Below are 57,671 nucleotides of genomic sequence, written 5' to 3' on the forward strand. Positions count from 1 at the left end.
CTCTATTATCGGGATCTTTGTGGTGGGAAGTGCACAGGCATCTGTGCAGGGAAAACAGATTGCCGGTGTTGTGATGGGTACGATTGCCATGATCGTTATTTCGCTGATAGATTACGAATGGGTCCTGAATATGTACTGGCTTTTATACGGCGTGAATATCGTTCTGCTTCTGGCGGTGCTGTTTTTCGGTGAGAATATCAATGGAGCTACCAGATGGCTGAATCTCGGATTTGTCCAGTTTCAGCCGTCTGACCTGACTAAGATCATAACGATTCTGTTCTTTGCGAAGTTTCTGATGGAGCGGGAACAGGCGATTAATAATAAAAAGACGATTATCCAGGCGGCCGCGCTCATCCTGCCTTCCCTGATCCTCATATACAAGCAGCCAAACCTTTCAAACACGATCTGTCTGGCAACCGTATTTTGTATTATGTTATATATGGGAGGCTTAAGCTACAAGTTTATCGGTACTGTCCTGGCAATTACCATACCGACTGCTGCGCTGTTTCTGACCATTGTCGTACAGCCTAACCAGCCCTTTTTGAAAGATTACCAACAGGCGAGGATCCTGGCCTGGCTGGAGCCTGAAAAATACGCTACAGATGAAGCTTATCAGCAGATTAACTCTGTGATGGCCATCGGTTCAGGACAGTTGTCGGGTAAGGGCTATAACAGCAATACCACGACCTCTGTAAAGAACGGAAATTTCATTTCCGAACCCCAAACGGATTTTATTTTCGCAATTATTGGAGAAGAATTAGGATTTGTGGGTTGTTGTGTGGTCATAATTTTGTTATTATTAATTGTAATAACGTGTATTTTGATAGGAGTAAAAGCAAAAGACACAGGAGGGCGGCTTATCTGCGGAGGCGTCGCCACACTGATAGGAGTGCAGAGTTTTATCAATATCAGTGTGGCTACTCAGATATTCCCGAATACAGGAATTTCCCTGCCTTTTGTGAGTTACGGAATGACTTCTGTCGTATGTTTTTATATGGGGATCGGCTTTGTGCTGAATGTCGGTCTGCAGCCCAATAAATATCAGTAGAGGAGATTACAGGACATGAACATAGGATTAGTAGCACACGATGCAAAAAAGAAATTAATGCAGAACTTCTGCATAGCATACAGGGGGATTTTGAGCAAGCATCATCTGTTTGCTACAGAGACAACAGGGGCTCTTGTGGAAAGCGTCACAAACCTGAATATCCATAAATATCTTGCGGGCCATTTAGGCGGGAAGCAGCAGATTGGAGCCCAGATCGAACACAATGAAATGGATCTGCTTATCTTTTTCCGGGATCCGCTGACACCGCGCTCCCATGAGCCGGATGTGAACGATATTGTAAGACTATGTGATATGTACAATATACCTATTGCAACGAATATAGCAACCGCGGAGGCTTTGATTTTGGCATTAGACAGAGGAGACCTGGACTGGCGTGAGATGTATAAGTAAAAAAGCTGTTCTTGCTCTGTGCCTGTTTCTGTCCGTGCTCATCACAGGATGCAGCAAGGAAGTACTAAAAACAGAAGTATACGAACAGGAACAGTATAACCGTTCACTATACAGAGGAACCCTGTCAGCGGCCGGTCTGTGTGTAACAGACACCGATGTTGCCCTGGAGGGTTACAGTGCGGACCCGAGCCTGCATGCTGCGGGTCTTTTTGATATAAAAGATAAGAAGGTACTTTATGCCAGTAAGATTCATGAAAGACTTTTTCCGGCCAGTACAACAAAGATTATGACAGCCTATGTGACGCTGAAATACGGGAATCTGGAGGATACGGTAACCGTTGGCCCCAATGCAACTCAGTTTGCCGAGGACGAGCAGACATGCGGCCTTCAGACCGGAGATACGGTTTCACTTTACGATCTGCTCTGCGGGCTTTTACTCTATTCCGGCAATGACTGTGCGGTGGCGATCGCGGAACATGTGGCCGGCAGTGTGGAAGCATTTGCAGATATGATGAATGCGGAGGCCGTTTCCCTGAGAGCAACCAATACTCATTTCGTCAATCCCCATGGCCTGCAGGACGATAATCATTACACTACGGCATACGATTTATACCTGATCTTCAATGCCTGTATAAAGGATCAGCGTTTCATGGATATCATATCGAAGGAATCCTATACTGGAACACTTACCTCATCGGACGGAAGCGTACGCAGTGAGGTGTGGGAGGCTACCAATTTTTATTCCCAGGATCTGATTCCCGATCCGGAAGGCGTCCAGGTTATCGGAGGTAAAACAGGGACTACCGACGAAGCCGGCTCCTGTGTCATCTTATACAGCAAGGATTCGCAATCCGATCCCTATATATCCATTATAATGGGGGCGGGGACAAAAGATCTCTTGTACGGCCAGATGAGCGCGATGCTGTCTGCAGGCGAAAGACCGGCTGCAGCCGCAGAGGCAGTCGATTAGGCATAGATAACTATCTCAGACTAAAAGCAAAGAACCCGATGGACGGACGCACCTAAAACGGCATGCCCTTCCACCGGGTTCCCTGTTATTTCGCTCCTTTGAAGCGACCTTTTTCATCTACTCTGACATGTTTTTGATTCTGCCGAACAAGCTGATGAGGTAAAGACCACACAGGCCGACAATCGTATAAATTATTCTGGAAAGCCAGCTTAAATTTCCAAAGAGAAAGGCTACTAAATCAAATCGAAAAATGCCAACCAGAAGCCAGTTGACCGCCCCGATAATCACAAGTGTCAGAGCAGTGTTATCAAACCACTTCATATTATTTCCTCCTTTTCAATATCAATGCTCTTATTATTGCCACAAAAACTGGAAATATACATTTAAAAATGTTATACTGGTAAAGTTATCATAATAATAGTATCATTTTGAAATTTGATTTACGGTACAGGAGGAAGATTAGTTTGGCATCACGGAAGGACAATTCCATCAGTATTAATAAGTATAAAAGAAAACGCGAGATGAATATCGGCATCTTTATTTTTGCAATTGTATTTATCTATCTTATCGTAACGATTGTCATGTATGCTGCTGCAAAGAAGATCTCTGTTTATGAGGTAAGAGAAGGCAGTATTCTGACGGACAATTCCTACACAGGGCTCATCCTCCGTGAGGAAACAGTGGTTCATGCAGAGAATTCAGGGTATATCAATTATTTTCAGAACGAGAACAGCAAGATCAAGGCCGGAGCGAATGTCTATGCGGTTACCTCGCAAAAGTTATCCTATCCGGAGGAGACGAGCACGGAGACTTCTCTGAGCACAGAAGAACAGAATACACTGATCGTAAAAACGCAGAGCTTTAACGAGAATTTTAATCCGCAGAAGTTCTCCTCTGTTTATTCCCTGAAAAACGAAATCGACAACACCCTGCAGAATGCTTCTAATCAAACCAAGACAGCGCAGATGGATGCTGTGCTGTCCCATAACGGTGCGGGCGCAGATGTATATCAGACACCGCGGGACGGAATTATGGTGCTTGATTTTGACGGCTGTGAGTCCTTAACCGCAGATTCATTCAAAAAAGCGGACTTTGACAGGAGCAGCTATAAAAAGGTGAGCCTGGAAGATAATATGCAGGTCAAGAAGGGGGAGCCAGCTTACAAACTTGTCACAAGTGAAAAGTGGTCTGTGATCATAGAATTGGACAAGGATATGGCGGGCAAACTGGCTGATACGACCTACATAAAAACCAGAATAGATAAGGACAGCGAATCGATCTGGGCAGACTTTTCCATCCTGAAAAAAGACGGAGAGTACTATGGACGGCTGGATTACGATAACTCCATGATCCGTTATGCCGGAGACAGATTTTTAAATATAGAGCTCATCCTTGAGGATGAGAGCGGACTGAAGATTCCGAAAAGCAGTGTTGTGGAGAAAGAGTTCTTTGTGGTGCCCGCAGAGTATATCACTACGGGCGGCAACAGCTCCGCTTCGGGAGTCATGGTTCAAAAGCGAGGCGGCAATGCAGTGTTCCAGGCCGCTGACATTTACAAATCTACGGAGGATGGCAGTGTATATCTCAGCACTTCCATGTTGAAGAAGGGCACCGTCCTTGTAAAGCCCGAATCCGCGGAGACATTAGTCCTGTCAGAGACACAGCCCCAAAAGGGTGTATTTAATATTAACAAAGGCTATGCTGTTTTCCGGCAGGTTACGATCCTCGCAGAAAGCGATGAATATTATATTGTCAAGGAAGGGGATTCCTACGGACTTTACAATTACGACCATATCGTCCAGGATGGAGATTCCGTGGATGAGGACGAGGTCGTCTATTAACTATATTATATAAGCAAGGAGTGTTATTTATGTTGAAAGAGCAGTTGCAAGAAGTAGAAGAGAAGATACAGGCAGCCTGTGACCGCGCAGGGAGGCAGCGCAGTGAAGTGACTTTGATCGCGGTCAGCAAGACCAAACCCATTGCAGTACTTCAGGAGGCATATGATATAGGCGTCAGAGTATTCGGAGAAAATAAAGTCCAAGAGCTTACGGAAAAGTATGAAGCCCTTCCGGATGACATTCACTGGCATATGATCGGCCATCTTCAGACCAATAAGGTAAAATACATCGTAGATAAGGCAGAACTGATCCATTCTGTGGATTCTGTAAAGCTCGCTCAGGTTATTGAGAAAGAGGCAGAAAAGAAAAACTGCATCGCCAGTATCCTGATCGAAGTCAATGTAGCAGGCGAAGAAAGCAAGTTTGGGCTTAAAGTTGATGAAGTAATTCCATTTATAGAAAAAATTGCCTCATTTAAGCATATTCGTGTATGCGGACTCATGACAATCGCTCCATTTGTTGAAAATCCAGAGGATAATCGCCCGATTTTCGAGAATTTACATAAATTATCTGTTGACATTAAGAACAAAAACATTGATAATGTTAATGTGAGCATACTTTCAATGGGGATGACCAATGATTACGAGGTCGCAATAGAAGAGGGCGCGACCATGGTTCGTGTAGGAACCGGAATCTTTGGTGCCAGAGATTATGCCGTTAAGGCATGAGGATCTGGAACAGAAAGTATATTTTCAAAAAAAATTTATGCATTAAGAGGGCATAAGATAGGAGTGTAAACATGGGTGTGTTTGACAAATTTTTGGACATCATGAAATTGAATGATGATGAATACGATGACGACGATTTCTATGATGACGAATTTGAAGATGATGACTTTGACGAAAAACCACGCCGTTCTCTTTTTAATAAGAAAAGCAAAGAGGAATACGACGATTTTGATATCCAGGAGGATAAAAGATATGCTCCTGCAAACAGCAGCAACAGCAAAGTAACCCCGATGCGTCAGCCGGCTTCCAGACGCAATGCCAACATGGAGGTCTGCGTGGTAAAGCCTACATCAGTAGACGATTCCCGCGAGATTACCGAGACACTGCTGGCAGGGCGTACTGTAATCCTGAACCTGGAGGGCATGGATCTGGAGATTGCGCAGAGGATCATCGATTTCATCTCCGGAGCGACTTTCGCAATCAGCGGAAACCTGCAGAAGATTTCCAACTATATATTCCTTGTAACACCGACGAATGTTGATATTTCAGGTGATCTTCAGGATCTGCTCGGCGGCTCTATGGAGACAGCTAATGTAAGAGGAAGATATTAATTCTGGCATGGAAAAAGAAGAACAGCTTTTGGAAAAACGGCTGATTGAGCTGTCAAGGACGGCGTATCACCGTGACATCATTACATATTCGGATTTTTTGAATTTGAATGAACTGAATATTTTGCATTCTTTGCCGAAGGACAGGCTGTATACTCGCTATGTGACTTTCGGCGGATATGACACAGCAGAGCGTCAGATGGCAGCATTCCTACCTGATGCTCTTTATTTGCGTGGCAGCAATGACACAGTAGACATGGAAGCCCTGGGATTTCCTATTTCTGTTCTTTGTATTGAGCCGCTGCATGAGAAATATGCGGAAGAACTAACGCATAGAGATTATCTGGGCGCCGTGCTGAATCTGGGAATAGAGCGCTCCAGACTGGGCGATATTTTGATTGAAGGTAATAAGGCCATTCTGTTTGTGGAAACCGGCCTGAGCGTTTATCTGCAGGAGCAGCTGACCCGGGTCCGCCGCACAAGCGTTATGCTCCGGGAAGAAAGCGTGCAGGACTTCCAATTTACGCCCCGCTTTGAGGAAATCAAAGGTACTGTGGCCTCCGTCCGGCTGGACAGCCTATTGTCCCTGGCCTTCTCCTCCTCACGGACACGCCTGAGCGGCCTGATTGAGGGCGGTAAAGTATTTGTCAATGGAAAGCTTATGACGACAAACGGGTTCCATGTGAAGGAGGACGATATTATTTCCGTGAGGGGCATGGGAAAATTCCAGTATAAAGGCATCTTGTCCCGCACAAAAAAGAATAGAATTTTCGTAATCATCCATAAATATATATAGCGCCGGATTGCTGTGCGCCATACATGACTTTAATTAAGAAAAGGAAAAACCATGAAAGATAAGAATACAAAATCTATACAAAGCTATCTGCTGGCCGTCCTCGGCTGTATTGTCCTGACCGTGCTGGATCAGCTTACAAAATGGCTTGCCGTCATACATTTAAAAGATCAGGAGCCATTCGTGCTATGGAAAGGCGTGTTTAAGCTGGAATATCTGGAAAACCGGGGCGCAGCATTCGGAATTATGCAGGACAGGCAGATTCTTTTTGCTGTAGGAGCAGTCGTGATCGTATGCCTGATCGGCTTTATTTACGGAAGGATGCCGCATACGTCCCGCTATTACCTGCTGCGCATCTGCGCGGTAATGATCTGCGCCGGGGCTATCGGTAACATGATTGACAGGCTGCGGCTGAATTATGTGGTGGATTTTTTCTACTTCGAACTGATTAATTTTCCCATCTTTAATGTAGCGGACTGCTATGTAGTGGTTGCGTGTATCCTCTTTGCTTTTGCCATTCTTTTTTACTATAAAGAGGACGAGCTGAGCTGCTTTTCGCTGAAGAAAGGATAAAATGCCTATGGAGGAATTATATTTTACTGCCGGATCAGCCGGTGTCCGGATTGACAAATTTCTTGCCGAAGCCATTCCGGATCTCTCCAGATCCCATATTCAGAAGCTGATCACGGCAGAGCTGGTGACCGTCGGTGATAAGGCTGTCAAGGCCAATTATAAAACTGCAGTAAATGATGAGATAAAAGTACAGATCCCAGAACCGGAAATACCCGATATTCAGCCGGAAAATATTCCTCTGGACATTCTATATGAGGACAGCGAGATTCTGATTGTGAATAAGCCCAAGGGAATGGTTGTACATCCCGCCCCGGGTCATTACAGCGGCACGCTGGTCAATGCGGTCATGTATCACTGCAGAGATAATCTTTCAGGCATTAACGGTATTGCAAGGCCGGGAATTGTCCACCGGATTGATATGGACACGACAGGATCCCTGCTTATCTGTAAGAATGACGCTGCACACCAGTCACTGGCCGAACAGTTGAAGGAACACCACATTACCCGGAAATACCATGCCATTGTGTACGGCAATCTGAAGGAGGATGACGGAACTGTAAATGCACCGATCGGCAGGCACCCCACAGACAGGAAAAAGATGAGCACAAGGGCCCCTCACAGCCGCAGTGCGGTGACACACTATAAGGTGCTGGATCGTTTCGGAGATTACACCTACATCGAATGTGAACTAGAAACCGGACGTACACATCAGATCCGGGTGCATATGGCCAGTATCGGGCATCCAATCGTGGGAGATGCCGTCTACGGCCCTGCCAAATGCCCGTTTAAACTGCAGGGGCAGACACTGCATGCAAAGGTTCTCGGCATCATACATCCGGTGACGGAAGAGTATATGGAATTTGATGCGCCGCTTCCGGAATATTTTCTCCAATTATTGAATAAGTTAAGACACCGGTAATGGAACAGTTCAGACCGTCCGAATTATTACCCGGTAATTATGAAAATTGCACAATAAATTCAATTCATGTTGTAAAAAACAGCGTCATCTTGTATAATAATTGTATAAAAGTTATTCCACGAAAGGACAACATATGCTGGTTTGACGTAAAAGGAGAGTGACTGATATGAAAACTAACACAATCATTACAATTGGCAGACAGTACGGCAGCGGAGGGCGAGAGATTGGCTACAAGGTAGCGGAACATCTTGGAATTAAGCTTTACGACAAAGAGATGCTGGCAAGGGCCGCCAAAGAAAGCGGGATCTGCGAAGAGATCTTTGAATCCCATGACGAGAAACCAACGAACAGCTTTCTGTACTCATTGGTGATGGATACCTATTCCATGGGATATTCCGGCAGCACCTATTCCGATATGCCGATCAACCATAAAGTGTTCCTGGCTCAGTTTGACGCAATCAAAAAGATTGCGAACGAGGGGCCGTGTATCCTGGTCGGCCGATGCGCAGACTATGCATTAGAATCCTACGAGAATGTAGTCAGTGTATTTATCCATGCAGATCTGGATGCCCGTGTCCGCAGAATCGCACGGATTCACGATATGACAGATGCCAAGGCAAAAGACATTATAATTAAGACAGACAAAAAACGTGCCAGCTACTACAATTATTATACGAATAAAAAGTGGTCAGATGCCGAAAGCTACGAATTATGCCTGAACAGCGGGGAACTCGGCGTGGAAGGGACAGCACAGGCAATTGAACAGTACGTAGCCTTAAAAGAAGGCATGACATCTGCAAAGAGAAAGCTATAGAGAAGTATTCACATATTCCATAAGAGCCGGAAACGCCGGACAGCAGTTTTCATAACGCTGTCCGGCGTTTCCGGCTCTTATCTGATATGGGGAATTCTTTCCGGCCATCCTTTGATATTGCCGTTCAATATCGCGTGAAACATTCTTTCCCTTGCACCGGGATGCTCCGTATTGAGCTGCTTTACCAGTTCTTTCGCATACTGCCTCTTGGTATATCCGTCAACAGGACATTTGCTGTTCACTACGGGCAGATGATACTTATTCTTAAACCCGATCACATCCGCTTCATCGATAAACATAATGGGCCGGATAACGGTCAAATCCATGCGGTCCAGATAAGTCTTCGGTGAGAAGGAATGAAATCTTCCTTCAAAGATTAATGAGAGCAGCATAGTTTCAATAATATCGTCCTTGTGATGGGCGTACGCAACCTTATTGCAGCCCATTTTTTTAACTGCATCGTTAAGCGCCCCCTTGCGCATCTTTGCACAGAGTGAACATGGATTGGCTTCTTTTCGCACATCAAACAGAATGTGATAGATCTCAGAATCCACAATATGGTAGGGCACTTCCAGTTCCATGCAAAGCTCTTTGATAGGAGTTAAATCGAAGTTCTCGAATCCCAGGTCCACCGTGACAGCACTGAGTTCGAACTGTTTCGGATAAAACCGTTTCAGGCCATGCAGGGCATAGAGCAGCGTAAGGCTGTCCTTTCCGCCGGAAATTCCCACTGCAATATGATCGCCTTCCTGGATCATGGCATATTCATCGACTGCCTTACGTGTAAAACTTAATAATCTCTGTAACTGCATCTATTTCTAAATCCTTTCATCGTAATTTCCTGCCAAAACACAGACTATATTATTATAGAATGTCTTCCTCTGAAATACAAGAAAATTCACAGATGTGAAAGACGAAAAAGTCGCTAAAAAATCGAAAATTGCTGTTCTGAAAATAGTTCACTAAGCAAAAAAAGTGTGATATAATATGAACAAGTGTATCTGGAATATTTTACCAGCTAACGCTTCCCGATATACAAAAACTAAAGAATAAAAAGAAAGGAAGGAAAACGGAGTAAAATATGGAGATGAACTTTAGATTGATCGGAGATGAGGTCTGGTCAGAACATATCCACTGGAAACTGCATTCATTTGAGAGTGTGTCACTGATATATGATTTAATGACAGGTATGCTGGTGGATGAGTATAAAAAGCTGCTCAGAAATGGGGAGGCGAAAATCATTCAAAATGAGCTTGCAGAAGGTAAACAATGCGAAATTCTAATTGAAGAAAATGAAAAAATCGCAGAAAACTTATGCAGGCATATGAATATAAAAAAAGACGAAGGAGTAATGGCAGTATTTTTTGATTCCTTCTATCGGCTGCTTCAGCTTGCCACAATAACCAGTTACCACACGGCGCTGAATAATATAAGTAAAACCAACGTGGATAAATGTCTTGCCGTGTGCAGGGATTTCAGCTGTGAGATGCTGTCTGCCGGCAATATGATCCGGAAGGAAGATAACGGCTGCTATGCCAAAGATGTCGATATTATACTTAAAAATATGCACAAAGTATTGGCGGTTTTTATTGAGAAAGCCGCAGAATATGGGAAGTATTTTTTAAATTATAAAAAATATTCATGAATTAAAATAGACAGTATTGTTTTTTCATGTAATCAACGGGTGAGCACCTACCGTATGTGAGGCTATTTTCTTGCATACGGTATTTTTTGCCCTGAGGAGTTCTTAAAATGTACAGTAAAAACAACAAGACGGAAAATATAGCAGTAACACTAATAAAGTTCTGTACGCCGCTCATCTTAAGCGGAATCCTGCAGCAGCTTTATAATTGGGCGGATGCATTTATCGTTGGCAATATAGCCGGCGAGACCGCACTTGCGGCAATTGGCTCCACAACTACGGTCATCAATCTGTTTCTAACTGCGATCACTGGATTTACACTTGGGCTTTCTATTTTATTTGCACAGAAATATGGCGCCGGAAAAGAGAACCATCTCCCCAAAATACTTTCGGTGTTTTCGGTGATAATCGGCGGGACTTTTCTGCTCGTCTCACTCATAGGCATCATCGGAGCTTTTCTATTACTCCAGATGATGAACACGACACAGGACACCATTCATATGGCAAAGGTATATCTGCAGATCATACTGGTCGGGATACCGATACTGGCGGTCTATAATGTTTACGCTGCCGCGCTTCGCGGAATCGGAAACAGCCGTGCTCCATTCAGCGCTGTTTTGTTTTCTTCCGTCGTGAATGTGATACTGGATATTATGTTTGTGGGCGTATGGCATGGGGGTGTGGCCGGGGCGGCAGCGGCAACAGTGATTTCACAGGCCGTTATGACGGTATTTATTATCATTTACAGTGTAAAAAAGTATCCCAGCCTGCGTTACAAGATTCAAGAGTGGAAGCCGGAACGCTCTGTTCTTCGTGAGGGGCTTCATCTGGGAATCCCTCCTATGATTCAGGCCTGTATCAGTTCTTTAGGCGGCCTTATCCTGCAGAATTTCATGAACGGATTCGGCACACAGACGGTTGCGGCGATTACTACGGCATATCGTGTGGATACAATGATACTTTTGCCGATTATTAATCTTGGTTCGGGAATTTCTACGATCGTTGCCCAAAGCTATGGGGCAGGTAAGAAAAAGCAGACTACAAAGACCGTATATGTGGGAACAGCGATGATGCTTTGCGTGTCTTTATTGCTCACATGGCTGGTAGTAGAAGCCGGAGGAGATTTAATCTCCTTGTTTGGGGTAAGCCCTGAGGCAGTAGAGATCGGAAGAAATTTCTTCCGGAAAATCGCTGCTTTTTATGCTGTTTACGGCGTTGCGATGTCGATACGCGGTTACATAGAAGGAATCGGGGACGTGCTGTTCTCAAGCATCGCCGGGATTATTTCACTGATTTCACGCATTGTGTTTTCATATGCTTTTGCCGGCATATGCGGAAATATGATCATTGCATATGCCGAAGCCGGTTCGTGGGGCGTTTTATTGCTGCTGTATGTATTTCGTATACTGTGGAAGAAATATTGGGCATAATAATGAAGAATATCATAAATTGTATTTGACATTGTTAACTGTAATATGTATAATTACAGTTAACAATAAGAGGGATACTACGAATTCCAATATAAAATAATCAGAATCTGGGAGTGGCATTATGGAGAAAAAAAGAGAAAAAGAAACAACAGCCGGTTTTACCGATGGATATGTCGGGACATATTATTCAGAGGAGAGCAGAGGGATATACCGTTTTTCTTTTCATGAAGAGACTGGAGAACTGACAGCACCTGAACTTTTTTATGAGGCAAGGAATTCCAAATGGATTTCTTTAAACAATGATCGGATGGTGATTCCTGATGAAAAGGCAGGAAAGGCGGGAACCTGTTTTCTGGAATTAAATCACGGATCGGTGGAAAAATGTGACGGCGAGGTGCTGCAGGAACACCAGACGCCTTGTTACATCGAACAGGAGGAAGACTTTATCTATACAGCCAACTACCATGAAGGCACCGTTATGATCTATCAGACAACAGAGGAAAAACCTGAGGTCGTGAAGCGGATTGAAAATGGAGAGGGCGCCGGATGCCACCAGATTCTGCTTCATGACTCGTATATTATGGTACCCTGCCTTACGCAGGACAGAATCCGGCTCTTCGACAAAGAGAAAGGATTTGCCCCTGCCGGAGAGATCAGCTTTCCAAAAGGCAGCGGTCCAAGACACGGTGTTTTTAATCAGGCCCACACCAGGCTCTATGTTGTGAGTGAATGGAGTAATGAACTTTTTATTTTTAAAGTTTGCGGCAGAGAGTTTTTGCTGGAGCAGACATTTTCTGTTCTCCCCCAAAATGAAAAGACCGGGGAACAGCCCAGGGCCGCTGCAGCGGCGGCAATCCGGCTGACGAAAGATGAGAAATTTCTATATATATCAGTGAGAGAAAGAGAATTGCTGGCAGTTATCGATGTAAGTCATGACAAAGCCACCGTCATACAGCACGTATCCTGTGGCGGGAAACATCCGCGTGACTTTATTTTAAGCAAAAATGAAAAGTTTCTGCTTGTGGCAAACCGCCTGGAAGGTGGAATTGTATGTATTGAGAGGGACTGTGAAACAGGAAAATTAAAAGGAGTGAGAAGCCGTATAGAGATGCCGGAAGCGGTATCGCTTGTACTGGCATAACAACGATAGATTGATTATAAGGAGGTATTTCGATGAGGAGAACAGAAATAGGAGTCATTGGACTCGCGGTAATGGGAAGAAGCCTTGCCCTGAATATGGCTGACCATGGATTTAAAGTAGGAGGGTACAACCGGAGCCGGGAGGTGACCGATGAACTTCTCAGGGAGCATCCGCATGAGAACTTTGTTCCTTTTTACGATATGAAAGAGCTTGTAGAATCACAGGAACGTCCGAGAAAGTTTCTGATTATGGTAAAGGCCGGAAAGCCTGTTGATATGGTAATTGAGCAGCTTCTTCCGCTTATTGATGAGGGAGATATGATTCTGGATGGCGGGAACTCTTTCTTTGAAGACACAAGAAGGCGGGAGAAAAGCCTGCGTGAAAAAGGAATCCTTTATTTTGGAACTGGTGTTTCCGGAGGAGAGAAGGGAGCGCGTTTTGGCCCCTCTATCATGCCGGGAGGAGACAAAGAGGCATACGGCCATATTGCCCCGATCCTGGAAGCAATCGCAGCAAAAGCACAGGGCGAGCCATGCTGTGCCAATATGGGTCCGGACGGCGCCGGCCACTACGTTAAGATGGTGCACAATGGGATTGAATATGCAGATATGCAGCTGATTGCAGAAGCTTATCTGCTCCTTAAATACGCAGGCGGTTTTACAAATGGAGAGCTGGCCGATACATTTGCAGAGTGGAACGAAGGCGAACTGAAGAGTTATCTGATTGAAATTACAGCAGGTATCTTCCGGGAGAAAGATGATTTTACAGACAAAGAGCTGGTGGATTATATTCTGGACAGTGCAGGACAGAAGGGAACCGGCCGCTGGACCAGCCTGGAATCCCTGAAACAGGGCGTCAACGTATCCATGATAACAGCGGCATGCAATGCCAGGATTATGTCGAACCGTATTGAGGAGAGAAAGACAGCCAGAGATTTGTTCGATAGCCCGCAACCAAAGCCGGCTCCTGAGAAGACAGCATTTAAAAAGCAGGTAAGAGAAGGGCTGTACACAGCCAAAATCGCAGCCTATGCGCAGGGATTCGAACTGCTTTCCCATGCATCCGGGGAATATGGATGGGATCTGAATTATGGCAGAATCGCATCGATTTTCCGTGCCGGCTGTATCATACAGGCCCAATTTCTGGATGATATTACAAGGGCGTTTGAGAAAAATAGCGCGCTCAAGAATCTGATGATGGATTCCTTCTTCATGGACGGTGTGAACCGTGGGCAAAGAAGTCTCCGGGATATCATGTGCATGGGAATTCAGAATGGGATTCCGCTGCCGGCAATGAGCCAGGCTGTGGCGTATATCGATGCTTTCAGAGGGATGCCTGTAGGGGCGAACCTCATTCAGGCACAAAGAGACTGCTTTGGGGCACATACCTACGAGCGGACTGACAGGGGAGGAATCTTCCATCACGATTGGAGGTTTTAAAATGTGTAAAGAACAGATTTTTACAATCTTTGGAGGTACCGGAGATCTGACATTCCGCAAACTGATACCGGCATTTTATAATATGGAGGCTTTTAAAAACGAGGACCTTTGCACACAAATTGTCATCATCGGAAGAAGAGACTACACGAGTGGGGAATACCGGGAGATGGCCCGCAGGTGGGTAGAAAAATTCGCAAGACTCGGGTATAAAGAGGAGATCTATGAGAGGCTTGCAGGGAAAATGACTTACTACCGTATGGATTTCACCGATGAGTCAGCTTATGTTGATCTGGATGCATTTTACCGGAGAATGGGTGATGTAGAGCATATCTTTTATTTTGCAGTAGCTCCCAGGTTCTTTGAAATTATCGTAAAAGGGCTCCAGCTGGTATCCGGCGCCGGGAACGGCAAGGTCGTGATTGAGAAGCCTTTTGGCGAAAATCTTCTGGCAGCGGCGAGTTTAAATGCAACGATGGAGACTTTCTTTAAACAGGACCATATTTATAGAATTGACCATTATCTTGGAAAAGAGATGGTCAGAAATATACAGACTATCCGTTTTGCAAATCCAATTTTCAGTAATGTCTGGAACGCACGATATATCGACTGCATTCAGATTTCTGCGCTGGAAGAGGTAGGCGTGGAGACAAGAGGCGGCTATTATGACCACAGCGGCGCTTTGAAAGATATGATGCAGAATCATCTGTTCCAGATCCTCACCATTGTAGCCATGGAACAGCCGGAGAGTGCAGCTGCAGAAGATATGCACCGGGAGCAGATGAAGGTACTGAACGCGCTCCATATGCCTGAAGATATAAAAGAGAATATTGTTCTGGGACAATATGAGGGCTACCGCGGGGAACCTGCTGTTGATTCGGAATCTGACACGGAGACGTACGCAGCAGTCCGTCTGATGATAGAGAATGAGCGTTGGCATGGAATGCCATTCTATGTCCGCACCGGAAAAAAGCTTGGGAAGCGGGAGATGCAGGTTGCAGTCGTATTTAAAAGCCCTGTGCCGGGAGTGGAACCGGATATATTGAATATTAAAATACAGCCCACAGAAGGCGTATATCTTCAGTTTAATATAAAGAAACCCGGAGAGTCAGAAGAAGTGGTTCAGGCTAAAATGGACTTCTGCCAGAATTGTTCCTTTATCAATCAGATGAATACACCTGAGGCATATGAAAGGCTGATTGGCGCATGTATCCGTGGGGAGCGTTCCTGGTTCTCACAATGGGACCAGATAGAAACGAGCTGGAAATACGTGGACGCGATCCGGGAGCAGTATCATAAAAATTGTCTTCCAGTACATTTATACCCTCAGGGAAGCGCAGGCCCGAAAGCCGCAGACAAACTGCTCGGCGATCACGGGCACGTATGGTTTGAATAATATTTAGTGAAACAGCGCTTTGTCAAAAGATTCGTGGTAAGCGCTGTTTCAACTTAAATATTAAGGTTCCCGCAGTTTCACAGCCCCCGCAGCCTGCCTGCGCCGGTTCTCATCGATAGCCGCATAATGCTTTTTCGTAGTATTAACATCCTTGTGTCCTAAAACATCAGCCACAAGATAAATATCGCCTGTTTCCTTGTACAGGGCGGTACCATAGGTGCTGCGCAATTTGTGCGGCGTGATTTTTTTATTCGGCGTAATCTGGCGTGCGTACTTCTTCACCATATTCTCAACGGCCTGAACCCCCATCCGTTTTCGCTGGGTTGATAGAAACAGTGCATTTTCATGGCCGGAGAGGGCAGTAACAGACTTTCTTGTTGTATACAGATACATCTTCAGTGCATTTTCAACCTCTTCACCAAAATAAACAACCATTTCATTCCCGCCTTTTCGGGTAACCTTAACTCCATTGTTCTTAAAATCCACATCCTGGATATCAAGCCCAACACATTCAGACACACGAATCCCGGTACCCAAAAGCAGCGTTAAAATTGCCAGATCCCGGTTCTTTGTTTTTTCAAAATACACTTTACGCTGACCGGTCAGGTCATCGCCGCCGTGTTCAACATATTCCAACAGAGAGGCTACTTCATCCGTATCCAGACGTATAATAGCCTTATCATGTAACTTCGGCATGTCCACAAGCAAAGTGGGATTCTTCTCAATAACCTGATGTTTAAAGTAATAGGCATAGAAGCTGCGGAGTGCTGACATCTTGCGCGCCAGTCCCTTTTCTGTATTCGTAATTTGCTGATCCTCAGAGCCTGTGTAAACCTTCAGATATTCCTGATATTCCTCAATATCAACCGGCTCGATGCGTTCCAGATCCTTCGCGGTAAACTGATCCATGGTATAGTCTTTATAAACAGGATTATTCTCCATTAAAAAATGGAAGAAAACGCGGATATCATAGGCATAAGATATCCGTGTTTTAGCAGAACTTTTAGGTTCTATAGCACGGAAATAGTCCCTGGCAAATGGCGGCATTGTCTTAAGAATTTGCCTGAGACGCAGGGTATTGTCTATGTAAGTCTGTTCATGATATGTTTTCGGATCCTGTGCGGACATGTTAAAATTCCCCCTTAATGTTATAAACCCCTTATAGTTGAGGTAATTATAGCATGGATACGGATCTCTGTCCATATCTATTGGAAAAATCGGTATTTGTCGTATAGATCAATTTATTTCATACAATATCTCTTCATTTATTAAAGCGGCGTTTTCTGAAGCAAACCCTTCCCCTATATATCAGTATATCAAATGAGGCAGCCTGCACATATTCGTACAGGCTGCCTCTGGGTGAGTTTATATATCAATACATAGGGATGTATATTGATACCTTTATCTAATTATCTATAAAGAAATCAAGTAATGAACAGGTTGATTATTTATTTATAAATTCTGTATCGTTGTAAGCGATCATCAGATTCTGGCCTGCCTGAATGTCATCTGTACTCAGTGAATTCATCTCTTTTAACACCATAACATATTCTGAGACGGAACGATAATCTTCTGTAATATATTCTTCTGCAATATCCCATAGAGTATCTCCGGGCTGAATCTCAATACTCTTGTAATACTTAAAGTTAACAGGCTCTTCTGAACGTTTCTCATGTGCTGAAATCAAAAGATTTCCAAACAAAGCGCATGCCGCAAATACAATGAATACTGTTGCAATAAATAGAACCAGCATACTCCTGATATGTCTCTCGTTCTTTTTGATAGTCTGTGCTTTTGCATAATTTCTTTCTCTCTGCATTAGTAATTCCCCCGTTAAAACTCCCTAATAATTAGTTGCTTATTCGTTTTACGAACATCTGTTCTCTATAGCTAGAATTATATAACACGAACACATGTTTGTCAATACTCGCGTTTCATTTTTCGAACATATTTTCGTAACAAGTGTTTGCTTTTTAAAAACAACTATGATACTATATTTATAGAATGAGTTGAGCGTTGGCTTTAACGGATTAAGGAGGGCTATATGTCACAGGGTAAGATCAGCAAAAAGCAGCTGGAGATATTAGAATACATAAAAGCACAGATATTAGAACGGGGATTTCCCCCTGCTGTACGTGAGATTTGTGAGGCTGTCAATTTAAAGTCCACTTCCTCTGTACACTCTCATCTTGAGACACTGGAGAAGAACGGATACATAAGGCGTGACCCCACGAAGCCCAGAGCCATAGAGATATTAGATGATACATTTAATCTGACCAGACGCGAAGTTGTGAATGTCCCGCTTGTCGGCCGTGTCGCCGCAGGAGAGCCGCTGCTGGCACAGGAGAACATAGAAAACTACTTCCCCATTCCCATGGAATTCATGCCCAACAAGCAGACCTTCATGCTGACTGTAAAAGGAGAAAGCATGATTAATGCCGGGATCCTGGATGGGGATATGGTGCTCGTTGAACAGGATCATACCGCTTCCAACGGTGACATGGTGGTTGCACTTGTAGAAGACGGAGCCACAGTCAAAACCTTCTATAAAGAAGAAGGAGTATACCGCCTGCAGCCGGAGAACGACTACATGGAGCCTATCATCGTAAAGGAAGTATCCATCTTAGGAAAAGTGATCGGGGTTTTCCGATTTTTTTAAAATCCGGATGCAAAATGGTATTTCCGAATGGTATTCAAAAAGACATGCGCAAAACTGAAATGCTGCATGTCTTTTTATCCTCTTATCTCCTGGGGGAATCCCGCCGACCGTTACCGGCGGTTCGCTCCAATCAGTCTTTCTTAATCTGTTCCACGATATATTCGCTTATCTGCGGCGGTTCCAGAAATGGCCGTGCAAGATAATATCCCTGCATATAATCTACACCCAGTTCGATCACCTTATGCATCTCCTGTTCCGTCTCGATTCCTTCCGCAATGACTTTAATATTTCTTTCCTTAGCATAGGATATGGTATTTTCCACGATCTTCTGCTTATCAATATTATCATGGATACCGGATATAATCTCTCTGTCGATCTTAATATACTTAGGGGCAAGCTCCAGAAGGATTCTCTCACCATTATATCCGCTCCCGTAATCGTCCAGAGCAAAATCCGAATCCCAGCGGTTGACAAGAACACGTTTTACATCCATAGCCTCCTTATCTGCCTCTGCGTATTCAGTAATCTCGAATACGAAATGATCCAGATACCCTTTACATTCAGATTCAATAAACTCAATCATCCTGTTACTCACTCTGTAGTCGGCCAATGAATTAATGAAGACTTTACAGTCAGGCTGAATCCGTTGGTTTTTCACATGCTGTACAAATGTGGTGGATGCCATCTTCCATGTCAGTTCTTCTACTTGATCCAGTTTGTGTTCTTCTCTGGCCAAAGCCAGGATTTCAGAAGGGTTGCGCAATGTGGGCATAGTTCCTCTCATCAGAGCCTCATAGGCAAAGATTCTGCCGGTGTGCGCATCGACGATGGGCTGAAAATAGTACTCTACCTTTTCCCGTTCCAGCAGTTCCGAAAGCTCCCTGCGGTTCTGTGAGATATACTCCTCGCTGTGATATGCCCCCAGGTCAAAGTCACTGATTTCACCTTTGGTAGAATGCTTCACCTGGTACATTGCAAAATCAGAAAATTGCAGAAGCTGTTCGTAATGGCGGGAATCCCTGGGATACCATGAAATACCGCCGGACATCTTTAATTTTAATCTCTGCATTGGCGGAAGCAGAATGTATTCTTCGTCGATGCCCTTTTTTAGGACGGAAAGAATCCGTGTGATATCCTCCTCCGTATCATATCCATAGAAAAACAGATAAAATTCATCCCCTGAATTACGCGAAATAATTGTGTTCGACGGCGTATACTTCCGAAAACTGTCTGCCGCAGCCTGAATGTATTTATCTCCGTAATCATGTCCGAACTTATCGTTGATCTGTTTGAGGTTATCCAGATCCATCATAACCAGTGCCGCCTTCTTCAGGCAGGATTCTCCCTTTTCAAAAAGCTGCTGCATGATACGCTGGAATGCACGTCTGTTCTTCAGCCCCGTAAGCAGATCGTGGTCACGTTCATGCTCAATCAGCTGCTTTTCCTGGATTGTCTTCGTGATATCTTCGACTATGCCGATTGCCCTTCGATCCTCCACGCCCGAATAACTTAGACGGACATAGGTCTCTTTTTCCCCGGTCGGTATCTTATACAATATATAGTCTTCTGCTTCCTCTGCTTTATAGATTTCCAACTCCTTCATTTCCATGATGAAAGTCTGCACATCCATATTGGAAGCAATGGAACCCTTAAGGCCAAATATATCAAAGAAACCGTCCGTCAAAAATAGAGTGTTATTATCCATATCAATTTCAAACCCTGCTATACGTATGCTGGCTTTGTTCAGAATCTGCGCAAACTTTGTGGCGGAGTCGATTACATCACGGCTCAGCTTTTCAATGGACTCTTCCAGCTGATCGAATTCATATATATTCGTTCTGGGGAGGCCTATTTTGTTTTTTGTATTCATCTGCTGCATATGTTTTGACACCAGATGAATCGGTCTTGATATCATAAAACTAACAAGCACGCTGCCTGCGATCCCCATAATGATTGTCAGAATAATTGCAACAATAATATAGGACATGATATGGTTGGAAAACTCGGTAAGATCACTCTCCTTCACTGCACCTGCCAGTCCCCACCGATCCGATTCAAAGGGACCGTTCGAATCATAGAGCTGGAAGTACTCCATATCCATAAAATACCGCTCATGATCTGCACCGTTAAAATAAAAGTTCCCATCAGATGACTGTGATACATCCAGCTTTTCCATGTCCGGTGCGATGCTGCTGTCCGATGAATATACGGTTCTATATTCATCGGTTTCCGCATCCTGTACGATCAGTAAATAGGAGGCCGGCTTATCTTCCATCAATTCCTCAGACGGAAGCATAGTGGCAAGGTAATCCAGTGTAATCTCCATGCCAAGTGTACCATAGACTTTACCTGTTGACGTTATCAGAGGAACCGTATAGGAAATCATCATCTTATCGTCGTCCGTAAGCGTATGCGGTTTTCCCCAATACCCCAATTCTGTCAGCGAAGCTGCCCCGGGGTTTTCATATCCTTGTTCCTGCGGATTTAGAAAAAGATTGTATATCTCCTCATGTTCCTTGGTAAATACGAACTGAGGCTTCCAGGCACTGTCAGTGGCTATATCCAGGCTATGTACAAGATCAACCGAGCCTCTCTCAATCAGGAGGTCACTGTTGCGGACAGAGGCGCTTGTATCCGGATCCAGATCCCGGAAATAAACGCCGGGACGGGAAAAACTCTCCTGTTCCCTCAGTTCTTTGGGATCATCATTGTTAAAAACAACAAAAGCTCCGGTCACCTTATTGGAACGAAGCATTTCGATCAGATTTCCGGAAATCTCAGAAACCAGCGGAAAGCAGGCATTTGAGTTTTTTCCTATATTATCCAGGTCGATCATCCCGTCCTGATCCAGCTTTTCAGCGGTCTCGTTAATGAGTTGTACCGTATAAGACACGTTAGACCAGCTGTTTATCATCTCATTCTGCAGGTAGCTGGAACGATTGGCCACCTTTCCCTGAACAATGCCTTTGGCATTCTCATCAAGTTCCTGAATGGCTCCCCCGAATATAAAAGTTCCTGAGAGCAGCATTACTTCTATTAAAGTTAGGAGGACCATGGGAATCAGCATTCTTTTCAGTATAGGCTGTGCTTTCTGTCTGTTCATGCGCATTCCTGTGCCCTCCTTTCTTTCATCCGCTTCCTATATGCAGCGGTTCCGAATTTATTTATTATCTACTAACTTCTCAAGAGATGCCAATGTCTCCTCATACCAGCTCTCAAAATTATCATCCGTATCAAATTTACTGACAGCCTCTTCCCTGGTAGAACCTGCTGATATTGCCGATTCCACCTCTGCCCGGTCCGCTGCCGCTTTGTCTGTAAGCGAATACTCCAGCACATTACGGGCATCCGTACCGTTTTCAAAGGCGCGGGTTGTATAGAGTGAAGTTTCCTCAATTTGCGTTAGGGAAGCCTCAAGCACCTGGATGACGCTGCTGTCTGTACTGTCTATGCTCTTTTTGATCAACTCTTTATCGTTGGCCTCTTTTTTGACAGGCAGATACCCTGACGTCACAGCAAACTGTATATTACGGTCAGTGTCTGTAAACCATTTCAAAAATTCCACGGAAGCCTCGATTTCTGCCTTATCTTCCTTTTCCATCACTACCATGCCTGCGCCCTGCTGTACAGAGTATTTCTCACCGTCCTTAAAGCGAGGGCACTCAAAAGCCTGCATCTCGATCGGATATGTATTTTCATCGTCCAGCGTCACCTGATTAGGGAAAAATGTCGCTCCCGCAGAGGAACCTACAAATGCCAGTATATTCCCTGTCTTGATATCATCACTCCGAAACTTGCCGGAGGAAGCAAAGTAGCCATTGATAAAAGGCACATAGTAATTGTCCCAAAGCTTACGGACTACGTCTTTATCAAAATTCAAAGCCGGCTGACCATCCTTGACGGAGAAAATCTCAGTCCCCAGTTCCCGTGCTCCTATTATAAAATAATTGGCCATAGCGTCCCTTCCAAAGAAGGCTTTACCGTCATCCGGAGTATCTGTCAGGCTGTCCGTCCATTCGTAATATTCTTTGGACGTGGCAGTAATCCCCTCGATTGTGGAAATATCCTCCAGGTCAGCGCCCGTTGCATCGGCAAACTTATCCCAGTCTGTCTTGTTCAGCATAAATACTTCCGTTGCCTTGGCAATCGGGAATATCTTCAGACTGTCTTCGGAGGAAAACTTTCCCTCATCAATGTAGCTGTCCATATATTCACTGATCTCATCCTCAGTCATATATTCCATCAAATCCACAGCCATGCCCTTCTGATCCACCGCATAGGCTGTATCCGCATAAGCCGCAAAAATATCAGGGATTTCTTTTGCCCCGACTTTTCCGTCAATGGAGGCCAGTACATTATCCTCCAGATCGGCCACATTGCCAAGGCTGGATGCTTTTACTTTGATTCCCAGCTCTTTTCCCCGGCTGCCATTGAACTCTGTTACCAGTTCATTGAAGGCATCCTGCTGTGCGCCGTTATAATAGTGCCATACTTCGATAGAAACCGGCTTCTTAGGATCCAGCAGGCTTTCCTTCTTGTTATCATTCGTTTTTTCTTCTGCAGAAGAGCACCCGGCCGTCAGGCTGAGAATGGCAGCTGTAAACAGGCAGACTGCAGTTTTATACACTCGTTTCCTCATAATATCCTCCACCGGCGCTTACAGTGATTCAACATCTACTTCTACGCCATCCCTCCAAATACGTTCCAGGTTATAGAACAGCCTGTTCTCCTTATCAAAAATATGCACGATGATATCTCCAAAATCAAGCAGCACCCAGCTGGCGGTACCGTAACCTTCCCGCTGCTTTAACACAAATCCTGCCTTATGGAGGCATTCCTCCACATTGTCTACCAGAGCCTTTACCTGGCTCTCGTTGCTGCCGTTTGCGATGATAAAATAATCCGCAAGTACGGAGACACCGGCAATATCAATTACCTTAATGTCCTCTCCCTTTTTTTCATCCAGCGCTTTGCAGGCAAGCCGCGCCATTTCCCTTGCTTGTTCCATAGATCAGTCTCCTTTACTTCTTTAATTTGTATACATTATTCTGCAGCTGTGCTGCAGACCCGCCCGCAGGGCATGTATTACGGGGTGCCCTTTGGGTATACATTATTCTGCAGCTATGCTGCAGACCTGCCCGCAGGGCATGAGTTACGGGGTGCCCTTTGGGTATACATTATTCTGCAGCTATGCTGCAGACCTGCCCGCAGGGCATGAGTTACGGGGTGCCTTTTGGGTATAATTATGTCAACAGTTCTCACTGGTCTGAACTGCTACTGATAATATTCATAAGTTCTGACGGTCAAGGGGTCAATCTCCCTTCCCACATTCTTAAGATAAGAAATTGTGGAACCAGCACTGAGTGCCACTGCCTTGTTCAGATTTGAAAACGCCTCTCTTCTCACTTCCTTTAAAACCGGAATTCCCTGCCTGCCCGGTTCGATATAGTCAGCTAGAAAAATGATTTTTTCAAGCAGTGTCATCTGAGGCTTTCCCGTGGTGTGATAAGTGATGGCCCCCAGAATATCAGAATCTTTAATATTATATTCATGCTCGGCAAGATATGCTCCCAGCTTGGCATGGATCAGGGCCGGCATTTTCAGCTCAGAGTCGGTCAGTGTGATATTGCATTCCCTGCACAATTTGATCTGCTCCTTACCGGAGCAGAACTTGCCGCAGTCATGCAAAAGCCCTGCCAGCATCGCCTGGTGTATATCCGTTTCATAACACATGGCAAGCGATGCAGCCGTATACATAACTCCCAGCGTATGTTCGTAGCGTTCTGGTTTTAATCTCTTCTCCAGTTTTCTTCGAATCCCCAAAATCTCCGTCATGGCTCCACTTCCTTATACAAATGATGTTCTTTAATATAATCAGCCACTGCATCCGGCACGAAATAATGCACTGTCAGCCCCTTCGCGGCCCGCTCCCGGATCGTCGTTGAAGAAATCTCCAGTAGCGGCGCCCGAAGCAGTTCAATCTCGGCTTCATATTTCTTTTTAAGATAAGCAATCTGTTTCTGCATATCTCCCACATCCTTGTCATCCCGCATCGCCGCAAGTATGGTGCAGGTTGGGAAAATCTCTTTGAAATACTTCCATTGTTCAATGGAAAACAGAGAATCCGCCCCCAAAATAAAATAAAACTCGTTGCCCGGATACAGTTCATGGAAATCACGCATTGTCCGATACGTGTATGATATCCCCTTCTTCGCCTCATGCATGGAAAGCTTAAAATGCGGGGAACCGCTGATTGCGGCCTTTACCATCTCAATTCTGTGGGTAAGCGAGGTATCCATGTCTTCCGTATCTTTATGCGGTGGATTACCATTCGGTAAAAACCATATTTCATCCAGTTTAAACTCTTCGAAGGCAAATTCACCCAAAAGCAGATGACCAATATGGATCGGGTCGAATGTGCCTCCCATGATGCCGATTTTCATAGAATCCTCCTACGGAAGTACGATCTTTTTCTTGTCGTCCTTTCCTTCCCTGTATAATACAATCTTCTTGCCGATTACCTGGACCACCTGAGAACGTGTCCTGCCGGCAACAAGCTCTGCCAGCTCCCTTGGATCATCTGCACAATTTTGAAGCACGCTGATCTTAATGAGTTCTCTGGCCTCTAAAGCCTCAGAAATCGCTTCTGTAAGCCCGGGAGTAATACTGGACTTCCCGATCTGAAAGATCGGATCCATTGTCATGGCAAGGCTTTTTAAATAAGCTCGCTGTTTTGTTGTCATACTGTTTTATCTCCTGTCTATTTATAATAATCAAACTGCAGTCCATACATCTTAACCGTGTCTCCCTCCTGAATGCCTGCCTGTTCCAGGTCATTCAGGATACCGGAATCTTTTAAGAACTTCTGGAAGAAGGCAAATCCCTTTTCAGAATCCAGGTTGGTGTATCCCAGCATCTTTTCAATCTTCGGGCCTTCCACTACATACAGTTCTCCTTCTCTCTCCACTGTATAGGGCAGGTCTTCATAGATCAGTTCATCCTCAGGAAAGTATTCCTGTTCAAATACAATCGGCTTATCATCCATATCCTGAAGCTGTCCGCTCACATAGTATAACAGCTCCTGAATCCCCTTTCCGGAAACTCCGGAGATTGGGAATACCCGGATCCCTTTTGGCTCAAATTCCGCCCTGAGCCTGTCCACCGGGTCTTCGTCCCCGCTGTATATCAGATCGGTCTTATTGGCTGCAATCACCTGCGGGCGCTCTGCAATCTCAGGGTTATAAGCCGTCAGTTCCGCATGAATCTTATAGATATCGTCCATCGGATCCCGGCCCTCAGTGCCCGCTGCATCCACCACGTGGATCATCATTTTTGTCCGTTCAATGTGGCGCAGAAACTCATGTCCCAGTCCGACGCCTTCCGATGCCCCCTCGATCAGCCCGGGTATATCCGCCATCACGAATCCTTTCGCCCCATCCAAGTCAACGACTCCCAGATTCGGGTTCAGCGTTGTAAAATGGTAGTTGGCAATCTTGGGATCCGCATTCGTAACCCTGGAGAGCAGTGTTGACTTGCCTACATTTGGAAAACCGATCAGCCCCACATCTGCGATGACTTTCAGCTCCAGATTCACCTCCAGCTCCATGGCCGGCTGTCCGGGCTGCGCATACTTCGGCACCTGCATGGTGGATGTGGCAAAATGCTGATTCCCCAGTCCTCCCCTGCCGCCTTTTAAGACAACCTGGCTGCGGTTGTCCCCGGACATATCCGCGATTACTTTGCCGGTCTTTGCTTCTTTGATCACGGTTCCCTCCGGAACTTTTAAGATCAGATCCTTCCCGTCTTTTCCATGACAGCGGCGCTTGCCGCCCTCTTCGCCGTCGCCGGCGGCATATTTCCTCTTGTGGCGGAAATCTACCAGTGTATTCAGGCCTTCATCTATTTGAAAAATAAGGTCCCCGCCTTTTCCGCCGTCCCCGCCGTCCGGCCCTCCGTTCGGTACATATAGTTCCCTCCGAAAGCTGCAGTGTCCGTCACCGCCTTTGCCGGATCTTATGAAAATTTTCGCTCTGTCTGCAAACATATTATATATCCTTTTCTATTTACTATTTTTACCAATTCCATATCCGTACTATTATATCACAAGATAGTTCCTTTTACTATTCATAATTCCCTGAAATCACATATCCTATAGCTGCATATTTCTAACAGTTCATACAAGCCTGAAATATTGCGCATCCAGCCCATTGAAATTCGCCTGCAGCGAAGGGAGCTGTGCATTTCGGATGTTAAATAATAAACAAGCCCCAGACTGTTAGGTCTGAGGCCGTGTGTACCGTAACTAATTATTCAGCTACAGGATAGATAGAAACCTGTTTCTTATCTCTTCCTTTTCTCTCGTATCTGACAACTCCGTCTACTAATGCAAACAGTGTGTCATCCCCGCCGCGTCCTACGTTCACGCCCGGATGAATTCTTGTTCCACGCTGTCTGTAAAGGATGTTGCCGGCTTTCACAAACTGTCCGTCAGCTCTTTTAGCACCTAATCTTTTAGACTCAGAGTCACGGCCGTTCTTAGAAGAACCAACTCCCTTTTTATGAGCAAAATACTGAAGGTTCAATTTCATCATGGTTATTACACCTCCTTGAAGATAATATCAATGTATGGTTCATAGTCGCTGTCATCTTCTATTTCTTCCAACCCCAGAATCATAGTCTTTAACAGCAGTTCAGCATCGTGTGTAGGTCTCCCACCGGTAAATCTGAACTGAATCAGCCCCTGTGCATCTTCTGAGTCGTCTGTCACTACAGATGTCTCATCGGATGTATATCTTTCAATCGCATTTATCGTGTTGATAATCAGCGCTGAAGCCGCCGCACATACAATGTCCATACCCTCATCCGCGAATCCGGCATGTCCCTGTGCGTCAAAACCTACATATTCATGCTTGTCAGTCTTATAAATGGATACTTTAATCATTCTCTCACCGGGTTATGCGTTGATCTTGTCGATCTTAACTGCAGTATACTGCTGTCTGTGACCATTTTTCTTATGGTATCCAGATTTTCTCTTATACTTGTAAACGACAACTTTTTTGCCTTTACCGTCACCAATTACAGAAGCTGTAACTGTCGCACCATCGACTGTCGGGTTCCCAACAACAAGTTTGTCGTTGTTCACTGCAAGTACCTGGTCAAATGTATAAGTCTCTCCAGCTTCTACCCCAAGTTTTTCTACTTTAATGATATCGCCTTCGGCTACTTTGTACTGTTTACCACCTGTTGCTATAATTGCGTACATATGGCACCTCCTATTATCATTACTCGCCAATTACGGTGTCTGCTAAAAGGGCAGAACTTCAAAACCTCATTGCGCGGCATACCGTTGTAGTATAGCATATGAAAATTTATAAAGTCAATAGTTTCCGGGCATTTTCGTCAAAAATCCTGCTTTTTTCCTCTTGTGTCAGTGGAAGTCCATTCATATATTCTATGGACTCTGTCTGCCCGGACCATGGAGAATCTGTGGCAAAGAGAATACGATCTGTACCGTGGTTCCTGCAAATGCGCACAAACTGTCCGTCATCGATTGCACCAAATACAACGGCGGTATCCAGATAAACCTTTTTTCCGACGATGCAGCGCTCCACATCGTCCCAGCATTTAAGACCGCCCATATGGGCGATTACCAGCTTCTCGGGCTGCACTTCGTCAATCACCTCTGCCGCCATCTGCGGCGTGCAGTAAACACAGTCCGGATATCCGGGATCGTAGCCGCCGTGCACGGTAATAATCAGCCCCAGTTCTGATGCATAGGAAACAATCCGCTTATAACGGATATCGTGAAACATCGTCTCCTGATATGCCGGGTGCAGTTTAATCCCCTGAAATCCCATGTTCTTCAAAGTCTTAAGTTCTTCCCTGTAGTTTGCGCTGTCCGGGTGGAGTCCCCCGAAGGAGATCACATCTCCCGTCAAAAAATGGGCGGCAAAACGGTTTATGCTGTCAAACTGAGACGGTTTTGTAACGACCGGGAGGGCAACCGAGATGTCTATGCCCGCTTTCTGCCCGGAAACCTTCAGTCCCTCAGCAGTTCCATCGGTAAAGGGAACCGTTTTACATCTTCCGCTTAAAAATTCCAGTGTCTTTCCGGCAATCTTATCCGGGAAAATATGTGTATGAAAATCTATCATCTTATTTTACCTTATACCTTATTTTTCAACTATAGCTGAAAATTCTCCCGCAGAGCATGTGTTACGGTGTACCCTTGGGTATACCGTATGTGAGTCTTTGGGCAGGCTTCTATTTATCGCAATCATTGAGTTTATCGTAACAGTATTCTATGATGCTTCTGCGCGTAATGATCCCGATGAATTTATTCTGGTCATCCACTACAGGTACAAAATTCTGATTCATCGCTTTCTTCACCAGATCTTCCATATCGGCATCCGCAGGCACTACGTCAAAATTGGCCTTACGTGGGAAATCCTTTATCAAGATGTGTTCGGCGCTTTTGATATCCAGATTATTGTAAGACTTTATTCCCCAAAGCAGGTCTCCTTCTGTGACAGTGCCCACAAATTTCCCTTCCCTGTTCAGCATGGGGATGGACGCATACTTATGGTATTCCATTGTCTCCAGAACCTGGCGCAGCGTACTGTCATTGTAGATATAAGCAACTTCATTTTTCGGTTTTAAAAAAAACAGAATGTTCATAATGAATACCTTTCTTTAAATTTGTGTCAAAACAAAGATTTCATACAGCGCCCTGATCGCGTTTTTAAAATCATCATGTCTGACACCAACAATAATATTCAGCTCACTGGATCCCTGATCAATCATTTTTACATTAATGTGCGCATGGGCAAGGGCAGAGAATATTCGGCCGGCAGTCCCGCGTGTCGCCCTCATTCCCCGGCCTACAATAGCAATCAGTGCAAGATCTGATTCCAGTTCGATGTGGTCAGGATCTACAGCCTTGTGGATTCCGGCAAGCACCCGCTGTTCCTTTTCCTCAAATTCATCCTTATGAACGAAGATTGTCATTGTGTCAATACCCGACGGCATATGTTCGATGGAAATCTCATTCTCTTCGAATACCTGGAGCACCTTGCGGCAGAAGCCAATCTCAGAGTTCATCATGGCCTTCTCTACGGTAATGGATGCGAAGCCGTCCGTACCGGCAATCCCTGTAATGGTATACTTCGGCTGCCTGCATGTGCCCTCTACGATTAAAGTTCCTTTATCCTGAGGTGCATTGGTGTTGCGGATATTGATCGGTATTCCTGCTTTTCTTACCGGGAAAATGGCATCCTCATGGAGCACGCTCGCCCCCATGTAGGAAAGCTCACGCAGTTCTTTATATGTAATAGTCTCTATGGATTTGGGATTCTTCACAATCCTTGGGTCAGCAATGAGAAATCCGGATACATCTGTCCAATTTTCGTATAAGTCAGCCGTTACAGCCAGCGCAACCAGTGAACCGGTAACATCCGAACCGCCTCTGGAAAATGTTACAACCGTTCCATCTTCTTTCGCCCCGTAAAATCCGGGAATGACCGCGTAGCGTATATCCTTTAGCCGTGCAGACAGCAGGTCGTTTGTTGCAGCGTCATCAAAATTGCCCTCCTCATCAAAGCGGACTACCTCGGCTGCGTCCACGAATTCAAATCCCAGATATGCTGCCATCACCTTGCCGTTCAGATATTCACCTCTGGAGGCAGCGTAATCTCTTCCTGCTTTTTTTCCAAAATTTTCCCGGATCACATCAAAGTCCTGATCCAGGGAAAGAGTCAAATTCAACCCTTCGATAATCTCGTTATATCTGTCTTGGATTGCAGAGAGTAAGTCTGTAAAGTTCTTTTCCTTAATGGCGGCCCCATAGCAGCTGTACAGCATATCCGTCACCTTGGTGTCTCCTGAGAACCTTTTACCTGGTGCGGATGGTACAACATACTGCCTGGATTCATCTGCTCGTATGATGTCCCCTACTTTTTTAAACTGCTCGGCACTGGCCAAAGAACTTCCGCCGAATTTTACTACTTTTTTCATTCCTCGTTTCCTCCAATATACTTAGAGAGGCGCCCATATCCGGCATGCAGCCGGCCCTTAACAGCAAATACTGTGCGATATAGTTCCCTCTTCAAAATTTCTGCGTTCTCGGTACATTATTATAACGCAGTCATTCCTTCTTGTAAATCTCTTCTTTCGCATTTTTTTGCATTTAATGACAAAAAATCCTGCATTTTTATTCACAAATCAAATTCAAAATCTGTTATACTGCAAATTTAAAATATCACATCTGCATACTCGGCGCCGGCGGCCCTTTTCAAATCACCGGGATCCAGTTTTAGCTGCATGCCCAGCCTGCCCCCACTGACATACATGTAGTCCAGGTACCGGGCCGTTTCATTTATTATAGTAGGGAAAGCTTTTTTCATGCCGATGGCAGTACAGCCTCCTCTGACATATCCGGTAACCGAGGTAAGCTCTTTAACCGGAAGCATTTCCAAAGACTTTTCCCCCGCAGAACGGGCCGCCTTCTTCAAGTCCAGTTCAGACGCAATCGGAATCACGAACACATAATGTATCCCGCTCTTTCCTGTTGTTACGAGTGTTTTATAGACTCTGTCATGAGGCAGGCCCGCTTGATCTGCAATCGTAATGCCGTCCACGAATTCATCGCACTCATAAGTCTGATATTCATAAGGAATTTTATATCGGTCCAATATCCGCATTGCGTTCGTCTTCAGTTCTTTCTTCCCCATAATCTTCTCCTTATCTGTCATATTCTGTCCCATGCAAAATCAGCGGTACAAGGCATTATACTAGGACTGAACCCTATTACATTAAGCACATGATTTACTCAATAATCGAACAGGCTGAGCTGCTCCATACGATAGGGGCGCTTATAGCTTGATATGATATCGGACATCTTATACAGGATTCCCGCCTCCTGGCACTCTTTCTCAAAAACCTTCCAAAGCTGGCGTACCCGCGGGCTTCTGCATTCATAGGCGTTGCCGAATCTCTTTTGGTATTTCTCTGCAAGCCCCTCTCCCGGGAAGAGCTGGTTCAGCCTTTCATAGTACCAATCCCGCTGATTTTCGCGCAGCGTCATCCCAAAAGCAGGATAGATAAACTTTGCACCCGCCTCATGTGCCTTACGAACGATTTCCCGGATATTCTCATCAGAGTCTTCCAGGAAAGGAAGCACGGGCATTAACAGAATCCCGGTATATATCCCATGACCGGACAATTCACGGACCAGGGCAAACCTCTCCGAGGACGGCGGCGCTCCCGGCTCTATCTTTTTTGCAAGCACATCGTCTGAAGTGGTAATCGTGACTTTGCACAGCACCGGTGAATGTTCCCTGATATCTGTAAGCACATCGATGTCCCTTGCCAGCAGACTGCTCTTTGTAGCGATGGCGGCTCCAAATCCAAATGCATCGCAGAGCTCCAGCGCATGCCGGGTCAGTTTCAGCTCCTTCTCAAAGGGATTATAAGGATCGCTCATGGCCCCCGTAGAAACCACGCCCTTCTTTGTCTTTCTGCGCAGCTCATCGCGTATGATCATCAAAGCATTTTCCTTTGCCCTGACAGTGTCAAAGGAAGAGATTCCGTAACAGTCTGAACGGCTGTCACAGTATATGCAGCCATGACAGCATCCTTTATATATATTCATATTATATTCTGTTCCAAACCAGTATTCCGGTCTTTTCGAACGGGTAATTATCGTTTTAGCTGGAATATACTCCATAATAATGTTCCTTTTCTTGGAAGTCCCCGGCTGTTGATCGGCCGGGGAAGTTCACTTATTATACCAAAGCCATGATTTTCCGGCTATTGTAACATTAGGCATTTTGCTGTGTTAACATTTTTAGTGAAATTAATTGTATAATCGTATACAATCCACAATGTAACTTTAATGTTTTGAAGCCCTCGCGAAATACCCAATATTTTATATTGTATACATGAATACAGTATTTTCTTTGTCATAATCATTCGGGCTGCATACTGCATTTTGAGTAAGTTTATATTGCATACAACTATACAATATAAAAAGTAAAAAAATTATTCTGCTAAACTCTCATGAAGAGGTCTGCGTACTTTTTTGCGGGTCAGCTCTACAAGCTGCAGCGCGGTCACATCCACAAGTGTTGATTGAATCGGGTCTTTTGAGAGGTATTGGCGGAATGTTTTCAGCAGTTCCCTGGTTGCATCGGCATCGTCCAGGTTAATAAAATCCACAATAACGATTCCCGAAAGGTTTCTAAGCCGCATCTGTTTGGCTGCCTCCCTGGCTGCTTCGAGATTGATCTTCAAATAAGTTTCAGAAGGATTCTTTTTTACAGAACATTTTCCCGAGTTTACATCAATCACAGTCAGCGCTTCCGTATATTGTATCACCAGATAGGCCCCATTCTTAAGCCATACGCGTTCGCTCAATGCCCTTTCCAGTACAGTCTGTGTATGATACAGCTTTCCGAGAGGGAGCTGGCTGCTCTGATAAAGCCTCAGTTTCTCTAATTCTGCCGGCTGTTCTCTTGTATAATATTCCCTGACCTGGCGGTAAAGCTCTTCGTCCTCAATCACAATCTCCGTTAAACCTTCGGTATACACATTTTTCAGGTCAGAGATATAAGCGGGAGGCGCCTCCTGCAGACAGGAAAAGCATGTTCTCGTCTGAGACGCAGACTTCAGAGCGGTATAGCTTTGTTCCAGGCTTTTAATCTCCCCCAGGATCTGGTCAAAATCAGCATCGCCTGCATTCGTACGGATGATAAGGCCATACTCCTCGTTTTTATAGGGCAGAAGGCGTTCTTTTAATTCCTCACGCAGCGATTTGGGAAGCTTGCCGGAGGTTCCGATTCTGGTGTTTCCTGTTGTCAGAATTGCATACCTGCCCGTAAAACTTAAGTTGCTGCTGACCGTCGGGGCCTTTGTTTTAACGGCCTCTTTGCTGATCTGAACAACCAGCTCATCCCCGATGCAGAGCGGCTTCCTGCCTGCCTTATGCGTGAACAGAGCATTAGCGGCCTGGCTCATGTCATAATAACATTCCACGCCGCTCTCAATCTCGATAAATGCTGCTCCGATATTGGGCACTATATTCTTCACTCTGCCCACATAGATATTGCCAAGTACATGCTGCCTTACGCCGCTGTCCGGCTTGTCGCAGTGTATTTCTACGATTTCATCGTCCTCCAGAAGAAATATCCAGACCTTTTGGGCCTCTTTCATCATAAGAACTTTTCTTGAGGTCATGCCGTCTCCATCTCCATTTCGCTACCCAAATCTTCCAATGTTACCAATTCTCGTCTGCCTTCCTGGCCCCTATCCGCATACATCTCAAGCCTGTGATGTGAATAATCGCTCTCGGCAAAATCGATCCCCATAAAATGACAGAATGCCTCCATGACAAGGCCGGGCTTCAGATTCTGGACGCTCCCCGCGGCCACCTGCATACAGACAGCGTCCGCTTTCGCTTCCAGACGGTATATCATTGGTTTGATATCCACTTCATTCGCACTGCGTTTTGTCTCTTTCAGAATCCGGATCTCGGGCTGCGCCATGAATGCCGCAAGCTTCTCCGGCCAATCTGCCGGAAACACATCCTTTTTCACCGTCGTCCTGTAATCCGCCGCCGCAACGATCGCCATTCCAGTCATCTTCTTTTCTTCCGCAATCTGACGGAAGCTTACGACTTCCATCCCTTCCACCATGGCCTCATTCAGCCGTCTCACGGCCTCTTTGCTGGAAATCGGGCCGCTCAGCTCAATATCAAAGTATTCACCGTCACTGGAAAGTCCGATCCCCAGCGGATTTGCAAAAGACATAATCATATGAGGACTGTAGCCGGCGGTAAAGGCGATCGGGATCTCCGCCCTTCTCATGGCCTTCTGGAAAAACCGCATCACATCCAGGTGCCCGATAAATCTCAGCGCACCATATTTTCTGAACTTAATTCTTACCTTCATAGCAGACACCTCCTCCAAATTGTGCCGCTCCGCATCCGGAGCACTGCATCTTACAGTTTGGTGTGACAACGCCCTCCTGCGCCCGCTCCCACTCTTTTTTCATAAAGCTTTTGCTGACCCCGATATCAATGAAGTCCCACGGAAGCAATTCATCCAGTTCTCTTTCCCGGGTCGTATAAAATGCAATATCAATGCCCGTATTCTCAAACGCCTGCATCCATTTTTCATTGCAGAATGTTTCTGTCCAGGCGTCAAAAAGGCATCCCAGTCTGTAGGCCTCCTCAATGGCCTTTCCCACTCTCCTGTCGCCGCGGGCAAATACGCCCTCCAGAACGGTTACTTCCGCATCATGCCAGTTATATTTCATGCTTTTTCTGTTTAACTGCTCCTGAAATTCATGCTTCACAACCGAAGCCCTGTGCATATACTCCTCACTGGTACACATTGGCGCCCATTGGAATGGGGTAAATGGTTTTGGTACAAAAAAGGAAGTGCTCGCCGTTATCTGGCATTTGCCATGGCGCTCCTCTTTCGGGATCTCGTAATATCTTCTCGCAATCCGGTCTGAAAGCCTTGCGATCTCCTTCATATCTTCTTCCGTCTCAGTGGGAAGGCCCAGCATAAAGTACAGTTTTACCTTGGACCAGCCTCCCTCGAAAGCCTGTCCGGCCCCCTCCAGGATCATTTCCTCCGTCAGGCCCTTATTAATTACATTTCTCATCCGCTGTGAACCCGCTTCGGGGGCAAATGTCAGGCTGCTCTTGCGGATATCCTGCACCCGCTGCATCACATCCAGCGAAAATGCATCGATCCGAAGGGATGGCAGGGTAATATTCATCCCTTTATCCTTAAATTCATCTATTAAAAAGTCTACCAGTTCTTTCAGTTCGGAATAGTCACTGGAACTCAAAGAACTCAGAGAGATCTCTTCGTGTCCCGTATTCTTCAGCATAACACGGGCGTACTCCTTCAGTGTCTCCACGTTTCGCTCGCGGGTAGGCCGGTACAGCATCCCTGCCTGGCAGAATCTGCAGCCGCGGATACATCCCCTCTGGATTTCCAGCACAACCCGGTCCTGCGTTGCTTTGATAAAGGGCACCACCGGCTTCATCGGATAAGGCGCTTCCGTGACATCCATTACGATCTGCTTTTTCACCGTGGCAGGAATCCCGGGCTCCGTCGGTGTAAAGGACTTCAGAGTACCATCATCATGATAATCCGCTTCGTAGAACATCGGAACATAGAGCCCCTCAATCTCCGCCGCCCTTCTCAGAAACTCTGTACGGCTGCTGCTCCCGGCCCGGCAGGTCTTGTAGAGATCCAGCAGTTCATCATAGACCGTCTCGCCCTCTCCTATATAAAACAGATCAAAGAACTCTGCCAGCGGTTCCGGATTGTAGGTGCAGGGGCCCCCGCCGATTACGACCGGATGCTCCCAGGTACGGTCCGCACTGTGGAGCGGAATCTGGCTTAGATCCAGGATCTGCAGTATGTTCGTGTAGCACATTTCATACTGGATTGTGATGCCCAGAAAGTCAAAATTCTTGACTGGATCCTGTGATTCCAGGGCAAACAGGGGGATCTTCTGTTCCCTCATTACCTTGTCCAGGTCGGTCCAGGGAGAATATACCCTTTCACACCATACATCCTCACGCCGGTTAAAAATATCATACAAAATCTGAATCCCCAGGTGGGACATGCCAATTTCCATGATATCGGGAAACGAAAGAGCAAACCGAATGTCCACCTGATCCGGGTCTTTATTCACCGCATTTACCTCATTGCCGATGTAACGGGCGGGTTTCTCGATGTTCAGCAGTATCTCATCGCTCAACGCTAATTTTCTCATCATTATATACATCCTTCTTATCCATGCTATTAGATCCCAAATGATCTGATGGTGTCCGGAAACACCGGGCACCACCGTTTAATTATAAGTGCTTTTTGTCATAACATCAAGCAAAATGCGGAATGTTTTAAGTTTATGCAGATGAGTGCGCGAAAGAAGGGATAGCTTCTGTAACGGCTACCCCTTTCTTTCGCACACTCATCTGCCGGCGAGATGGAAACTCGTCAACTCAGCGTATTAAACATCTTCGATCTTCCCTAAAAGCTGCAGCGGCTCCTTTTTTAGGTTTTCTTTCATATAGCAGGACGAGATGATAAACGCCGCCAGAATTAAACCACCCCCGGTCCCAACCGACAATGCTATGCTGGGGCTTGCCCACTCTATGTCAGCCTCTGTGTCATTTGTTGTCACATTGCTGTAGGACGTATCGAATACAGTGGCCGCATCGGCCTTCTTGGCGGCTGCTCCTGTAGCTTTCCATCCCGCTATGCTGCCCAGGATGCTGCCAACCGCCGCAAGTACAAGTATTCCGGTCAGAATAGATCTGGAACACTGCCCCTTCGTTCTTCCAAGCAGGCGCTCCACGGCAATCCTCTCCTGTTGTCCCGTTATGAACATACTTGAAAAGAACAGTAAAATCATGAGTGCCATGACGCCTCCGCTGACCAGGAATATCCATGACATCATCTTTCGCTTTTCAATCCCTTCCCGGAGCTGGGTATAACCTTTGTCATAAAAGGTGATCTTCAGATCTTTTACCCCCTGTTTTTCCCATAGCTCCTGATATTGCTGTATTGTTCCGTTTGGAATTTGGAAAGACGTGTTGCCAACCTGCATGCGTCCATAGGCTACGATGTTATCTTTCCAGGAATTCTCGGGAACTGCGTTCCAGGGAATGACCACTTCATACATGCCGATTCCAAGGGAACCGGTACCGTAATCTTTGATTGTATAAATGCCCGCAATCTCATATTCCTGCTCGTTGAATATGGAATAGGGCTGGCCCTGTGCATTAATAAAGGAAAACCCATACCCGCCGCCCTTTGTTGAAAAGTTGTCCACCGGTGCATCCCGATAATTGGCATAAAACAGAGGCAGGGTTAGTTTGTCCCCCACGGACTTCTGAAGCAGCATCGCCAGCGTACTGGGAATCAGACAGACCTTTGCGCCGTCCTGATATTCCTCTTCTGTGATATCCCTTCCCTCGGAGATAACGACCTCATCCTGATAAAACGGCATCAGCAGCTTTGTGCTGTCTGTGGGCTGAACCGGTACGACATGATCCAAATAGTCCTGCATATTTCCCGCCAGCAGCCACCGCTTTCCGCGTTCTGTTTCATAGAACCCTTCCGTCACCTCATCAAATTCGTCTGATTCATTTATAGGATCATAGATCCTTTCTCCATCGAGAGTGTATTGTGTTGATAGGGTACCATTTGTAGGAACATATTCCATTTCCATCTCCCCGCTATCGCTGTTTTCTGTTTCCACACCGTGGGTAAAACCGTACTGATTAAGCTGCATAACATAAGTCTTTCCCGCCTCGAACGTTCTGGGTTCCGGATTCTGGTGTTCGCAGACATAGATATAATCCCCCTCATTGACAGCGCCTTCCAGCACCTTAACAATGCGCATCTTGACGGAATGATCCGCTGTTTCTGTTTTCAGGGGGGTTACCTCCACGGTGAGCAGCCAGGTGCGCCCCACTCCCTGATAAAGCTCCTCTACATATGCTCCAAAATAGGGGCGCTGCCTTGGCTTATGTACATACCCCGCGCCTTCAAAGTCCAGCACCTCCTCTTTGATTCGCTCCCCCGCGGTTCTTGCGTTAAAATACTGATACTCTTTCATTTCCGCATCCCATATCCCATAAACCCCGTTATCCTTTGTCTCCTGCTCCACAGTTCCTATGGTGGTAAATATTTTTTCGAATTCCTGAATTGCCGTTCTGCTCATGTTCCAGAGGTTTCCGCCCAGTGCCAGGAAAAATGCCGAAACACCAATCAGAAGAAAAAACAGAAAACTCTTCAGGGGACTGCGGAGCATTTGTTTCATGCTGTAATAAAATGTCATGCCATACACCACCTCACTGTTTTTCTACCGATATCATTTTCCCGTCCTTCATGGTCATACGGATATCCGCCTGGTCTGCAATCCGAGAATTGTGTGTAACTATAATAACTACATATTCTTTCTCATGTGCCAGTCTAAGCAGTAATTCGACTATATTCTCTTCATTTTCCGTGTCCAGATTCCCTGTCGGCTCATCTGCCAGCAGAATTCTCCCTCCGGCAGCCATAGCTCTTGCAATTGCCACTCTCTGCTGCTCCCCTCCGCTCATCATACGCGGATATTGGTTCAGGATCTTTTCTTCCAGACCTACTTCTTCCAGGCACAGGGCCGCCTTCTCTTTTGCCGTTTTGCGTGGAATTCCCTGGAGCTCCAGCGGATACATAACATTCTCCCAGGCGGTCAGCAGAGGAAATAAATGAAAGGCCTGATATACCACGGACACTTCCTTCCGTCTGTATGCATCCCGGTCCATTTCCGCCAGATTTTCGCCGTCCACCAGGATTCTCCCTTCCCTGGGATGGTCAAGTCCGGCAAGCAGGGATAGAAAAGTACTTTTTCCGCTTCCTGATTCTCCTGTAACCGCATACATGTTACCGGATTCAAACGTGCAGGATATCCGTTTTACCGCCTCAATTGTCTGAAATTTATTCTGATAAGAATAACTTACATCTTCTACTTTAATCCGTTCCATATCTCCCTCTCAATCTCTGTGTGATAACACAGCTGCAACGCTGAATCTTCCAAACATCCACATGGCAGCCGACGCGCCCAGTATATAGCAGACCAAAAACACAAGCCAGACAAGCGCAATTGCTCCCATGCCGGCCCACCGCAATATCAACCCTGCAGCTGCTCCCACAGCGCCGCCTGCCGCAGCCAGCAGAATATGTTCCACAAAAAACAGTACCGTACACCGCCGTCTGCTCGTTCCAAGCGCCCGCATAATCGCGTACTCCTCCCGTCTGCCCTGAAGCAGCAAGTGGGATACGATATACCCCACCATAATCACTACAAGAAGGACAAAGGGCAGAAATCCCTGCAGCAGAGACAGGCTTTTTTCCAGACTAGTGACCGACCGGATAAAGATCACATCATCTACCCTGACCCCGGCCCCGGCATAAGAGAAAGTGGAGCCCGGAACCACCGTCTGAAGCCCGGCGTCCTTTAATTCCTGTTTTAATTCATTGAGCTTCATGGAGTCTTTTACCAGAAAGGACAGGGAAGAGGCAAAATATGTCTGGCCACTCTGCTTATAAATCTCTTTTACAGCATCCAGAGGGAATAAAATATCCGGCACAGTTACCTCTTCATCGGTTCCGCTGGAATCCCAGATTCCGACGACTTCCATACTTACCGGCCGGAGATCCTTTATTTCTAATCCTGTTCCGGAAAGCAGCAGCTGGTAGTGCTGCAGTGAAAGGGGGAGCCGGCTCCCAAGTTCTTTATCTATGGATGATTGATTCACGATACAGACATCCTGGCTTTTCTGAAAAGTATCCCAATCCCAGCCTTTGCTCCACTTGATATCCTCCTCTTCCAGGCCCTCAATACATTCCGGGCGGTTCAATCCCTGAACCCAGAGATCTTGTAAGTTTTCGGCATTCTCCTGCGGAAGGCGCCCCAAAAGCTTTGCCCCTTCCACAATCTCTTTTGTGTATGAGGATCCGTAAACCGCATCGAGAACCCGCGGCTGTATGAACAGGCCCGAATTGGAATCCCCGCTCACATTCCAGATCTGTACCGATATAGGGAGCCTTTCCGGCAATTCATCGAGCTGTTGTTTTGTACTGGTCAGATTGCCCAGATAAAGAGCCATTACAATAACCGTCAGCAGGCTGATCAGGATATTGAGGATACTTTTTTTGTAGTGACGCCGTATATTTACCAGAATTGTGTGTATTCCCTGATAAAAACTCCTTCTCTTGTCCGGGATTTCTTTCTTGATAGACTCTTCATTTTCCCTTATACAAAGTATCCGTGTTGACGCTTCCCTTGTCTCCTCACTGTCCTCCAGCACTCTGGCAGCCGTATAGACGGTTCCGTCCAGCGTGAATTTAGGGTACATTCCGGATTTTACCATCTGAAACTTCATCCCGCGGTCTGATGCATATTTACGCAGTACAGCCTCAAACATACCTGCTGTGTTCACGGCTTCATCTGCATTAAATGAAAATCTCCGCTGCTGTTCTTCCATGGCCACCCGCTTGTAATCGTCCGCAATCTTTGCGAATACGCTTCCGTTTCGGGACATGGTTTCCATTTTTTCAAGATAAGCATCCACGTCCACCTGATCCGATTGATCCTTATGGATACTCGTGCAGACTTCAATCGCCGCCTGCAGCTGTTTCTGCTGCTTCAGCAGATTTTCCTGCTGGCGTACAACAGCCTCCTTCAGGGGAAGCTCTTCCTTCAATATATTTTCGATCTCTTTCAGGGGCATATCCAGCATCCTCAGCATCTTAATCAGCTTCAGACGCCGTATATCTTCCTCCGAATAATCCCTGTATGCATTGCCGGTTTCCCTTGCAGGTTCCAGCAGCCCCTGCCGCTCATAGTAGCGAATATTCTGTCTGGATATTCCGGTCAGTTCCTCCGCTTGTTTCGTATTCAAAAATCCACCCCCTCATCTGCTTACATTCTATAATCTGAAATATCTTTATGTATCTATATTAGGGTGTATAGCAGGTATACAGTCAAGTCTTTTATAACTTTTCTTCGCTAAATTTCAACAAATTAAAAATCGCCACTTGTTTTAGTGACGATTCTCCTGATTTCTCTCATTACATACTTATAGTATATCCGGTTCCAATACAGGTTCTTCGAACAACATCATTAAATCGTGATTAGCTCCGATATTGGTTACTTCAAAATGATTTAGGCACAGAGCAAGCCACGGAAGCTCCCTGCTCATCTCACGTACCAAATCGAAAATTTCCAGATCCGTTGTCTTATATCTGGAATGATATCCTGAATATTGCTCATGGGAAAAGTTTCTCTTTACCAGGTAATCTCGTATCTTCGTATAAGCACCATTGGGGTTGCTTGCTGAAAAATATTTTTTAAGATCATTAACCCGCAGATCAAAATATAATGCCTTTAAGTGTTTTGCTTCTTTTCTTGCCATTATGCCACACTCAGTCTCTTTGTATAATGATACAGTACATCCTCAACGGCAAAATCTTCTTCATTTTCTCCATCATCGCTGTTGTACCAGACCCATTTTGTTACATATTCCATAAACCAAACTTTTTCTCTTAAAGATGTAATAATACATCCGAAAGCACCATAATCTTTCGGATTCCCATTTCCGGTAAAGCATAATGTCCCATCTGGTTGCTGTGCCTTATTCAGTCCATATCTGGAAAACGCCTGCTCAACTGCCTGATAAATACTTTCCACCTGATATTTCTGGTCAGCAGCAATCTTTTTTTCATCCATTTTTATTTCTAATTTCAGCATAGCAGCCTCCTCTGTCCTCTAAATAATCTTTGGTATACTCATTATATCCGACTTGAAGAGAAAATTCCACTGCATTTTTGAATTAACGCTCTAATGGCTCACGTCCCCTACAGCTTCTTCCACACTGCCTGAATATCTTTGAGATCCATCTGCTTTTCGATCTGGTTTACGATTTTATCGCTGCTTACATTTGCTACATTCACTTTGCCGTAATCGATCCAGACATAACAAACAAAGCATAAGACGCCCAGCGTCAGACGGAAGAAAAAGCTGCTTTTAGGCCTTTCTTCTGCATCGTCATACAGGTCATGGTAAATATGTCCATACCTGGGGTGCACAGCGGGAATAAAGCTGTCCTCATTGTAAAGCCTTCTGGTCTGCCTTAGAAGCTGGCGGCGTCTTTCTTCTGATTCATTCATAATCTATGTACCTCCTTTTGGATTTCCTGTTAAGCTGCCCTTTGGGCGTACAGAAAAGGGCATATGATATGTCTACCATATCATATGCCCTGCCAAAAACAGTTAGAACTCTCTGTCCCGGAGTGCTATAGAACAAATCACGTTATCTGTCCGCAAGCTCGTTTGTTATATCATCCCAGGTAATTCCCCGTTCCACCATAAGGACCATCGCATGGTACAGAAAATCAGACATTTCGTATTTGATCTCCTCGGGATTTGGATTCTTAGCCGCAATCACAAGCTCTGTCGCTTCTTCTCCAATCTTTTTCAGGATCTTATCAATCCCCTTATCGAAAAGATAATTGGTATAAGAACCTTCTTTCGGATTCTCTTTTCTGTCCATAATTGTTGAATAGACGGATTCAAATACCTGAAGCGGGTTCTTCCCGTCGTAATCACTGCCTACAATCGGCTGGAAGAAACAGGTGCTGTTTCCGGTATGGCAGGCCGCTCCGACCTGTTCTACCTTGGCAAGCAGTGTGTCCTTATCACAGTCAATCGTCATCGTCTTTACATACTGGTAATGGCCGGATGTCTCGCCCTTTACCCACTGTTTTTTCCTGCTTCTGCTAAAATATGTCATCCTGCCGGACTTGACCGTATGGTCAAAGGCCTCTTCATCCATATACGCCATCATCAGGACCTCATTCGTTTTATAATCCTGCACAATGACAGGCAGCAGCCCGTCTGAATTCAGTTTAAACTCGGAAAAATCCATCATGCTTTCAAAAGACGTCATCCGGATCCCTTCGGCAGCACAGACATTTTTAAAGGCATTAAAATCCATATCATCCTGACTGATAAACAGTCCCGATACCCCTTTCACGCCGTCGCACTTCAATATTTTAAGGATCTCGTCCTGTTCCATCGTATCCGTTACGACAACACACGGAATCTGCGTCACATTCATAACCGAATTCAGGTCCAGCCTGTGCATGAAAATGATCTCCGTACTGTACTCTTCGATCAGATGCTGCTGTTTGAACAGGGCGTCAAAATCATTCAGGGACACCGCGATTCTTTCTTTGCCGAATCGTTTGGATACGTCCTCAATCAGGTCAATGGAAAGGTGCTTGGAAAAGTTCAGCATGGCGCGTTTTGCACCCGCATAGAGAATCTTCTTTACATCCTCCTGTCTGCGGATATTGCCGCCGGCCACCATCGGAATGCTGATGACGCGGTTAATCCTTTTCATCAGGTCAATGGATTCCTCGTGCTCCTCATCGGAATTGGACAGATCAAATATGATCAGCTCATCCGCCCCCATATCCCCGTAATGCCTTGCAAGGGACACCACATCGTCCGCGATCACTTCTCTATCATCAAACCATTTTACAGCTTTCCCTCCGTCAATAAATATACAGGGGGTCAATCTCTTATAACTCATTTATCCACTCTCCTTTACAGGCTGCCCTTTGTAGACCAAACCTCTTTCATTCTCGGCTCTTCCATGGTAGCCGCATCCAGTGCTTTACCAAACGCTTTGAACAGGGCCTCCGCCATATGATGGTTGTTGCCTCCGTCCAGAATTTTCAGATGCAGGTTCATTGCTGCACTGTATGAAACCGCATAAAAAAACTCCTTCACCATTTCCGTATCCAGCCCGCCGATCTTCTCCACCGTAAATCCGGCCTGGTAGTTCAGATACGGGCGTCCTGAAAGATCCACCGCACACAAAGCAAGCGTCTCATCCATGGGAAGCATAAAACTGCCGTAGCGCTTGATTCCCGCTTTATCTCCAAGGGCCTTGGCGATTGCCTGTCCCAGCACGATACCGGTGTCCTCCACCGTATGATGACAGTCCACTTCCAGATCCCCCTTAACCTCTACTTCCAGGTCAAACAGGCCGTGTCTCGCAAAACCGTCCAGCATATGGTCAAAAAAGGCAATTCCCGTATCAATGCTGTTGCGCCCTTTTCCGTCCAGACAAATTGTCAGGTTAATCTCTGTTTCCTTTGTTTTTCTCATGCAGCTGCCTGTCCTGTCCATCATACATCCCTCCCATTTTCATCCTGTTTATGATTCTTCAAAACGTACCTTTATCGAATTCGCATGCGCAGTCAGCTGTTCCGCCTCCGCAAAACGTTCGACATCCAGGTGTACCGCCTCCAAAGCTTCCTTTGAATAAGAAATGATGCTCGATTTCTTCAGAAAATCATCCACGGACAGAGGGGAAAAGAACTTGGCCGTACCGTTTGTCGGCAGGACATGGTTCGGCCCTGCAAAATAATCTCCCAGGGGTTCGCTGCTGTATTCTCCTATAAAAATAGCGCCCGCATTGCGGATCTTCGTCATCACGTTAAAGGGGTCTGCGGTCACGATCTCCAGATGTTCTGAAGCGATCTCATTTGCCGCATCTATCGCGTCTTCCATCGTCTCCGCCACCAGGATATGCCCATAATTATCGAGAGATTTCTGTATGATCTCTCTCCTGGACAATTCTCTCACAAACCCATCGATCTGTAAAGAGACGTTTTCTGCCAGTTCTCTGCTGGTTGTCACCAGAATGGCCGATGCAAGCTCGTCATGCTCCGCCTGGGAGAGCAGGTCTGCAGCCACATATCTCGGGTTGGCCGTCTCGTCCGCCAGGACAAGAATCTCACTGGGGCCTGCAATGGAATCAATACTTACATATCCGTAGACGGCCTTTTTGGCCAGGGCTACGTATATATTTCCCGGGCCTACAATCTTGTCCACTTTGGGAATGCTTTCCGTCCCATAGGCCAGTGCCGCAATCGCCTGGGCTCCTCCCACCTTATATACGGCGTCTGCTCCCGCCTCTTTGGCGGCAACCAGGGTGGTCGGATTCACCCTGCCGTCTTTTCCCGGAGGGGTGGCCATGATAATTTCATCCACGCCCGCCACCTTGGCCGGCATGATATTCATCAGTACCGAGGACGGATACACAGCCGTCCCGCCCGGAACATATACCCCTACTCTCCGGAGAGCGGTCACCTTCTGTCCGAGCATCGTCCCGTCAGGCTTGCTGTCAAACCAGCTGTACTGCATCTGCTTTGCATGGTAGGACTCGATATTTTTCAAAGATTTACGTATGATCTCAAGCAAAGAGGCATCCACCTGGGCATAGGCTTCCGCTACCTCCTCCTCTGTGACGAGCACATTCTGCGCATGGATTTCTGCTCCGTCAAACTTCTTTGTATAGGAAAAGACTGCTTCGTCCCCTTTTTCTTTCACTGCATCCAGTATCTCCCGGACGCTGGACTCATACTTTCCGTAGTTATTGGGGCTGCGTTTTAAAAGGTCTTCCAGCAGATTTTTTTTCGTACTTTCATCTAATTTTTCAATTCGCATTTTTATCCCTCCTGTAAGAGCTTTCTCAGATTCACGATCAGCTCCTTAATCCTGTCATTTTCCATGCGCATACTGACCGGATTTACGATCATCCTGGCAGAAAGAGGACACACTTCCTCCAATACCACCAGTCCGTTCTCTTTCAGAGTAGATCCAGTCTCCACGATATCCACAATCACTTCTGACAGCCCTACAATAGGCGCCAGCTCAATAGAACCATTCATTTTTATGATCTCAACTGTCTGATGTTTTTTATTATAAAAATAATCTTTTGCAATATTAGGGTACTTGGTTGCCACGCGGATCAGCTCATGATGCCGGAGCAGTTCCCTGGCCTCCTCAAGCCCGCATACGCACATTCTGCACTTGCCGAATCCCAGATCCAGTACCTCGTGCACCTTGCGTCCTTCCTCCACGATCGTATCCTTGCCGACCACACCGATATCGGCCGCCCCATACTCTACATAGGTGGGGACATCGGGGCCCTTTGCCAGGAAAAACTTCAGCTTCAGCTCCTCATTGACAAAGATCAGCTTCCTGGAGCTTTTATCCTTCATCTCCTCGCATGTAATTCCCAGCATCTCCAGCATTTCCAGCGTTTTATTGGCCAAACGCCCTTTTGTAAGGGCAAAAGTTAAATATCTCATGTCTGCTCCTCTATCTCTTTTTCCTTGCATTTATCAGCTTCTCATCCCCGGTACGCAGATTCACCATCTCAATCGTCAGATCCTCGTTCAGATACAGCATACTCACGGCCTGTGTCCGTTTTCCATATGCTTCATAGGCTTCCCTGCTTTCCTGCTTATCCCGCTTGTGTATCTCCACGCACTTGCCCTTGGAACGGAAGTTCTTTGCAAGCGAAATAGCCCACTTCTGCGTAGCCTCCGTGTAAACAATCATGTTCATCTCCCTGGTTTCCACCGGGATCTTCTGGCGGCTCAGGGCGCTCATCAGCTCATCTATGATGATCGCAAAGCCGATCGACGGCGTATTCTCTCCGAATTTTCCCAGAAGGTTATCATAGCGTCCGCCTCTCACAATGGCATCGCCGGTACCGTATGTATATGCACGGAAAACAACTCCGGTATAATACCCGTAGCTCCCGCTCATGCTCAGGTCAAATGTGATGTGGTCCTCCACACCGTAAAGGGTCAGCAGCTTATATAACTGCTGGAGATAGGATACGGCAAGCTTTGCGCTGATGTTCGGCGCTATCTCCATAGCCTGGTCCAGAATCTCTACACCGCCCATCAGCTCAGAAAGCACCTGGAATGCAGCCTTAATGTTGTCCGCTGCATCCTGGTTGTCCAGGATCTCTTCCACTCCAAAATAATTTCTGTTTATGATCAGATCGTGAATCTCTGACTTTTGTTCCTCTTCCAGTCCTGTAGCATCCATCAGGCTCTGTATGAAGTCCACATGGCCGATATTGACCTGAAATTCCTTAAGCCCTACCTTTTTCAGCCCGTCTACAACCATGGCAAGCATCTCTGCATCCGCCTCGATGGAATCCATGCCGATCAGCTCCGCCCCCATCTGGGTATTTTCCTTCAGACGGCCCTGATAGCTGGAATGGTTGATAAATGTATTGCCCATATAGCAGAGCCGGACGGGGTATTCTTCCGTCTCGAACAGTGTTGCTGCCGCCCGGGCTATGGACGGCGTGATGTCCGGGCGCAGTGCCAGTGTATTGCCGTCCCTGTCAAAAAATTTATAGAGTTCTCTCGAAGATATCGTTCCGATCTCTTTTCGAAACACATCGAAGTATTCGAAAGTCGGTGTCTGAATGTCCTGATATCCGTATGCGTGCAGGACATCATGGAGCTTTTCCTGTGTTCTGAGCTTCTTCCTGCATTCTGTATTATAAATATCCCTGACGCCTTCAGGTGTATGTAATTTCTGTTCCATATTTCCTGCCCTTTCACTTTATCGTGCTAATTCGTTAAATCACCCTGTAAATTATACGCAGTTTCTCCCTGATTGTCAATCCCTGGTATCCAAATCCTTTTGTATGTAATCCAGGTACGGGACGAAACAATTATTTTTCAGTTCCATGAAGTAAGCCGGATCCAGTTCCTCATAACGAAAGCTCTTCCGCCCGCCCTCTGCGGCGCGCTGCCAGTATCGCTTTATCTCTTTAAAACGCATATAGTAGAGTTCATGGTAACTGCTGTAATATATAATCAAAAAGGAGATACCTCCCTGCTTCTCAAACTTTTCCATAAAATTCATCTGATGTTCATGCACATTCTGCAGCGGGAAAGTATCCGCAGCGCACTCCTTTGCATCGAAGCAGACCGGAATTCCCTGCACAGCCCCGATATAATCGACTGTACTGATCTTTTCAAAATATGCCAGCGTAATGTGGCGATGCTCTTTGTCTATCCTTACCGGAGTGATGGGGGTCGGTATCTTCTGGATCAGCGCAAGCCCCATCTCCTCATACCGTTCGTTGGTGCGGTTCACCAGATCCTCCAGTGTGGAGCCGCGAAGCCCCCTTGAATTCCAGGTAGCCATCTATAAAACACCCTTATCCTTTGCTATTTTTTGAAACTCTCCGGGAAGCGGGGCCCGAAATTCCTTTCCCGACAGAACGCTTAGCAGCCCTTCCAGTGCCGGAAATGTGATCCTGTATGCGTGGAGCAGCTGGTGGTTCAGCCCGTATGCATTTTTGTACCTGTCACCCAGCTTTCTGCCGCCATACTTGTAGTCTCCCAGGATCGGATACCCGGCAGAAGCAAGATGAGCGCGGATCTGGTGGGTCTTCCCGGTAATCAGGTGTACCTCCAGCAGCGTCACGCCGCCCTTAGATTTGAGGGGGCAGAATTCTGTCTCAATTGCCGCGCTTCCTGCTTCAGGCGAGTCTGTTATGCGGACCTGATTGCTTTTTTCGTCTTTTTTCAGAAAACCGCAGATCCGGGAGCGCTCTTTCACTTCCCCTTGTACAAGGCAGAGATAATATTTGCCCAGTGTCCGGTCCTTAAAAAGGCGGCTCAGCTCCTGCAGGCCCTGCAGGCTTTTCCCGGCGGCTACTATGCCGCTCGTGTTCCGGTCAAGCCGGTTGCAGACAGAGGGGCGGAATGTTCGCATCTCATCCCCTGTCAAAGCCCCGCTCTGCTGCAGATAGTCATGCAGATACTCCACCAGTGAGACATCCGTGTCCTGAGCCTTCTGTGAAAGCATTCCGGCGGGTTTATTAATCAGCAGGATATTGCTGTCCTCATAGAGGATATCCAGACGCACAGCATGGCTGGATTCTTTATTCATGTGTCTCTCTGCAGGGAGCCCTGCATCCCCGGCAAATTTGGCAATGGTCTCATCTGCAAGAAACAATTTGATCTCGTCGCCTTTGAAAAGCTTCTCACTGCCGGAAGCTTTTTTCCCGTTCAGAGTAATATTCTTTTTCCGCAGCATCTTATATAAAAAGCTTTTCGGGGCCTCTCTGAGATACTTGGCCAGAAGCTTATCCAGCCTCTGTCCCGCTTCATTGTCACCGACTGTTATCTGCTGCATAAAACTGATTCCTTTCTACATGGATATATTCAATATTACCTGTTTGATCTGTTTTTCCATCTCTTTTGTATCCCCTTTTTCCACAGCGGCAATCGAATTGAGACCCTCGGCCCTTGCCAGAAAAGCGGTATAATTATTCAGGATTTTCACCGAGACATCCGGAAAATGATTCTGGTTCAGGATGCTTTTTATATGAGTCGCTGCGTATTTTACATCCACTTTTTCGCTGTTCGTATATCCGAAGATCGTATTTCCGGAAATCACAATGCAGTCCACCGGCATCACTTTTTCCCGGCTTGTAATGATCATGTCATAGACTGCCGTTATGTTGCCGGTCTTTGCCTTAATCTCATCTGCACGGATGACTGCAATAGACGGATAGGGAAATCGGGTAATGACACCCACCAGCGCCTTGGACGCCGGGAGGCACCCCAATACAGCGACAACGGTCATCAGATTCAGTCTCGTATGCGCCTGGCTGTAACCCAGAATGAAAATAGCAGCCACCAGTGCAAAATAAATCACGGTCCGGATAATCTCTGCTTTTTTCTTATAATCCAGATATCCCGGCTCTCCTTTTATCACCTTAGTCATATTGTAGTTCTCCTTAGTCTTTTCCCATGCTCTCTAATTTTATAATCATATTGTGCGGCAGAAGCTTTGCTCCCAGATCCGCTGCTTTCATCGCCATTCCATAGACAGATACCGGCTTTTTCCTCCTGGAATCGATCAGCGCCTGATGCACCACCTTTGCCGGGGCAGCCATAACCGCGTCCTTCCATTTATGCGGAAGCCTGCCGGATACGTCAAAAAATTCCGTGTCCACTGGCCCGGGGCAGACTGCGGTCACATAGATGCCGTCCTTTAAAAGCTCTGCACCCAATGCCTGTGAGAAACTGAGTACATAGGACTTCGTCGCCGCGTAGACCGCAAAATAGGGCTGCGGGCAAAAGGCAGCTGCGGACGCCAGATTCACAATCCGGCTTCCCCGTGTAAGGAACGGCAGGCAGGTCATGGTAAGACGGGTGAGTGCACGGCAGTTCAGATCAATCATCTCTTGCTGTGCCTCAGGCTCTCTTTCGGCGATCTCTTCAGCCGTTCCCATTTTGCCGAAACCTGCGGCATTCACCAGCATTCGCACATCCGGTTTTTCTTTCTCAAGTGCATCCAGTATCTCACTGTAAACCTTGTCTTCGAGCAGGTTTCCCTCGAAAATCCTGCATGGAATTCTGCTTGTCTTTGCCAGAGAAATAAGTCTTCCCTTCCTTCTGGCAGTGATCCAGATCTCGTCCAGCTCCCGGTAGAACCAGGGCAGCTGTTTCACAAATTCCCGGCCCATTCCCGATGAGGCGCCGCTTACTATTGCAATTCTCAATCTACACACCTTCTTTTTATACTAGTTTTTCTTTTTATGAACATTTCTGATTGCTTTTTTCTTAACCGGAACTTTTTTCTTACTCTCAGTCCTTTTTCTGCCATTCTCCCCGGCAAAAGCCCTTTCTTTCGCAAATCTGCGCGGCCGGATCAGGCATTTTTCCCAAAAACCGACCAGATCCATCCTGCCTGCCTTTTTCAGCGCCTCCATAACGAGGTCGTAGTTTTCCGGATTGCGGTATTGGATCAGCGCCCGCTGAAGCGCTTTCTCATGGGGATTTTTCGGCACGTATACAGGCTTCATCGTCCGCGGGTCCAGTCCGGTATAATACATACAGGTGGATATCGTGGACGGTGTGGGATAAAAATCCTGGACCTGTTCCGGCATATACCCCAGATCCCGGCAGTATTCGGCGAGCTCTACGGCGGCCTTCATATCCGAGCCGGGATGGGAAGACATCAGATAAGGAACCAGAAACTGCTTTTTTCCAAGCTTTTGGTTCATGTCCCCGTAGATCCGGGTGAACTCCTCGTACACCTTATGTTCCGGTTTTCCCATTTTTTCCAGCACTTCATCCGCCACATGCTCCGGAGCCACTTTCAGCTGTCCGCTCACATGATGTTCGCAGAGTTCCCTTAAAAATGTCCGGTCCCGATCGGCAAGCAGATAATCAAACCGGATGCCTGACCGTATGAACACTTTCTTTACTCTGGGGATCTCTCTTAATTTTCTCAAAAGATCTACATAATCCCTGTGGTCCGCCCGCAGATTCTTACAGGGATGCGGAAACAGGCACTGTCTTTCCCTGCAGACTCCATACTGCAGCTGCTTGCTGCAGGACGGCTGCCTGAAATTCGCTGTAGGACCGCCTACATCATGGATATACCCCTTGAAATCCGGCTGTTCTGTGAGGATTTTGGCCTCCTCAAGCAGCGATTCATGGCTCCTGGCCTGGATAATCCGTCCCTGATGGAAGGTCAGGGCACAGAAACTGCATCCCCCAAAGCAGCCGCGGCTGCTGGTCAGACTGAATTTGATCTCCGAGAGGGCCGGCACACCTCCTGCTTTCTCATAGGCCGGATGCCAGGTACGCATAAAGGGCAGCGCGTAGATATCATCCATCTCTGTCTGACTCAGTGGTTTTGCCGGCGGATTCTGCACGAGAAACAATTTATCTCCATAGGGTTCGGCAAGCCGCTTTCCTGAAAATGGATCGGTATTCTGATACTGGATATAAAAGCTCCGGGCATAAACCTCCTTCTTTTCCGAGATCTCCTGAAAGGAAGGAAGCATAACCGCATCGTAGATGGAGTCCGGGTCTTTCACCTTCACCACCGTCCCGTCCACATAGGTCAGGTCAGATACGGCAATTCCCGCCTCAAGGGCTTCTGCAATCTCTAACACCGAGCGCTCGCCCATTCCATATGAGATGATATCCGCACCGGAGTCCAGCAGGACGGAGCGTTTCACCCTGCCGGACCAGTAATCATAATGTCCCAGCCTCCGCAGGCTGGCTTCAATCCCTCCCAGAATAACGGGCGTATGCTTGTACGTCCGGCGGATCAGGTTGCCATAAACGACTGCCGCATAATCCGGCCGTTTCCCCATCTCCCCGCCCGGTGTGTAAGCATCCTGGCAGCGCCGCTTTTTGGAGACGGTGTAATGGTTGACCATGGAGTCCATATTGCCGGCTGACACCAGAAACCCAAGCCTCGGCTCCCCATACTCGGCAATGCTCCCCGGATCTTTCCAGTCAGGCTGGGAGATCAGGCACACCCGGTAGCCATGCGCCTCCAGCATGCGGCTGATAATAGCCGGCCCGAAAGAAGGGTGGTCCACATACGCATCCCCTGTCACATAGACAAAGTCCGCGCGGTCCCATCCTCTTTCCAGCATCTCTTTTCTGCATAACGGTAAAAAAACCTGATTCATCATTTATACTCCACATATTTCATAGGTATGATTCTTAATATCATAATAATCGCGGATAAAATAATCCGCCAGTTTCTTCTTCTCCGCCTCATCCTGCCGCGAAAAATCATCATCCACGGCGCAGACAGACATGCCCGCATTCTTTCCCGCCTCGATTCCCCTCGGGACATCCTCGAACACCAGACAGGTCTCCGGCCGCACCTTCAGATCTTCTGCCACTTTCAGATAGACATCCGGAGCAGGTTTTCCGGCCGCCACCTCGCAGGAAGTGCGCACGGAAGAAAAGTAGTGTTCGATATGAAGCGCCTTCAAAGTCGCGTCCACCAGTTCTCTGGCATTGCTCGTGGCAATCCCCATCCGGATCCCCAGCGAGCGGAGATGTTCCAGAAATTCCCCTGCCCCGGGCTTCAAGGGCACCTTCGTTGTATACAGCCCGAATGTCATCTCCATCCACTCCCGCCGCACATCATCCAGGGTGCAGGTAAGACCGGGAAAAGTATCCAGAAAATACTGTGCCGTCTCCGTGTAGCTCATTCCCTCGATCGCCTTCTGAAAATTCGCAGGCACCGTAAGATTATATTTATCCATATACTGCACGTCCACCTCCGGCCAAATCCACATGGAATCCACCAGAGACCCGTCCAGGTCAAAAATGACCGCTTTTTTATCTTCTAACATAATGCTTCCAACTCTTCCTTTGTCAATTCTCTGTATGCACCGGTTTCCAGGTTCTCATCCAGCTTCAGGCTGCCCATCTGCAGTCTTTTCAGATAGATCACTTCTTTTCCAACAGCCTGGAACATCCGTTTCACCTGATGAAACCTGCCCTCCCGAATCGTCACCCGAATCTTCGATATCTCTCCCGATTCCAGTATATCCAGCTTTGCCGGCAGGGTTCTTTTCTCATCTCCAATATCAAGACCCACGGCAAATGCTTCCGCATCCGCCGCTGTCACCACGCCCTGTATCCGTGCATAATAAACCTTATCCACATGCTTTTTTGGTGAAAGCAGCCTGTGCGCCAGCGCACCATCGTTTGTAATCAGAAGCAGCCCTTCTGTATCCTTGTCCAGGCGTCCCAACGGAAACAGATCGTCTCTTTGCCTGCTTGTTATCAGATCAATAACCGTCCGTTGCCTCGGATCCTCCGTGGCAGAAATAACCCCTGCCGGCTTATTCAGCATATAATACTCATATGCAATATAACCCACAGGCCTTCCCTGATACCGGATCTCATCCGTCTCCGTGTCCACTTTGCACTCCGGCTTTTTTACAACCGCGCCGTTCACTTCCGTCAGGCCCCTTGTAATCGCCTTCTTCACTTCACTACGGGTTCCAAGCCCCATATCTGCCAGATACTTATCTAATCTTAACTTCATAACTTATCCCATTCCACGGTTTTAAGACATCCACCGCCAGCCCGGCAGATATTTATTCTTCAGTGTCTGATTCGCCAGCTTGCCGAATCCAAGCGGATAACCGTCCACACATACCAGGTACCAGCCTTTCTCTTTTAAGGCAGCCATATCCTCCACATCCAGGGTATCGCCTTTCAGATACTTAATCACCCTGTCATCCTCCAGCGGGAAATCGAGAATCTTTTGATACTCCTGCTTTTTCAGGCACATAGCCAGCGCTTGACTGGGTTCAAACCGGTTCTTCTTCAGCTCTCCCAGAAGCAGTCCCGAACGCAGGAACCTGACACCTCTCAGCTCAGGAAGCCCGTCCGGCATATAATAAATCCTCTCCCCATGTATATCCAGCCGGGAAGGATCCAGCTCCCAGGTCGTATCCTGCAGAAATTCCGCCAGTTCCTCCGGCAGTTTTCTGCCCTTTCCCTGTCCTGACATGCATTTCTGTCTGTTCCCATTCTCCTCAAGTTCAGGAGAATGTGCTTTTTTCAGCAGTGCAAGATAATGCCCTTCCCCCTTCATCCTGTGCGGGAATATCCGCACGGTTTCTGCAAGTCCGGGATTGCCGCCCTCTGTTACCTCCGGCATGCCTTGTGTGAACCCGTCATAGGGTTCAATCGGGCAGACCGCAAATTCCGGATACTGAGAAATCAGATACTCTATCGTCTGCTCATTTTCCGAGGCATCGAAAGTGCAGGTCGAGTACAGAAGCATCCCGCCCGGCTTGAGCATAGCAGCCGCCTGCGTGATAATACTCCTCTGGAGTTTGGAAAAAAATTCAGGACCATGCTCCTCCCATGCCTTCACCATCTTTTTATCTTTGCGGAACATGCCCTCCCCTGAACAGGGAGCGTCAATCAGAATTTTATCAAAATACTCCGGAAAATATTCGGTCAGTTTTCCAGGTTCTTCGCTCAGCACCAGCATATTGCCGATTCCAAACAGTTCCAGGTTCTTCAAAAGCCCTTTTGCCCTGGAATTGCTGATATCATTGGCGATCAGGACACCTTCTCCCTTAAGCTTAGCCCCCAGTTCCGTAGCCTTCCCGCCCGGCGCTGCACAGACATCCAGCACCCGTTCCCCCGGTTCCACCGGCAGGCGGCTGGCAGGCGTCATAGCACTCGGCTCCTGCAGATAATACAGCCCCGCAAAGTAATAAGGATGTTTTGCGGGCTGTACCTGTTCCCCATCATAATAAAATCCGTTGGAAATCCACGGAATCGGCTCAAGCGGCCAGGGAGCAATCTTCAAAAACTGTTCCACACTGATCTTATTTGTATTCACACGCAGCCCATAGTGGCGCGGCTCATCAAAGCACTCCAGGTAGGCGTCATATTCGTCCCCCAGAAGACCTTTCATTTTCTCTTCAAATGCTTTCGGTAAGTTCATATCAAATCCTCCACATGAAACTGATTATATCATAAATCCCCCTGTAGGACTAGAGCTAAATGTGGGAATGGGGGGGGAGACTTTTTGGGATGAGGGGGACGCAAATGACGAGGCGGGGACGGCTCATGGCGGGGCAATGTCTGCTGGTGAAATGTCCTGACACTTCGCTAAGAAGCTGTAGAAGAAAACGGAACGGAAAGGGAGGTACGTGCCGCATTTGGCCCGAATGCCGATGCATTCGCGCCGCAGGCGGCACCAGAATCTGCCTGGTAAGGCAAATTCTGCCCTCCCTTTCCGTTCCGTTTTCTTCAACAGCTTCTAACGCTTGCTTTATGGACTTTTCACCAGCAGACATTGCCCCGCCATGAGCCGTCCCCGCCTCGTCATTTGCTGTTGCATCCAAACGGTAGGGAACCCGCGCAGGCAATTCCATCCGCCTCCCCCGTCTATTCTCCCAACCAGGTTACGGGCCTCTTTTTTTCCGGCCGGATGAACCAGCCGGGCGTGGAATGGGATGGGGACGCACGGGGATGGGTCATTTCGTCTGCCCCATCCCCATGCGTCCCCATTCCATTCCACGCCCGGCGTCCCCCATCCGCTCCCGGGGCTAAAGCCCGTGAGCTAAGAATACTTTAGTTTGTGGGGTTCGAGATAGCGCAGCACCCAGTACGGATTGACGCTGATTTCCTCGTCGTTATGGAACAGATAGATTCCCACATGCAGATGAACCGGAAAGTTTCCTGTTGTTCCTTCGGTTTTGCTGTAGCCGGTGTCTCCCATGTAGCCCAGCAGGTCCCCGGCCTGTATGGTATCCCCTTCTTCTATGTCCGCATAGGAATCCAGGTGGGCGTAGTAGAAATAGGCGCCGCCCGGAGCCACGATGCCAAGGCGCCATCCTCCTTGTTCCAGCCAGCCTTTGTGGCGCACTACTCCGTCTGTCATGCTGACAACCGGATACAGGCCTCTCTCATTCTTGTCTGTCATGATGTCGGTTCCCTCATGACCGCGCTTGCCGCCGTAATTGCGCTCGTACATCCAGGAATCTACAAAGGATACTCCAGCCTCCGTTTTACCGGTGGGTGCAGGCACCGGGAAATACTTGACGTCGTTCCAGATTCCCCTGCACTGTGCGATGTATTCTTCCCAGCCCGGGCGGCCGGCCCATCGCTTTTTGAGTTCGGAGAACAGCTCCGGATCGGGGGTTTTCTTCAACGGGTCTGTCCCGAAATCTGTCTCCAGCCAATAAAGGCCCAGGTTTTCTCCCGGGTCTTTTGTATTCTGTATGTAGTTCAGCATCTCCTCATTGAGGGACTGCCTTCTGAAACCGTCTCCGGCAGCTGTATTTTCATTCAGCCGGGCGTAACCTCCCTGTATGAGAAGTTCATGAATGCCCACTGCCAGGAAAAATGCCAGAAGCAGATTCAGAAGGATATAGTTGTGCAATCTTTTTCTTTTCAACTTTTCAGATGTTCCTCTGCACACGTACTCTCTTTAATATATGAGCAGAAGAATGTCCTATTTGCATTCTTTCAGGATTTCTTTGATTATATTCCACATCCGCCAGGTTGAGGCAATGTCCAGCCGCTCGTGGACGGAATGGATATCAAACATTCTGGGGCCGAAGGATACACAGTCCAGTTCCGGCTTTTTCCCGGACAGCAGGCCGCATTCCAGTCCTGCATGTATGGTAGCAATCTCCGGCTTTTTTCCGTAGACCTTCTCGAATACCCCTGCCACAATCGGACGGATTCTGGAATCTTCTTTGTACATCCATGCCGGATAGGAACCGGTAATCTCGTAAGTGCCTCCAAGGAATTCTGCCCAGCCTGTCAAAGCCTCCTTAAGCTCCTCCAATCTGGAAGAAACAGAACTTCGGATCAGCAGGATAAAGGAGATCTGATTCTCCCCGGTCTTCACAACACCCAGATTGTCGGACGTCTCTACCAGGCCCTTTAAAGACCTGCTGAACCCGTACACTCCATTCTGGCAGTTGTTCAGGAAAAAGATGACCTTGTTTTTGTCCGCATCGGAAAAAACGGATTTCTCCTCATGTTCTGTCTTAATAACTGAGATATCAAGCCCTGGCTCATCTGCGCCGAATTCCTGCCTCCAGGTATTCAGCATGTTCTCGATGATCAGTTCTGCTTTTACGCTGTCCTGCACAACGATGGTGAATTTGCTGACAGAGGTGATGACGTTGTCCTTTGCACCGCCCTGAATCTCAGCAAGGGCAATGTCCATATTCTGGTTCAGCCTGTTTAAAAGACGTCCGGCCAGTTTGTTGGCGTTGCCGCGCTGCTGGTCAATCTCCACGCCTGAGTGCCCGCCTTTCAGCCCATGGATGGTAACATCAAGGCAGCTGCCTGCAGCCTTTTTCCTGCCGACAGGCAGATCCAAGCGGAAGGTTAAACCCCCGGCACATCCTGCTATAATTGTATCTTCGTCCTCTGAATCCAGATTCAGAAGCATCTTTCCTTTCAGCGGCGTAAGGTCAATCCCTTCTGCTCCGCCCATTCCCACTTCCTCATCCACCGTAAAGACAGCTT

59 protein-coding genes (2 of these 59 running past the window's edge) are annotated in these 57,671 nt (G+C 46.8%); 16 read left to right on the forward strand and 43 right to left on the reverse strand.

Annotated features, from left to right (window positions below; translation table 11 throughout):
* The 3 genes in view from BN1938_RS20505 to BN1938_RS20515 are tightly spaced (at most 15 nt apart) and all read left to right on the forward strand, a layout consistent with a single transcriptional unit that may run on beyond the window.
* Positions 1 to 1,048: the 3' portion of an FtsW/RodA/SpoVE family cell cycle protein gene (locus BN1938_RS20505; RefSeq protein WP_044927360.1), read on the forward strand. 83 nt of this gene lie to the left of the window's left edge; the window shows 1,048 of its 1,131 coding nt (coding positions 84–1,131); the start codon falls outside the window, past its left edge; the stop codon is at positions 1,046 to 1,048.
* 15 nt (positions 1,049 to 1,063) lie between these two features.
* The gene (locus BN1938_RS20510; RefSeq protein ID WP_050642288.1) at positions 1,064 to 1,459 is read left to right on the forward strand and encodes a methylglyoxal synthase; all 396 of its coding nucleotides are present in this window, start codon (positions 1,064 to 1,066) and stop codon (positions 1,457 to 1,459) included.
* A complete protein-coding gene (locus BN1938_RS20515) occupies positions 1,443 to 2,429 on the forward strand; it encodes a D-alanyl-D-alanine carboxypeptidase family protein (RefSeq protein ID WP_050642289.1) in 987 nt (328 codons plus the stop codon). Before BN1938_RS20510 ends, BN1938_RS20515 begins: the two co-directional genes overlap by 17 nt.
* 117 nt (positions 2,430 to 2,546) lie before the next feature.
* Here the strand turns inward: BN1938_RS20515 and BN1938_RS20520 are convergent, their stop codons facing one another.
* Positions 2,547 to 2,750: a DUF378 domain-containing protein gene (locus BN1938_RS20520; protein WP_009004217.1), complete on the reverse strand. Its 204-nt coding sequence runs from the start codon at positions 2,748 to 2,750 to the stop codon at positions 2,547 to 2,549.
* Positions 2,751 to 2,893: 143 nt separating this feature from the next.
* Between BN1938_RS20520 and BN1938_RS20525 the strand changes: the two genes are divergently transcribed.
* The 7 genes from BN1938_RS20525 (at position 2,894) to BN1938_RS20555 (ending at position 8,705) form a co-directional block, all read left to right on the forward strand.
* The gene (locus BN1938_RS20525) at positions 2,894 to 4,270 is read left to right on the forward strand and encodes a biotin/lipoyl attachment domain-containing protein (RefSeq protein ID WP_187376332.1); all 1,377 of its coding nucleotides are present in this window, start codon (positions 2,894 to 2,896) and stop codon (positions 4,268 to 4,270) included.
* Positions 4,271 to 4,299: 29 nt separating this feature from the next.
* Positions 4,300 to 4,998, forward strand: a complete 699-nt coding sequence (locus BN1938_RS20530; RefSeq protein WP_025657455.1) for a YggS family pyridoxal phosphate-dependent enzyme — start codon at positions 4,300 to 4,302, stop codon at positions 4,996 to 4,998.
* A 71-nt stretch (positions 4,999 to 5,069) separates the two neighbouring features.
* On the forward strand, positions 5,070 to 5,609 hold the full coding sequence (locus BN1938_RS20535; RefSeq protein ID WP_050642290.1) for a cell division protein SepF: 540 nt from the start codon (positions 5,070 to 5,072) through the stop codon (positions 5,607 to 5,609).
* 7 nt (positions 5,610 to 5,616) lie between these two features.
* A complete protein-coding gene (locus tag BN1938_RS20540; RefSeq protein ID WP_050642291.1) occupies positions 5,617 to 6,402 on the forward strand; it encodes a YlmH/Sll1252 family protein in 786 nt (261 codons plus the stop codon).
* Positions 6,403 to 6,453: 51 nt separating this feature from the next.
* Positions 6,454 to 6,972, forward strand: a complete 519-nt coding sequence (gene lspA / locus BN1938_RS20545; protein WP_050642292.1) for a signal peptidase II — start codon at positions 6,454 to 6,456, stop codon at positions 6,970 to 6,972.
* A 1-nt stretch (position 6,973) separates the two neighbouring features.
* Positions 6,974 to 7,891, forward strand: coding sequence for an RluA family pseudouridine synthase (locus tag BN1938_RS20550; RefSeq protein ID WP_347561922.1), 918 nt, complete (start codon positions 6,974 to 6,976; stop codon positions 7,889 to 7,891).
* Between the two features lie 166 nt (positions 7,892 to 8,057).
* Positions 8,058 to 8,705: a cytidylate kinase-like family protein gene (locus BN1938_RS20555; protein ID WP_050642293.1), complete on the forward strand. Its 648-nt coding sequence runs from the start codon at positions 8,058 to 8,060 to the stop codon at positions 8,703 to 8,705.
* A gap of 77 nt (positions 8,706 to 8,782) precedes the next feature.
* On the opposite strand, the gene BN1938_RS20560 is transcribed toward BN1938_RS20555, so the two are convergent.
* Positions 8,783 to 9,517 carry a tRNA 2-thiocytidine biosynthesis TtcA family protein gene (locus BN1938_RS20560; protein WP_050642294.1) on the reverse strand — a complete coding sequence of 245 codons (735 nt, stop codon included), beginning with the start codon at positions 9,515 to 9,517 and terminating at the stop codon, positions 8,783 to 8,785.
* A gap of 269 nt (positions 9,518 to 9,786) precedes the next feature.
* On the opposite strand from BN1938_RS20560, the gene BN1938_RS20565 reads away from it, so the two are divergent.
* From BN1938_RS20565 to zwf, 5 genes are all read left to right on the forward strand, one after another.
* Entirely contained in the window at positions 9,787 to 10,350 is a 564-nt protein-coding gene (locus BN1938_RS20565) for a hypothetical protein (protein ID WP_050642295.1), read from the forward strand.
* Positions 10,351 to 10,457: 107 nt separating this feature from the next.
* On the forward strand, positions 10,458 to 11,777 hold the full coding sequence (locus BN1938_RS20570) for an MATE family efflux transporter (protein WP_050642296.1): 1,320 nt from the start codon (positions 10,458 to 10,460) through the stop codon (positions 11,775 to 11,777).
* A gap of 121 nt (positions 11,778 to 11,898) precedes the next feature.
* Positions 11,899 to 12,918 carry a beta-propeller fold lactonase family protein gene (locus BN1938_RS20575; RefSeq protein WP_050642297.1) on the forward strand — a complete coding sequence of 340 codons (1,020 nt, stop codon included), beginning with the start codon at positions 11,899 to 11,901 and terminating at the stop codon, positions 12,916 to 12,918.
* A gap of 32 nt (positions 12,919 to 12,950) precedes the next feature.
* Positions 12,951 to 14,357: an NADP-dependent phosphogluconate dehydrogenase gene (gndA, locus tag BN1938_RS20580; protein WP_050642298.1), complete on the forward strand. Its 1,407-nt coding sequence runs from the start codon at positions 12,951 to 12,953 to the stop codon at positions 14,355 to 14,357.
* 1 nt (position 14,358) lies between these two features.
* Positions 14,359 to 15,750, forward strand: coding sequence for a glucose-6-phosphate dehydrogenase (gene zwf / locus BN1938_RS20585; protein WP_050642299.1), 1,392 nt, complete (start codon positions 14,359 to 14,361; stop codon positions 15,748 to 15,750).
* Positions 15,751 to 15,810: 60 nt separating this feature from the next.
* Here the strand turns inward: zwf and BN1938_RS20590 are convergent, their stop codons facing one another.
* A complete protein-coding gene (locus tag BN1938_RS20590) occupies positions 15,811 to 16,878 on the reverse strand; it encodes a tyrosine-type recombinase/integrase (RefSeq protein WP_050642300.1) in 1,068 nt (355 codons plus the stop codon).
* A 316-nt stretch (positions 16,879 to 17,194) separates the two neighbouring features.
* Complete coding sequence (locus BN1938_RS20595) at positions 17,195 to 17,569, reverse strand: LysM peptidoglycan-binding domain-containing protein (RefSeq protein ID WP_070102572.1); 375 nt, start codon at positions 17,567 to 17,569, stop codon at positions 17,195 to 17,197.
* A gap of 225 nt (positions 17,570 to 17,794) precedes the next feature.
* Here BN1938_RS20595 and lexA point away from each other — a divergent pair, with 225 nt between their 5' ends.
* The gene (lexA, locus tag BN1938_RS20600; protein WP_050642301.1) at positions 17,795 to 18,409 is read left to right on the forward strand and encodes a transcriptional repressor LexA; all 615 of its coding nucleotides are present in this window, start codon (positions 17,795 to 17,797) and stop codon (positions 18,407 to 18,409) included.
* 130 nt (positions 18,410 to 18,539) lie between these two features.
* On the opposite strand, the gene BN1938_RS20605 is transcribed toward lexA, so the two are convergent.
* The 39 genes from BN1938_RS20605 to BN1938_RS20800 form a co-directional block, all read right to left on the reverse strand.
* Positions 18,540 to 21,518 (reverse strand): bifunctional diguanylate cyclase/phosphodiesterase, encoded by a 2,979-nt coding sequence (locus tag BN1938_RS20605; protein ID WP_050642302.1) that lies wholly within the window; start codon positions 21,516 to 21,518, stop codon positions 18,540 to 18,542.
* Positions 21,519 to 21,569: 51 nt separating this feature from the next.
* Positions 21,570 to 23,048: an extracellular solute-binding protein gene (locus BN1938_RS20610; protein WP_050642303.1), complete on the reverse strand. Its 1,479-nt coding sequence runs from the start codon at positions 23,046 to 23,048 to the stop codon at positions 21,570 to 21,572.
* Positions 23,049 to 23,066: 18 nt separating this feature from the next.
* On the reverse strand, positions 23,067 to 23,417 hold the full coding sequence (gene rsfS / locus BN1938_RS20615) for a ribosome silencing factor (RefSeq protein WP_050642304.1): 351 nt from the start codon (positions 23,415 to 23,417) through the stop codon (positions 23,067 to 23,069).
* 266 nt (positions 23,418 to 23,683) lie between these two features.
* Complete coding sequence (gene yqeK, locus BN1938_RS20620) at positions 23,684 to 24,244, reverse strand: bis(5'-nucleosyl)-tetraphosphatase (symmetrical) YqeK (protein ID WP_050642305.1); 561 nt, start codon at positions 24,242 to 24,244, stop codon at positions 23,684 to 23,686.
* On the reverse strand, positions 24,241 to 24,852 hold the full coding sequence (nadD, locus tag BN1938_RS20625) for a nicotinate-nucleotide adenylyltransferase (RefSeq protein WP_050642306.1): 612 nt from the start codon (positions 24,850 to 24,852) through the stop codon (positions 24,241 to 24,243). Before nadD ends, yqeK begins: the two co-directional genes overlap by 4 nt.
* 9 nt (positions 24,853 to 24,861) lie before the next feature.
* A complete protein-coding gene (gene yhbY, locus BN1938_RS20630; RefSeq protein ID WP_009004257.1) occupies positions 24,862 to 25,152 on the reverse strand; it encodes a ribosome assembly RNA-binding protein YhbY in 291 nt (96 codons plus the stop codon).
* Positions 25,153 to 25,169: 17 nt separating this feature from the next.
* Positions 25,170 to 26,453, reverse strand: coding sequence for a GTPase ObgE (gene obgE, locus BN1938_RS20635; protein ID WP_050642307.1), 1,284 nt, complete (start codon positions 26,451 to 26,453; stop codon positions 25,170 to 25,172).
* A gap of 262 nt (positions 26,454 to 26,715) precedes the next feature.
* A complete protein-coding gene (gene rpmA, locus BN1938_RS20640) occupies positions 26,716 to 27,000 on the reverse strand; it encodes a 50S ribosomal protein L27 (protein ID WP_009004259.1) in 285 nt (94 codons plus the stop codon).
* Positions 27,001 to 27,005: 5 nt separating this feature from the next.
* Positions 27,006 to 27,350: a ribosomal-processing cysteine protease Prp gene (locus BN1938_RS20645; RefSeq protein WP_050642308.1), complete on the reverse strand. Its 345-nt coding sequence runs from the start codon at positions 27,348 to 27,350 to the stop codon at positions 27,006 to 27,008.
* Between the two features lie 12 nt (positions 27,351 to 27,362).
* A complete protein-coding gene (gene rplU / locus BN1938_RS20650; RefSeq protein WP_050642309.1) occupies positions 27,363 to 27,671 on the reverse strand; it encodes a 50S ribosomal protein L21 in 309 nt (102 codons plus the stop codon).
* 106 nt (positions 27,672 to 27,777) lie between these two features.
* Positions 27,778 to 28,563 carry an amidohydrolase family protein gene (locus BN1938_RS20655; RefSeq protein WP_050642310.1) on the reverse strand — a complete coding sequence of 262 codons (786 nt, stop codon included), beginning with the start codon at positions 28,561 to 28,563 and terminating at the stop codon, positions 27,778 to 27,780.
* Positions 28,564 to 28,672: 109 nt separating this feature from the next.
* Positions 28,673 to 29,086 carry a CBS domain-containing protein gene (locus tag BN1938_RS20660; RefSeq protein WP_050642311.1) on the reverse strand — a complete coding sequence of 138 codons (414 nt, stop codon included), beginning with the start codon at positions 29,084 to 29,086 and terminating at the stop codon, positions 28,673 to 28,675.
* 15 nt (positions 29,087 to 29,101) lie between these two features.
* Positions 29,102 to 30,421 carry an aspartate kinase gene (locus BN1938_RS20665; protein WP_050642312.1) on the reverse strand — a complete coding sequence of 440 codons (1,320 nt, stop codon included), beginning with the start codon at positions 30,419 to 30,421 and terminating at the stop codon, positions 29,102 to 29,104.
* A gap of 236 nt (positions 30,422 to 30,657) precedes the next feature.
* Complete coding sequence (ybaK, locus tag BN1938_RS20670; RefSeq protein WP_050642313.1) at positions 30,658 to 31,137, reverse strand: Cys-tRNA(Pro) deacylase; 480 nt, start codon at positions 31,135 to 31,137, stop codon at positions 30,658 to 30,660.
* Positions 31,138 to 31,235: 98 nt separating this feature from the next.
* A complete protein-coding gene (locus BN1938_RS20675; RefSeq protein ID WP_187376333.1) occupies positions 31,236 to 32,132 on the reverse strand; it encodes an SPL family radical SAM protein in 897 nt (298 codons plus the stop codon).
* 314 nt (positions 32,133 to 32,446) lie between these two features.
* The gene (locus BN1938_RS20680) at positions 32,447 to 33,640 is read right to left on the reverse strand and encodes a ribonuclease E/G (RefSeq protein WP_050642315.1); all 1,194 of its coding nucleotides are present in this window, start codon (positions 33,638 to 33,640) and stop codon (positions 32,447 to 32,449) included.
* Positions 33,637 to 34,353 (reverse strand): TIGR03936 family radical SAM-associated protein, encoded by a 717-nt coding sequence (locus tag BN1938_RS20685; RefSeq protein ID WP_050642316.1) that lies wholly within the window; start codon positions 34,351 to 34,353, stop codon positions 33,637 to 33,639. Before BN1938_RS20685 ends, BN1938_RS20680 begins: the two co-directional genes overlap by 4 nt.
* Positions 34,337 to 36,202 (reverse strand): TIGR03960 family B12-binding radical SAM protein, encoded by a 1,866-nt coding sequence (locus BN1938_RS20690; RefSeq protein ID WP_050642786.1) that lies wholly within the window; start codon positions 36,200 to 36,202, stop codon positions 34,337 to 34,339. Before BN1938_RS20690 ends, BN1938_RS20685 begins: the two co-directional genes overlap by 17 nt.
* A 237-nt stretch (positions 36,203 to 36,439) precedes the next feature.
* On the reverse strand, positions 36,440 to 38,275 hold the full coding sequence (locus BN1938_RS20695) for an FtsX-like permease family protein (RefSeq protein WP_050642317.1): 1,836 nt from the start codon (positions 38,273 to 38,275) through the stop codon (positions 36,440 to 36,442).
* A gap of 13 nt (positions 38,276 to 38,288) precedes the next feature.
* Positions 38,289 to 38,966, reverse strand: a complete 678-nt coding sequence (locus tag BN1938_RS20700) for an ABC transporter ATP-binding protein (protein WP_050642318.1) — start codon at positions 38,964 to 38,966, stop codon at positions 38,289 to 38,291.
* Positions 38,967 to 38,975: 9 nt separating this feature from the next.
* Complete coding sequence (locus BN1938_RS20705; RefSeq protein WP_050642319.1) at positions 38,976 to 40,886, reverse strand: MerR family transcriptional regulator; 1,911 nt, start codon at positions 40,884 to 40,886, stop codon at positions 38,976 to 38,978.
* Between the two features lie 177 nt (positions 40,887 to 41,063).
* Positions 41,064 to 41,399, reverse strand: a complete 336-nt coding sequence (locus tag BN1938_RS23760; protein ID WP_174518408.1) for a virulence associated protein D — start codon at positions 41,397 to 41,399, stop codon at positions 41,064 to 41,066.
* The gene (locus BN1938_RS20715) at positions 41,399 to 41,734 is read right to left on the reverse strand and encodes a hypothetical protein (protein ID WP_050642320.1); all 336 of its coding nucleotides are present in this window, start codon (positions 41,732 to 41,734) and stop codon (positions 41,399 to 41,401) included. The genes BN1938_RS23760 and BN1938_RS20715 overlap by 1 nt, the downstream gene beginning before the upstream one ends.
* Positions 41,735 to 41,841: 107 nt before the next feature.
* Positions 41,842 to 42,153 carry a hypothetical protein gene (locus BN1938_RS20720; RefSeq protein WP_050642321.1) on the reverse strand — a complete coding sequence of 104 codons (312 nt, stop codon included), beginning with the start codon at positions 42,151 to 42,153 and terminating at the stop codon, positions 41,842 to 41,844.
* Between the two features lie 142 nt (positions 42,154 to 42,295).
* Complete coding sequence (gene hisIE, locus BN1938_RS20725) at positions 42,296 to 43,579, reverse strand: bifunctional phosphoribosyl-AMP cyclohydrolase/phosphoribosyl-ATP diphosphatase HisIE (RefSeq protein WP_050642322.1); 1,284 nt, start codon at positions 43,577 to 43,579, stop codon at positions 42,296 to 42,298.
* Positions 43,580 to 43,593: 14 nt separating this feature from the next.
* On the reverse strand, positions 43,594 to 44,184 hold the full coding sequence (hisB, locus tag BN1938_RS20730) for an imidazoleglycerol-phosphate dehydratase HisB (protein ID WP_050642323.1): 591 nt from the start codon (positions 44,182 to 44,184) through the stop codon (positions 43,594 to 43,596).
* 24 nt (positions 44,185 to 44,208) lie between these two features.
* Positions 44,209 to 45,504: a histidinol dehydrogenase gene (gene hisD, locus BN1938_RS20735; protein ID WP_050642324.1), complete on the reverse strand. Its 1,296-nt coding sequence runs from the start codon at positions 45,502 to 45,504 to the stop codon at positions 44,209 to 44,211.
* Positions 45,505 to 45,506: 2 nt separating this feature from the next.
* Positions 45,507 to 46,151, reverse strand: a complete 645-nt coding sequence (gene hisG, locus BN1938_RS20740) for an ATP phosphoribosyltransferase (RefSeq protein ID WP_050642787.1) — start codon at positions 46,149 to 46,151, stop codon at positions 45,507 to 45,509.
* A 10-nt stretch (positions 46,152 to 46,161) separates the two neighbouring features.
* On the reverse strand, positions 46,162 to 47,412 hold the full coding sequence (gene hisZ / locus BN1938_RS20745) for an ATP phosphoribosyltransferase regulatory subunit (protein WP_050642325.1): 1,251 nt from the start codon (positions 47,410 to 47,412) through the stop codon (positions 46,162 to 46,164).
* A 75-nt stretch (positions 47,413 to 47,487) separates the two neighbouring features.
* Positions 47,488 to 48,021, reverse strand: coding sequence for a Holliday junction resolvase RecU (locus BN1938_RS20750; RefSeq protein ID WP_050642326.1), 534 nt, complete (start codon positions 48,019 to 48,021; stop codon positions 47,488 to 47,490).
* Positions 48,022 to 49,017, reverse strand: coding sequence for an RluA family pseudouridine synthase (locus BN1938_RS20755; protein ID WP_050642327.1), 996 nt, complete (start codon positions 49,015 to 49,017; stop codon positions 48,022 to 48,024). It abuts the gene before it with no gap.
* A 15-nt stretch (positions 49,018 to 49,032) separates the two neighbouring features.
* Positions 49,033 to 49,611 carry a hypothetical protein gene (locus tag BN1938_RS20760; protein WP_050642328.1) on the reverse strand — a complete coding sequence of 193 codons (579 nt, stop codon included), beginning with the start codon at positions 49,609 to 49,611 and terminating at the stop codon, positions 49,033 to 49,035.
* A gap of 13 nt (positions 49,612 to 49,624) precedes the next feature.
* Positions 49,625 to 50,392 (reverse strand): SDR family NAD(P)-dependent oxidoreductase, encoded by a 768-nt coding sequence (locus tag BN1938_RS20765; RefSeq protein ID WP_050642329.1) that lies wholly within the window; start codon positions 50,390 to 50,392, stop codon positions 49,625 to 49,627.
* 21 nt (positions 50,393 to 50,413) lie between these two features.
* Positions 50,414 to 52,327, reverse strand: a complete 1,914-nt coding sequence (locus BN1938_RS20770) for a YgiQ family radical SAM protein (RefSeq protein WP_330581600.1) — start codon at positions 52,325 to 52,327, stop codon at positions 50,414 to 50,416.
* A complete protein-coding gene (locus BN1938_RS20775) occupies positions 52,328 to 53,002 on the reverse strand; it encodes an HAD family hydrolase (protein ID WP_050642330.1) in 675 nt (224 codons plus the stop codon).
* Positions 52,996 to 53,703, reverse strand: coding sequence for a pseudouridine synthase (locus BN1938_RS20780; RefSeq protein WP_050642331.1), 708 nt, complete (start codon positions 53,701 to 53,703; stop codon positions 52,996 to 52,998). The genes BN1938_RS20775 and BN1938_RS20780 overlap by 7 nt, the downstream gene beginning before the upstream one ends.
* A gap of 21 nt (positions 53,704 to 53,724) precedes the next feature.
* Positions 53,725 to 55,125 carry an RsmF rRNA methyltransferase first C-terminal domain-containing protein gene (locus BN1938_RS20785; protein ID WP_050642332.1) on the reverse strand — a complete coding sequence of 467 codons (1,401 nt, stop codon included), beginning with the start codon at positions 55,123 to 55,125 and terminating at the stop codon, positions 53,725 to 53,727.
* Between the two features lie 621 nt (positions 55,126 to 55,746).
* Positions 55,747 to 56,583, reverse strand: coding sequence for a M23 family metallopeptidase (locus BN1938_RS20795; protein WP_242843896.1), 837 nt, complete (start codon positions 56,581 to 56,583; stop codon positions 55,747 to 55,749).
* A gap of 57 nt (positions 56,584 to 56,640) precedes the next feature.
* Positions 56,641 to 57,671 carry the 3' portion of an aminoacyl-histidine dipeptidase gene (locus BN1938_RS20800; RefSeq protein ID WP_050642335.1) on the reverse strand. 412 nt of this gene lie beyond the right edge of the window, so the window shows 1,031 of its 1,443 coding nt (coding positions 413–1,443); its start codon lies beyond the right edge, outside the window; it ends in the stop codon at positions 56,641 to 56,643.

Source organism: Eubacterium sp. SB2 (genome assembly GCF_001244405.1).
GTDB classification, from domain to species: domain Bacteria; phylum Bacillota; class Clostridia; order Lachnospirales; family Lachnospiraceae; genus Faecalicatena; species Faecalicatena contortus_B.

Bases quoted from the DNA above. Each gene is read 5' to 3' on its own strand.
- BN1938_RS20510 (WP_050642288.1), top strand. From the start codon at position 1,064: ATGAACATAGGATTAGTAGCACACGATGCAAAAAAGAAATTAATGCAG.
- BN1938_RS20520 (WP_009004217.1), bottom strand. From the start codon at position 2,750: ATGAAGTGGTTTGATAACACTGCTCTGACACTTGTGATTATCGGGGCG.
- BN1938_RS20530 (WP_025657455.1), top strand. From the start codon at position 4,300: ATGTTGAAAGAGCAGTTGCAAGAAGTAGAAGAGAAGATACAGGCAGCC.
- BN1938_RS20535 (WP_050642290.1), top strand. From the start codon at position 5,070: ATGGGTGTGTTTGACAAATTTTTGGACATCATGAAATTGAATGATGAT.
- BN1938_RS20540 (WP_050642291.1), top strand. From the start codon at position 5,617: ATGGAAAAAGAAGAACAGCTTTTGGAAAAACGGCTGATTGAGCTGTCA.
- lspA (WP_050642292.1), top strand. From the start codon at position 6,454: ATGAAAGATAAGAATACAAAATCTATACAAAGCTATCTGCTGGCCGTC.
- BN1938_RS20550 (WP_347561922.1), top strand. From the start codon at position 6,974: ATGCCTATGGAGGAATTATATTTTACTGCCGGATCAGCCGGTGTCCGG.
- BN1938_RS20555 (WP_050642293.1), top strand. From the start codon at position 8,058: ATGAAAACTAACACAATCATTACAATTGGCAGACAGTACGGCAGCGGA.
- BN1938_RS20560 (WP_050642294.1), bottom strand. From the start codon at position 9,517: ATGCAGTTACAGAGATTATTAAGTTTTACACGTAAGGCAGTCGATGAA.
- BN1938_RS20565 (WP_050642295.1), top strand. From the start codon at position 9,787: ATGGAGATGAACTTTAGATTGATCGGAGATGAGGTCTGGTCAGAACAT.
- BN1938_RS20570 (WP_050642296.1), top strand. From the start codon at position 10,458: ATGTACAGTAAAAACAACAAGACGGAAAATATAGCAGTAACACTAATA.
- BN1938_RS20575 (WP_050642297.1), top strand. From the start codon at position 11,899: ATGGAGAAAAAAAGAGAAAAAGAAACAACAGCCGGTTTTACCGATGGA.
- gndA (WP_050642298.1), top strand. From the start codon at position 12,951: ATGAGGAGAACAGAAATAGGAGTCATTGGACTCGCGGTAATGGGAAGA.
- zwf (WP_050642299.1), top strand. From the start codon at position 14,359: ATGTGTAAAGAACAGATTTTTACAATCTTTGGAGGTACCGGAGATCTG.
- BN1938_RS20590 (WP_050642300.1), bottom strand. From the start codon at position 16,878: ATGTCCGCACAGGATCCGAAAACATATCATGAACAGACTTACATAGAC.
- BN1938_RS20595 (WP_070102572.1), bottom strand. From the start codon at position 17,569: ATGCAGAGAGAAAGAAATTATGCAAAAGCACAGACTATCAAAAAGAAC.
- lexA (WP_050642301.1), top strand. From the start codon at position 17,795: ATGTCACAGGGTAAGATCAGCAAAAAGCAGCTGGAGATATTAGAATAC.
- BN1938_RS20605 (WP_050642302.1), bottom strand. From the start codon at position 21,518: ATGCGCATGAACAGACAGAAAGCACAGCCTATACTGAAAAGAATGCTG.
- BN1938_RS20610 (WP_050642303.1), bottom strand. From the start codon at position 23,048: ATGAGGAAACGAGTGTATAAAACTGCAGTCTGCCTGTTTACAGCTGCC.
- rsfS (WP_050642304.1), bottom strand. From the start codon at position 23,417: ATGGAACAAGCAAGGGAAATGGCGCGGCTTGCCTGCAAAGCGCTGGAT.
- yqeK (WP_050642305.1), bottom strand. From the start codon at position 24,244: ATGACGGAGATTTTGGGGATTCGAAGAAAACTGGAGAAGAGATTAAAA.
- nadD (WP_050642306.1), bottom strand. From the start codon at position 24,852: ATGAAAATCGGCATCATGGGAGGCACATTCGACCCGATCCATATTGGT.
- yhbY (WP_009004257.1), bottom strand. From the start codon at position 25,152: ATGACAACAAAACAGCGAGCTTATTTAAAAAGCCTTGCCATGACAATG.
- obgE (WP_050642307.1), bottom strand. From the start codon at position 26,453: ATGTTTGCAGACAGAGCGAAAATTTTCATAAGATCCGGCAAAGGCGGT.
- rpmA (WP_009004259.1), bottom strand. From the start codon at position 27,000: ATGATGAAATTGAACCTTCAGTATTTTGCTCATAAAAAGGGAGTTGGT.
- BN1938_RS20645 (WP_050642308.1), bottom strand. From the start codon at position 27,350: ATGATTAAAGTATCCATTTATAAGACTGACAAGCATGAATATGTAGGT.
- rplU (WP_050642309.1), bottom strand. From the start codon at position 27,671: ATGTACGCAATTATAGCAACAGGTGGTAAACAGTACAAAGTAGCCGAA.
- BN1938_RS20655 (WP_050642310.1), bottom strand. From the start codon at position 28,563: ATGATAGATTTTCATACACATATTTTCCCGGATAAGATTGCCGGAAAG.
- BN1938_RS20660 (WP_050642311.1), bottom strand. From the start codon at position 29,086: ATGAACATTCTGTTTTTTTTAAAACCGAAAAATGAAGTTGCTTATATC.
- BN1938_RS20665 (WP_050642312.1), bottom strand. From the start codon at position 30,421: ATGAAAAAAGTAGTAAAATTCGGCGGAAGTTCTTTGGCCAGTGCCGAG.
- ybaK (WP_050642313.1), bottom strand. From the start codon at position 31,137: ATGGGGAAGAAAGAACTGAAGACGAACGCAATGCGGATATTGGACCGA.
- BN1938_RS20675 (WP_187376333.1), bottom strand. From the start codon at position 32,132: ATGGAGTATATTCCAGCTAAAACGATAATTACCCGTTCGAAAAGACCG.
- BN1938_RS20680 (WP_050642315.1), bottom strand. From the start codon at position 33,640: ATGACCTCAAGAAAAGTTCTTATGATGAAAGAGGCCCAAAAGGTCTGG.
- BN1938_RS20685 (WP_050642316.1), bottom strand. From the start codon at position 34,353: ATGAAGGTAAGAATTAAGTTCAGAAAATATGGTGCGCTGAGATTTATC.
- BN1938_RS20690 (WP_050642786.1), bottom strand. From the start codon at position 36,202: ATGAGAAAATTAGCGTTGAGCGATGAGATACTGCTGAACATCGAGAAA.
- BN1938_RS20695 (WP_050642317.1), bottom strand. From the start codon at position 38,275: ATGACATTTTATTACAGCATGAAACAAATGCTCCGCAGTCCCCTGAAG.
- BN1938_RS20700 (WP_050642318.1), bottom strand. From the start codon at position 38,966: ATGGAACGGATTAAAGTAGAAGATGTAAGTTATTCTTATCAGAATAAA.
- BN1938_RS23760 (WP_174518408.1), bottom strand. From the start codon at position 41,399: ATGGCAAGAAAAGAAGCAAAACACTTAAAGGCATTATATTTTGATCTG.
- BN1938_RS20715 (WP_050642320.1), bottom strand. From the start codon at position 41,734: ATGCTGAAATTAGAAATAAAAATGGATGAAAAAAAGATTGCTGCTGAC.
- BN1938_RS20720 (WP_050642321.1), bottom strand. From the start codon at position 42,153: ATGAATGAATCAGAAGAAAGACGCCGCCAGCTTCTAAGGCAGACCAGA.
- hisIE (WP_050642322.1), bottom strand. From the start codon at position 43,579: ATGAGTTATAAGAGATTGACCCCCTGTATATTTATTGACGGAGGGAAA.
- hisB (WP_050642323.1), bottom strand. From the start codon at position 44,184: ATGATGGACAGGACAGGCAGCTGCATGAGAAAAACAAAGGAAACAGAG.
- hisD (WP_050642324.1), bottom strand. From the start codon at position 45,504: ATGCGAATTGAAAAATTAGATGAAAGTACGAAAAAAAATCTGCTGGAA.
- hisG (WP_050642787.1), bottom strand. From the start codon at position 46,151: ATGAGATATTTAACTTTTGCCCTTACAAAAGGGCGTTTGGCCAATAAA.
- hisZ (WP_050642325.1), bottom strand. From the start codon at position 47,412: ATGGAACAGAAATTACATACACCTGAAGGCGTCAGGGATATTTATAAT.
- BN1938_RS20750 (WP_050642326.1), bottom strand. From the start codon at position 48,021: ATGGCTACCTGGAATTCAAGGGGGCTTCGCGGCTCCACACTGGAGGAT.
- BN1938_RS20755 (WP_050642327.1), bottom strand. From the start codon at position 49,017: ATGCAGCAGATAACAGTCGGTGACAATGAAGCGGGACAGAGGCTGGAT.
- BN1938_RS20760 (WP_050642328.1), bottom strand. From the start codon at position 49,611: ATGACTAAGGTGATAAAAGGAGAGCCGGGATATCTGGATTATAAGAAA.
- BN1938_RS20770 (WP_330581600.1), bottom strand. From the start codon at position 52,327: ATGATGAATCAGGTTTTTTTACCGTTATGCAGAAAAGAGATGCTGGAA.
- BN1938_RS20775 (WP_050642330.1), bottom strand. From the start codon at position 53,002: ATGTTAGAAGATAAAAAAGCGGTCATTTTTGACCTGGACGGGTCTCTG.
- BN1938_RS20780 (WP_050642331.1), bottom strand. From the start codon at position 53,703: ATGAAGTTAAGATTAGATAAGTATCTGGCAGATATGGGGCTTGGAACC.
- BN1938_RS20785 (WP_050642332.1), bottom strand. From the start codon at position 55,125: ATGAACTTACCGAAAGCATTTGAAGAGAAAATGAAAGGTCTTCTGGGG.